The sequence below is a fragment of the Rhizobium sp. SVR5-2C genome, from assembly GCF_056755115.1.
Genome location: NZ_JBNDHT010000018.1, coordinates 1 through 56,238 on the forward strand (window position 1 = coordinate 1; position 56,238 = coordinate 56,238).

Genomic DNA, 56,238 nt, shown 5'->3' on the forward strand with positions numbered 1-56,238 from the left:
CCTCCTCCGTCCACCGCGCCATCGGCTCGCGGTCGAGGGATTTCAAGAGCTCATCGACGATCGGTTCGCGCCCGGCCTGCTCCAGCGGCCTGCAGCGCTGGCACGGCCGGAAGCCGGATTGCATGCAGGTCGCAATCGAATCGTAGAAGATCGTGTTTTCCCGCTTCGGCTTGCGCGCCGGGCAGGTCAGCCGGCAGAAGACGCCGGTCGTCTTGACGCAGGCATAGGCGAGCCCCTCATAATCGGAGCTCCGGGCAATCAGGGCGCCATAAAGCGCATCGTCATCGGGCAGGTCAAACAGCATGGCACCTTTCTAGCACCGCACCGGCACGCCGTCCGCCCGAAAACGGGCGCCGATTTTAATTCGACAATTTCATTGACCGGCCAGCCATGCCATAACGCCATCATGACCAAGATAGATCGTACTCCGACCAAAGCCGATTTTGCGCATGTCAGCGAATGGGTCTTCGACCTCGACAACACGCTTTATCCGCACCACGTCAACCTTTTCGCGCAGATCGACAAGAACATGACGGCCTATGTCTCGGCGCTCCTGCAAATGGAGCATGACGAGGCGCGCAAGCTGCAGAAGCGATATTACCTTGACCACGGGACGACGCTGCAGGGGCTGATGATCCATCACGGGATCGATCCCAACGACTTCCTCGAAAAGGCGCACGCGATCGACTATTCGAGCCTTACGGCGCAGCCTGAACTGGGCGCCGCGATCAAGGCCCTGCCAGGCCGGAAGTTCATCTTCACCAACGGCAGCGTCAAGCATGCCGAGATGGCGGCCGGTGCGCTCGGCATCCTCGAGCATTTCGACGACATCTTCGACATCGTCGCCGCAGAGTTCGTGCCGAAGCCGGCCCAGGAAACCTATGACAAGTTCAAGGCGCTGAAGCGCGTCGAGACCGGCAAAGCGGCGATGTTCGAGGACCTGCCGCGCAACCTCGTGGTTCCGAAGGCGCTCGGTATGAAGACTGTCCTTCTGGTGCCGAACAATCTTGAGGAAACCGTCGTCGAGTGGTGGGAGAAGACGAGCGGAGATGAGGATCACATCGATTTCGTCACCGATGATCTCGCAGCATTTCTCGACAAGATCGCCGGCTAGATTACCAAGATTTCATCCAGAAGACCGATGTTTAATTGGTCAAATTGATGCATCGGCTCTACTTTTCGAACGTGATCCCAGCGAGATTGCGAACCCGAAAGGAAATACGATGTCTCGGAACAAGCTGCTACTGGCCGCACTTTCCTCCGTCATGATCGTCGGTGCTGCAGCCGGCGCCAGTTTTGCGGCGCCCGGCGACAAGGCAAGCCAGCCGCCACGCCAGATGATGGGCGACGGAATGCGCGCCGAGGCAATGCGCGAAATTGCCTTCGTTCGCATGTTGAAACAGTTCGACACCAACAAGGACGGCCAGATTTCCAAGCAGGAAGGCCAGGACGGCATGGAGAAGGTCTTTGCCGCGATCGATACGAACAACGACGGGTCGCTGACGCCGGGCGAGATCCGCAAGTATCATCAAGCCCAGATGAAGGACGGCAAGGCGCCGGATGACCAGATGGGCGCCAACGCTCCGCAAATGGGTGACAACGGCGACCGACCGAAGGTTCAGAAGCGCGCTGACGGTGATCGCGGCCGCGGCGACGGCGATCGGGGCCGCGGCGATCGCCGCCTCGGGATGCGCGAGGGCGGCATGATGATGTTCGCCTCGATGATGCGCCGAGTGGACACGGACGAGAACGGCCAGATTTCCCAACAGGAAGCCGCGGCTGCCTTCGAAGTGTTCTTCACCCGTATGGACCGTAACAAGGACGGCGTCATCTCGATCGATGACATGCCCGATCGGCCATTCCTGTAAGTAATTACTTACGAATATGAGACCCGCCGCCGGCCGCGGCGGGCTTTCTATTCCTGGTGCTCGTAGAAATCCTCGATGATCTTCCAGGCGGCATCCGCGGTATCGGCGAAGCTGATCAGCTTCACGTCATCGGGTGCGATCGTTCCGAATTCCGCAAGCGCATCGAAGTTGATGACGCTCCGCCAGAACTTTTCACCGAAAAGGATCAACGGCATCTTCTCCATGCGTCCGGTCTGGATCAGTGTCAGGCATTCAAAGAATTCATCAAGGGTGCCGAACCCGCCCGGAAAGACCGCAATGGCCTTGGCGCGCACCATGAAATGCATCTTTCGAATCGCGAAGTAGTGGAAGTTGAAGCTGAGCTCCGGCGTGACATAGGCATTCGGCGCCTGCTCGTGCGGCAAAACGATGTTGAGACCGATCGAGGGCGCCCCTTCGTCGGCCGCGCCGCGGTTGCCAGCCTCCATGACGCCCGGACCACCGCCGGTGACGATCACATATTCATGAAAATCGAAGCCGGCCGAATATCTTGAGCAGAGCCGGGCAAATTTGCGCGCCTCGTCGTAATAGACGGAGGCCGCCTCAAGGTTTTCGCGCTGCACCTCGTTGCGCGCAGCCCATGCACTCTGGCCAGGTGCGGGAATACGCGCGCCGCCAAACATGACGACGGTGGACTTGATGTCCCGCTCCGTCAGGATCATCTCAACTTTCAGCAACTCCAGCTGGAGGCGGATCGGTCGCAGTTCCTCGCGGCAGAGAAAGTCATCATCGGCATAGGCGAGGCGATAGGACGGCGAGAGCGTTTGCGGTGTTTTCGGCACGGCGAGTGCGCGTTCCCTGTCGATCTCGCTCGACTTCAGCGGAGCCCAGACTCCATTCTTGCGCCTCAGCCTGCCGTTCTTTCCTCTTGTCATTCCAAATGCCCTTCGGTGTCTGCCAGCAACTTTGCCGGTATGTCTATCGCCTTGAATCCAGAAGCGATCTAATTCGAAAAATCATTCCATTTTAGCCGCTCATGCGATAGAGCAGATCGCGTCCAGCCGATCACATTTCCCGGAGACTTTGTCGTCTTCACGATAGAGTTCGAAGTTTAAGGATTTCCCATGAGCGCCACCGACCTTTCTTCCCTCGAAAAGACCATCGAAGCCGCCTTCGACAACCGCGACAGCGTGAACACGTCGACGAAGGGCGAAGTTCGCGATGCAGTCGAAACCGCGCTTCAGCTTCTCGATGGCGGCAAGGCACGCGTGGCCGAGCGCAGCACAGACGGCACGTGGACGGTCAACCAGTGGCTCAAGAAAGCCGTGTTGCTCTCCTTCCGCCTTAACGACATGGAAGTCGTCAAGGGCGGCTCGGGCAATTCCACTTGGTGGGACAAGGTTCCCTCCAAGTTCGAAGGATGGGGTGAGAACCAGTATCGTGACGCCGGTTTCCGCGCCGTACCGAACTGCGTCGTTCGCCGCTCGGCCTATATCGCCAAGAACGTCGTGCTGATGCCGTCCTTCGTCAATCTCGGAGCCTATGTCGGGGAAGGCACGATGGTCGATACCTGGGCGACCGTCGGCTCCTGCGCGCAGATCGGCAAGCATGTGCATCTTTCCGGCGGCGTCGGCATCGGCGGCGTACTGGAACCGATGCAGGCCGGTCCGACGATCATCGAGGACAACTGTTTCATCGGCGCCCGCTCGGAAGTCGTCGAAGGCTGCATCATCCGTGAGGGCTCGGTGCTTGGCATGGGCGTCTATATCGGAAAGTCGACCAAGATCGTCGATCGCGCCACCGGCGAAGTGATGTATGGCGAAGTGCCGCCCTACTCCGTCGTCGTCGCAGGCTCCATGCCGAGCGGCAACAAGACCATGGCGAACGGCGAGCCGGCGCCGCATCTCTACTGCGCCGTCATCGTCAAGCGCGTCGACGAGCAGACCCGCTCCAAGACCGGGATCAACGAGCTGCTGCGCGACTAAGCTCAAGTGACAGCCGGGCTCCGATCCGGTAAACAGACGGCGCTCTTTTCAGCGAGGCGGTTCGCCGCCTTGCCTTGTCTTTGCCATTCCCGCCGGATAATTCGACCGTCATGACCGCCACCGATCCCGTCGCCAATCTCCAGACCCTCATCCGCTGCCCTTCGGTGACACCCGCCGAAGGTGGCGCGCTTTCAGCGCTTGATGCCATGCTTTCACCGCTCGGCTTCAACGTGGACAAGGTCAAGGCAACGGAAGCCGGCACGACGGACGTCGAAAACCTCTATGCACGCCTGGGCGACGCTGGCCCGCATCTGATGTTTGCGGGGCACACCGACGTCGTGCCGGTCGGCGATGAAGCCTCCTGGGCGCACCCGCCCTTTGCCGCGGAGATCGCTGGCGGCGAACTCTTCGGCCGCGGCGCCGTCGACATGAAGGGCGGCATCGCCTGCTTCGTGGCGGCCGTGGCGCGGCACATTGAAAAGCATGGAAATCCGAAGGGCTCGATTTCCTTCCTGATAACCGGCGACGAAGAAGGCCCGTCGATCAACGGCACGATCAAGCTGCTGCAATGGGCGGCGGCACGTGGCGAACGCTGGGATGCCTGCCTCGTCGGCGAGCCGACCAATCCCGATGCGCTCGGCGACATGATCAAGATCGGCCGCCGTGGTTCGCTCTCCGGCAAAATCACCGTCCACGGCATTCAGGGCCATGCGGCCTACCCACATCTCGCAGACAACCCTGTGCGCGGCATGCTGCAGTTGACCAGCGCACTGATGGACCCTCCATTCGACAACGGAACGGAGAACTTTCAGCCATCCAACCTGGAAGTGACCACGGTCGATGTCGGCAATCCAGCCACCAACGTCATACCGGCGAAGACGACGGCAAGCTTTAACATCCGCTTCAACGACACCTGGACAGTAGAGACGCTGCGGGCGGAAATCCTGCGCCGTCTTGACGCCGCGGCGGCAGATGGTGCGCTGCGTCCGGGGCGCGAGGCCGTGAGATATGACCTCGTCTGGGCCGACCGGCCGAGCCATGTTTTCCTCACCCGCAACAATGCGCTGATCGCGTCGCTCTCCTCTGCCGTTGAAAGCGTTACCGGCAAGGCGCCGAAACTTTCGACCGCCGGCGGCACGTCGGACGCGCGGTTCATCAAGGACTATTGCCCCGTTGTCGAATTCGGGCTCGTCGGGCAGACCATGCACATGATCGACGAGCGCGTTGCCGTTTCTGATCTCGAAACGCTGACGCAGATCTACGAAACATTCATCGCGCGCTGGTTCGAGAATGCCGGGGCTTAGGGAAGTCCAATATTATCTGGCCGGCCTGTGGCTGCTGATCCGCATGGATAAGCGCGGCTTCCGGTTTCTCGACATGTCGGACCGCGGCATCAACCGATCCTTCTGGGCAATTGCCTGGTGCCTACCGCCGATGGGCATTTCGTGGCTCTGGTGGCGTCAGGCTTTCCTGCAGTCGATGCCGCCGGATATGGATGTCGGTCTACCCTTCTATTTCCGTCTGGGCTTGGTCGAGATGGCCAACTGGTTCGTGCCCCTGGTCCTTGCCGGGCTACTGCTGCTCGCCTTCCGCATGGGTGACCGCTTCGCGGCCGTGGTCGTCAGCGTAAACTGGCTCGGCGTGCCGCTTTCCTACATCAACGGCCTGCTGCTGGCACTGGTCTTCTTCATTCCCGGTACCGTGGGATTTGTGTCGCTCCTGCTGCTTTTCTTCATGATGGCGCAGGTCTTCATGCTGGCGCGGATTCTGCGGATGATCTTCCACGGTCACGGCTTGATGGTCGGTGCACTGACGCTCGCATTGCTGGTGCCGACGATGATGCTCGGCGAGTATCTCCAGCGCTTCCTCGGCATTTATCCGGCGTAGGTGCGCGATCTCGCACAGGCTGACTATGACAGATCGTCATCCTCGCCGTTCTCATTCGCCTGCTTGCGGCGATCGGTAATCACCGCCGGGTAATCGACCTGCATAAAATAGAGCCCGTCGGGCGGCGCCACCGGACCGCAAGCCTTGCGATCGCGCGCCTCGAGCGCGGCGCGCACATCCTCGGGCGTCCACTTGCCTTCTCCCGCCAGCTTCAGCGTTCCGGCAAATGAGCGGATCTGGTTGTGGAGGAAACTCTGCGCCGTTGCCCGGATCTCGATGAGTTCGCCGTTTCGCGTCACGTCCAGGCGGTCGAGCGTGCGTATCGGGCTGTTCGCCTGGCAGTGCGCGGATCGGAAGGTGGAGAAGTCGTGATTGCCGACCAGGATCTGTGCCGCCGCATGCATCACTTCGTGGTCCAGCGCCTTCGGCACCCACCAGGCTTTGCCCGCTTCGAGCGCCAGCGGCGCGCGCCTGCTGATGATGCGATAGAGATAATGCCGCCGCTCGGCGGAAAAGCGCGCATCGAAGAATTCACTGACTGCCTGAACATCAAGAATGGACACGCGCTCGCCGGCAAGCTTCAGATGCGCATTCAGCGCGTTCTGCAGCTTGAAGGCCGGCCATTCCTTCGACAGATCCGCGTGTATCACCTGACCCATGGCATGCACGCCGGAATCCGTACGCCCCGCACCGCGGACCGACACGGTCTCGCCGCTCAGCGAGAGGATCGCACCTTCGATCGCGCCCTGAACGGACGGGCCATTTTCCTGGCGCTGCCAGCCGACATAGGGCGCTCCGTCATACTCGACCGTCATCCGGTAGCGCGGCATCAGCCTAGCCTCGTGCCGCGCACAAGCGGGGTGCCGCGCAGGAAATCGGCTGCCGGCAGCGGCTTGCCGCCCGCCTTCTGCAGCTTGGTCAGCCGCACGGCTCCGGATGCGCAGGCAACGGCCAGATCGTCGCTCAACACCTCACCAGCAGCACCGTGCCCGCCTGCAAGCTCCGAACCCAGCACCTTTACTCGCTCTGGCCTTCCGCCAATCTCGACCTCGAACCAGGCGCCCGGAAATGGTGCCAGCCCACGGATATGATTATGCACGTCTTGCGCCGCCTTTGTGAAATCGATCCGCGTCTCGCCTTTATCGATCTTTGCGGCGTAGAGGACACCATCTTCCGGCTGCGGCGTCAGCGGCAGATCGCCCATTTCGAGCTTGCGCATCGCTTCGCCAATCACCTGGGCGCCGACCTGCATCAGCCTGTCGTGCAATTCGCCGGCCGTCATGTTCGGTCCGATGTCGACTTCGCGGGTGAGTGCGACGGGGCCGGTATCCAGCCCCTTGTCCATCTTCATCACCATCATGCCGGTCTTTTCGTCGCCCGCGATGATCGCTCTTTGGATCGGCGCCGCGCCCCGCCAGCGCGGCAGCAGGGAGGCGTGGCCATTGTAGCAGCCATGGCGTGTTCCGCTCAGAACCGCTTCCGGCAACAGCAGTCCGTAGGCGACGACCACCGCGACATCAGCATTGAGCGCACGAAAGTGCTCCCGCTCTTCCGGCGCCTTGAAATTCACGGGTGTGAAGACCGGCAGCCTGAGCAGTTCAGCAGCCTGATGGACCGGCGACTTCTGCAGGTCGAGACCACGCCGGCCGCCCGGTCGCGGCGGCTGGGTATAGACCGCAACAATCTCGTGTCCGGCGTCCACCAGCGTCCGCAATGTCGGGACCGAAAAGTCCGGCGTTCCCATAAAAATGATGCGAAGCGACATCTTTTCTCGCCAATCAAGTGTTCAGCCGTTTCAACAGCCAACGAGCCGGCTTGGCCGAAGTCTCGACCAGGCTGCTTTAGAGCACCTTCGACTTCGCCGCCTTTGTGAACTTCTTGATCACCATCTCCCGCTTCAAGCGCGAAATATGATCGATGAAGAGGACGCCGTTCAGATGGTCTATCTCGTGCTGCAGGCAAGTGGCGAGAAGGCCATCGGCCTCCGTCGCCTGTTCCTTGCCGTCACGATCGAGATATTTGACCGTCACCGCGGCGGGGCGCTCAACCTCGGCATAGTAATCCGGAATCGAGAGGCAGCCCTCTTCGTAAACCGATCGCTCGTCAGAAGACTTGATGATCTCCGGATTGATGAAGACCTGCGGCTGCTTTTCCTCGCCCTCGCGGGAAACGTCGATCACCAGCATGCGGCGCGGCACCCCGATCTGGATTGCGGCGAGGCCGATGCCGGGGGCGTCATACATCGTTTCCAGCATGTCGTCTGCAAGACGCTTGAGATCGGCATCAACTCGCTCGATCGGCTTGGAGACCTGTCGGAGAACGGGATCGGGAAGAATGATAAGTGGCTTGATGGTCATGGCGTTCCCATAGCCTATCTTTTCCGGCTAGGGAATTATTCTGAAATCCCGGAAGGCGCTTTTTTGCGCAGCCCTCCGGAATTTTGCCGTATTCGGTCAAGCGGCGCGGCGGGATGCCAGCGCCTGGCGCTCCTGAGAGCGGATATTGAAGCGCTGCAACAACGCCACGAGGTTGTCGACCTCAGCGCGCAGCCGCCGGGTTTCCGCCGACGTATGTTCAACCATGCCGGAATTCTGCTGGGTGATCGTATCCATGTTGCGGATCGCGATGCTGACTTCGTTGACCCCCGTTGCCTGATCACGCGCGGCCGCCGCGATATCTGACACGAGACGGTTGATGCCGTCGATGCGACTGATCATATCGCCGAGAGCCTCGCCCGTGCTGCTGACGATGCCGACGCCCTCATTCACCTGAATGGAGCTTTCGGAGATCAGGTTCTTGATCTCCTTGGCGGCATCGGCCGTGCGCTGCGCAAGCTGACGCACCTCCTGTGCGACGACCGCAAAGCCTTTGCCCGCCTCGCCCGCACGCGCAGCCTCGACACCGGCATTAAGCGCCAGAAGGTTTGTCTGGAAGGCAATTTCATCGATGACACCGATGATCTTAGCAATCTCGGTGGACGACTTTTCGATGCCCGCCATGGCTGAGACTGCACTTGTCACGAGTTCGCCGGAGCTCTTCGCTTTCTGCTGCGTCTCGCGCACCGCGCCGGACGCCTTTTCGGCATTTGCCGCCGTCTGGGCAACGCTAACGGAGAGCTGCTGGAGGGCGGCGGAGCTTTCCTCGACACCGGCGGCCTGCTGCGCCGTACGCAGTGCCAGATCGTCCGTTGCCTTCGAGATTACATCCGCGCCGCTCTTGATCTCGCCCGAACTGCTGCGTACCGAGGCGAACGAGACACGAAGGGCCGCAACCGCCCGGTTATAATCCTCCGCCATCTGGCCGAATTGACCCGGAAGGTCCGCTGGCAGCGTCGCTTCGAGATCGCCATTCGAGAGAGCTTCCAGTCCCCGGCGCAGGTGCGCAAGCGCAATTGACTTGTCCTCTTCCGCCTTGGCACGCTCTTCTTCCAGCGCCCGGCGCTTCTCATCCAGCGTCTCGAGATAGACGGAGATGGAATAGTCCATGTCCAGCATGCCGGCCTTGATCACCGCGGTGAGCTTTTCGGCAAGCACCTTGCCCTGCTGGCGGCCGAAGCGTGACGGCCACTGCTTTTCCATGATGCCTTTGACGAGTTCCGACATGACGATCGCGTAGCCGCCGATATACCAGCGCGGCTCCAGGCCAATCCGGGCATGCGTTTTGCCGACTGCCTTGACGCCGTTCACGTAGCTATCGTCGAAATTGCCGCCGGCGAGGTTTGCCCAGTGATCCTCCTGGCGCTTCTTGGCATGGTTGACATGGGTCTTATCGGAAAAGAAGCTGGCAACGGCAGGCGTCCTTGCGATCTTTCCGTAGAATTTTTCCAGAGCGCCGCCAACCAGCTCGCCGATAACCGGCCGCAACTCGCGCATCATCTTACGTGCCTCGCCGTCGAGGCCGATAAAATCGAGACGCTGCTTGAGTGCGTTTTCGGATTGCTGACTGGTCATGATGTATCTCTGTCTGGCGCTTGGGCGCGATAAAGGTTTGTCTCGAAAGGACAATTCGAAAATAGAGTTGAGCATTAGTTAACCCAGACGATTATTTCAAAGAGCTTCAAGTCGCAGACCCAGCGATATTTTGCATCGCAATCTGCGCTGTGGATCTGTTCACGTTTTGATCTAGCCATTGCTGCCGAGTTTGTTATTGTGCCGGCATGACCAATGTTACCGACTCGCTGACAATTTCGCTCGCTGGGCTCAGCCCAGCCATGCTTGCCCTCGCAGGTGGCACCATCGCCGCCATCGTTTTAGCGCTGATTTTCCTGCTTTTTAGAAGCAGCAGCCTCCGCCGCGAACAAAATGAGGAGGCGGCGATGAGGGCCGCCGAGGCGGACGCCCGCATGGGCGAACTTCTGAAAATCCAGGCCGAGATGCAGGGACGTATCTCAACCATGGCCGAGGTCTTCGGGACACGCCAGGCCGAGCTCAATCAGGCTATCAATCAGCGCCTCGACGGCATGTCTCAGCGTGTGAGCACGACGATCAGCGAGCAGACGAAGTCGACGCACGAGAACCTCCAGCGCCTGCAGGAGCGGCTGGCAGTCATCGATGCGGCTCAGAATAATATCCAGACCCTGGCGAAGGATGTCGTCGGACTTCAGGCCATCCTCTCCAACAAGCAAACGCGCGGCGCTTTCGGACAGTCGCGCATGGAGACCATCGTCGCCGATGGGCTACCGATGGGCGCCTATGGTTTCCAGCAGACGCTCTCCAACGGCTCCCGCCCCGACTGCACCGTGCGCATGCCGAACGGCGCACCGCCGCTGGTCATCGACGCCAAGTTTCCCCTCGAGGCCTGGAATGCCATTCGCGACGCGGGCAATCCGGAGGCAACCAAGCTTGCCTCGCAGCAGTTTCGCCGCGACATGGAAATTCATATCCGCGATATCTCGGAAAAATATCTTATCCAGGGGGAAACGCAGGACACTGCCTTTCTCTTTGTTCCTTCGGAATCGATCTTCGCTGAAATCCATGAGAACTTCGAACCGGTCGTGCAGAAGGCGCATCGTTCCCGCATCGTCATCGTCTCTCCCTCGCTGTTGATGTTGTCGATCCAGGTTATCCAGGCTGTCCTGAAGGATCAGCGCATGCGCGCGCAGGCGCACGTCATTCAGGGCGAAGTCGCCACCCTCATGGATGATCTCGGACGGCTCGACGAGCGTGTTCGCAAGCTGCAGACCCATTTTTCGCAGGCGCAGCGGGATGTTGATCAGATCATCACATCGACCGACAAGCTCACGAAACGTGGCGCCAAGATCGAGGCGCTGGAATTCGAGGGAGCGGAAGCGCTCAAGGAGGAGCGTGAAAGTGCGCCTGCGGCGAAGTCGGTCGAAAGCCGCACCGGTCTCTTGAAGCTTAGAGTGGTTGACGAAGAGTGAGGCCATCGGGCACTGTCGCCTCCAAATAAAGGCTTGGACGGAACACCCTCATGATCACAGTTTTCGGCTCCATCAACATGGACCTTATCGCCACGACTGACCGGCTGCCCAAGCCCGGTGAAACGGTGGCGGGCAGCGGGTTCGCGACGGCGGCCGGCGGCAAGGGAGCCAATCAGGCACTGGCCGCACAACGCGCCGGACGGGTCGTGCATATGGTCGGCGCGGTCGGCAAGGACGAGTTCGCCGCTCCGGCGCTGGCGCTTCTTGATCAGGCCGGGACGCAGCTTGCGGGCGTCAAGCATGTCGACGGGCCGACCGGCACCGCACTGATCCTCGTAGGCGGAGACGGCGAGAACATGATCGCCGTTGTCCCGGGTGCAAACGGCACCCTTACCGCCTCGGACGCCGATCGCGCGCTTGGCGCGATGCGCGACGGCGATATTCTTGTCTTGCAGCTGGAAGTGCCAGGTTCGGCCGTCGAGCGCGCGCTTGCCGCCGCGCGCGGGAAAGGCGTAACCACCATCCTCAACCTCGCTCCCCTCACTGCCGATGCCCCGCGTCTCGGACGTCTTGCCGATATCGTCATTGCCAACGAAACGGAGTTCGAGCGCCTGGCCGGCCAAGACGGCATGAACACGGCCGACCGTGAGGCGGCACTGAAGCGCCTGCATGGAGAGACCGGCCAGACCTTGATCGTAACGCTCGGCGCCGAGGGCGTCATCGCCATCCGGGACGGAAAAATCCTGCGGGCACAGGGGCTCAAGATCGAACCCGTGGACACGGTCGGCGCCGGCGATACCTTCTGCGGCTATTTCGCCGCAAGCCTCGATGAGGGCGTGGATTTTCACAAAGCACTGCGCCAGGCAGCGGTCGCCGGATCGCTTGCATGCCTCAAGGCTGGAGCGCAGCCGTCCATTCCACTGTCTGCCGAAGTCGCAAACAAGATATAGCCTTGTCTGTTTCAACCCCCACTCGCAGAAAGCGAGTCTAGTCAAGGCATTAGCAGCCTGAATCCATAGAGTTTCATTCAAATTTAAGAGGTTTCCGGCCATCATTCTGTCGATCGCCGGGCCTCTTCTAGCAGCCCGGCAACTCAGGGCTGCTCCATGACGGCGCGGCATATCCATGCCTGTGCCGGAGAATGCGCCTCCGGTGCGTCGCTCCCGCCGAGGCACCATGTTCATCTTTCGCATGAAGTCGCTAGCCGCAAAGCTCATCCTGATCACTGGCGCGGCCATCGCGCTCGTCTTGTTGGTCTCCAATCTCTATCTGATCGATCAAACGCGCGACCGCGTCCAGACTCTGACGATGGATCAGGCCGATCTCGAAGCCAAATCGATTGCCAACGAGATCGCCGGCGCTGTTGGCGAACTCGGCAGTGCAGCCCGCTCGATGTCGGGCGTCCTCGGTCGCGGTCTCGACGGCAAGGACTTTGATCGCAAGGGCATGATCAATGTTCTCAAGGCCAATCTCGAGCAGAACGCTTTCGCCTTCGGCAGCTGGTTCTGCGAGCAACTCGGCGCTTTGGACGGCAAGACGACGGAGATCGCCAACAACCTCGACGAGGGCACGAACAAGAATGGCGCCTTTTCGCCCTACTGGTCGAAGACGAAGGACGGCGCCATCCAATTTTCGACCTTTGACAACGATTATACAGCCGAGTGGTGGAAGCTTGCGGCTGAGAGCGGCAAGGGCGCCATCACGGCGCCGTATCTTGCAGAGGGCACGGACGTCCCGACGCTGCTGACCTCAATCGCCTATCCAGTCATATCCGGCGGAAAGATGGTCGGCGTCGAAGGTGTCGATATCTCGCTGAAATCGCTGACCGACAAATTGCAAGCCCTGCATCCCTTCGGTTCAGGCCGCGTCAACCTTCTCGCCCAGAACGGTAACTGGATCGTTGCGCCGCAGCCCGATCTCATGTCCAAGCCTTACGGCGAAGGCGATGGCGCGACCGAGGTGAAGGCAGCCCTTTCCTCGAACACGGCCGGTGTCGTCAGAAACCTGACTTTCAATGGCAACGAACCTTTCGATCGGGTCGTCTATCCGTTTGCAGTCCCCGGCCTCAATGCGACTTGGGTGGTGCTTGTCGACGTGCCGCATAGCGCCATCAATGCACAAGTCCAAGCCCAGACTTACATCATGATCGCGGCCGGCATCGTTGTCCTCGGCGCAGTCCTGCTGGCGCTCTATTTCGCCGTGCGCGGTCTTGTTCAGAACCCGCTCGGCGGCCTCGTCGCCAGTGTTCGCGCGCTCAGCAACGGCAAGTACGAGGAACCGGTGGCCGGTCAGGATCGTGCCGACGAGATCGGTTCGGTTGCCAAGGCCCTCGAAGGGTTCCGCTTTGCACTTGCCGATACGCAGCGCCTGGAAGCAGAAGCGAACGATCAGCGCCATGCCGCCGAAAGCGAGCGCAGCCGCTCGGAAGCCGAACGCCAGGATGCCGTCGCTCTCCAGCGGCAGATCGTGTCTGTCGTAGGCGCCGGTCTTTCCGAACTGTCGCAAGGCAACCTCGGCCACCGCATCACGGTGGAGTTCCCGGGTGAATACGCCAAGCTAAAGGAAGATTTCAACGCGGCTCTCGCAAGCCTCGAGGAAACCGTCAACACGATGAACCTCAGCGTCGTAAACATCGGCTCGGGCACGAGCGAAATCAGCAACAGCGCCTCGGACCTTGCCAAGCGTACGGAACAGCAGGCGGCAAGTCTGGAAGAGACCGCCGCCGCCCTCAACGAGCTGACGGCGCAGGTCAATTCCAGTGCGGAGAATGCACGCACGGCCGCGGATAATGTCAATCTCGCCTGCGAAGACGCGGAAAAGTCCGGCGAAGTCGTACAAAAGGCAATTGCTTCCATGCAGGGCATCGAGCAATCGTCGACGGAGGTCTCGCGGATCATCGGCGTTATCGACGAGATTGCCTTCCAGACGAACCTCCTGGCGCTGAATGCCGGGGTCGAAGCCGCCCGTGCCGGCGAGGCAGGCAAGGGCTTCGCAGTGGTCGCACAGGAAGTCAGAGAGCTGGCGCAGCGGTCCGCCAATGCCGCCAAGGAGATCAAGACGCTGATCAACACCTCGGCCGTCCAGGTGAAGGAGGGCGTCGAATTGGTCGGCCGCGCCGGCGGCACGCTGCACAAGATTTCCGAGCAGGTCATGAACATCAACGGGCTCATCCGGCAGATTTCAGCCTCCGCCAGCGAACAGGCGATCGGCCTCAAGGAAATCAACCAGGCCATGAACCAGATGGACCAGGTCACCCAGCAGAATGCGGCGATGGTGGAAGAGGCGACGGCCGCCAGTGTTGCGCTCAACGACGAAGCGCAGACGCTCAACGCTCTCGTCCTCCGCTTCCGCGTGTCGGGTCAGAGCAATGCGAGCACGCTACGCTCGACGGCACAGAAGATGCGCTCCGCTGCAGCGCCGGCCCCTGCCTACCGTTCCGCGGCTCCAGCACCGCGCCGGCCTCTTCCGCAGTCACACGGCTCGGCAGCCATTGCGCAGGACGATTGGGAAGAATTCTGAGCGATCAGCTTCCGCAAACGAAGAGAGGCGCCTGAGCTCAGGCGCCTCTCTTCGTTTAGGCCATCAACTGCCGCTCAGGCGGCGTTCGATGCCTGCTCTTCGTTGAGGAAGGCATAGATCGCCGACGCGGAATCGGTGGCGCGCAATTTCGCGACGAGGTCCTGATCGCGAAGCACGCGTGCGATGCGCGAGAGCGCCTTCAGGTGATCCGCCCCTGCCCCTTCCGGAGCAAGGAGAAGAAACACCAGATCGACCGGCTGATCATCCAGGGCTTCGAAATCGACCGGACTTTCCAGCCGCGCAAAGACGCCTACGATCGAGCGCACGCTCGGAAGCTTGCCATGCGGAATGGCGATGCCGTTACCGACACCCGTCGAGCCGAGGCGCTCGCGCTGCAGAACGATGTCGAAAATTTCCCGCTCGGAAAGCCCGGTAACCTTGGAGGCCTTTGCGGCCAGCTCCTGAAGCAACTGTTTCTTGGAATTTACCCTTAGGGCGGGAATGATCGCATCCTGGTGCAGCAGATCTGCCAATGCCATTTCTTTTTCCTTTTGTCGCCGAAACCGGATGATTGGGAAACGGCGCCGCCGCCGCTACCCATCACCCGGATGTCAGCTCTTGATATTGGCTGCGTCGATCCAGCCAATATTACCGTCATGCCTGCGGTAAACGATGTTCAAATGTTCCTTGCCCGGGCTGCGGAACAGAAGCAGCGGTTCGTCTGTCATATCGAGCGCCATGACGGCGGTCGCAACAGACATGGTCTTCAACTGCTTCGTGCTCTCGGCAACAATTGCCGGGGCAAAATCGTCGGGAACCTCTTCTTCATGGTCCGGGACAGCGTCCATCACCGTATAGGCGACTTCGGCTGACCCGTTAAGATGGTTTCCGGCATGGTGATCCTTGAGCTTGCGCTTGTAGCGGCGCAGACGCTTCTCGATGCGCTCCGAAGCGGCCTCGAATGCCAGCTGCGGATCCATTGCCTCTCCTGCTGCATGCAAAACCACCCCGCTATCGAGATGAAGCTTGCAATCGGCGGAAAAGCGCGCACTCGATTTCTCGACAATCACCTGCCCAGAATATCCTCCGTCGAAGTACTTCGTGATGGCCGTGTCCATTTGGTCCTCGATCCTCTGACGAAACGAGTCACCAATTTCCATATGTTTACCGGATACACGCACACTCATGGAGTTTCCCTTCTTATAAGTGGTTGCGGCACCAGTTTACGCCAAGGCTACAGCTCATCCAAGCACTTCGCGCAAACTCAAGCAAGATCGGCTTAAGTTGCGTGCTTCAAGCGCCCTGAGGATGATGGGGATAAGTCTGAACGCTTCACAGCGCCAATTGCGGCGGCCTTCTAGCGGCACGTTAACAAAAAGTCAACGGCCGGGCGTGTCACATATTTGGATGCACTGATAGGGTTGATCTGGCATGGCTTTCTAAAAGCCGGAAACCTTCGCCAAAGCTCGCTTCTCACGCCGCCGTTGAACGGAAGAGGGTATGTTCATCGCTTCCCGGTATTTTGCAACCGTACGGCGAGCGAGATCGATGCCCTCCTTCTTCAGTATGTCGACAATGTCATCGTCGGAGAGGACAGCATCCGAACCCTCCTGCATGATCAGGGCGCGGATCCTATGGCGAACCGCCTCGGCCGAATGACTTTCACCGCCTTCCACCGCACTGATCGATACCGTGAAGAAATATTTGAGTTCGAAAAGGCCACGCGGCGTCAGAATGTATTTGTTCGAGGTGACGCGGCTGACCGTCGACTCATGCATTTTGATTGCATCGGCAACGGTCTTTAGATTCAGGGGCCGCAGATGGTCGACGCCATGCATCAGAAAGGCATCCTGTTGACGAACGATCTCGCTGGCCACCTTCACGATCGTCTTTGCGCGCTGATCGAGGCTGCGCGTGAGCCAATTGGCGTTCTGAAGGCATTCCGACAAGAATGCGTATTCGCTGGAGTTCTTGCTCACATTGGCGAAATAGGACTGGTTGACCAGCACGCGAGGGAGTGTATCCGGGTTCAACTCCACCAGCCAGCCGCCATCCGAAGACGCCCGCACGACCACATCCGGCATGATCGCTTCGGAAATGCCCGTCTGGAAGCTGCTACCAGGCTTCGGATTCAGCTGGCGGATCTCCGCGAGCATGTCGAGCAGGTCTTCCTCGTCAACGCCGCAAAGCCGCTTGAGCGTCGCAAAATCGCGCCGTGCCAGCAGTTCGAGGTTGGAGATGAGCGCCTGCATGGCGGGATCGAAGCGATCTTTCTGCTTCAGTTGGATCGACAGGCACTCGGCCAGGTTGCGAGCGAAAACGCCGGGCGGATCGAGCGTCTGTAACGCGGCAAGAACATGTTCGGCCGTCGTGAGATCGGCGTTCAACCTGCCGCCGATCTCAGCAACGTCGCCCTGCAGATAACCAGCCTCATCGAGCTGGTCGATCATCTGCTGCGCGATCAACCGGTCAGCCATATCCGGCAGAATGAATGGAACCTGTTGCGCGAGGTGATCCTTGAGCGAAACCTGCCCTGCAACAAAATCGTCGAGATCGTAATTCTCGCCGTCGCCGCTTCCCGGCATCGACTTCCACTGACTGATCAGCTCCGGTGCATCAACCCGCGCCGGCGCTCCATCGTCCTGAAAGACGTTCGCATAATTGGCGTCCAGCTCTTCTTTCAGCCGGCTGCCGTTACCCTCGGTACCGTTGTCGTACCAGTCTCCGGAAAGCGCATCGGCGCGGTCGTCATCCGGCTGGCGTCCGTGCGCCTCATCCTGCGGGTCGTAATCACTGCCGGTTTCCGCATCATCTGACGGAAATTCGAGCAACGGGTTTTTCTCGACTTCCTGGGCAATGAACTGGACCAGTTCGACATGCGTCATCTGCAGCAACTGGATGGATTGCATCAGTTGCGGCGTCATGACCAACGACTGGTTCTGTCGCAGGAAAAGATTGGCTGACAAAGCCATAGCCGACGCGAAACTCCCGTTCATTTTCCCGGGAAACCACGCCTGAACAATCGTCCGGGCCGCGGAAACCAACTTGGCCCAAAAATTGCTTTTTTATCCTATTTGGTCAAGCGCCAGTATGACAGGAAGGCGAATTTCGATCGCCTTAGATCCTGTCAGAGGCTGAATTTATCGCCCAGGTAGAGCCGGCGCACTTCAGGATTGTTGACGATGTCGTTCGCCCGGCCGTGCGTCAGCACTTCGCCAGCATGGATGATGTAGGCGCGATCAATGAGACCGAGGGTCTCGCGCACATTGTGGTCGGTAATCAAAACGCCGATGCCACGCGCCGTCAGATGATGTACGAGGTTCTGGATGTCAGCGACCGAGATAGGGTCAACGCCCGCAAAAGGCTCGTCCAGCAACATGAAAGTCGGATCGGTTGCAAGCGCGCGAGCGATTTCCAGACGGCGCCGCTCGCCACCCGATAGCGAAACCGCCGCCGCCTTTCGCAGCTTGGAGATATGGAACTCTTCCAGGAGTTCATCCAGCTTCTTCTCGCGCTCTGCCTTGTTCTTCTCGTGGACTTCGAGCACGGCCCGGATATTCTCCTCGACCGTCAAGCCACGAAAGATCGAAGCCTCCTGCGGCAGATAGCCGACCCCGAGGCGCGACCGGCGATACATCGGCATCGTCGTCACGTCATTGCCGTCGATTTCGATGGTGCCCTCGTCCACCGGAACCAGACCTGTGATCATGTAAAAACAGGTCGTCTTACCGGCTCCGTTAGGCCCTAGGAGGCCAACGGCTTCGCCGCGCCGTACGACCAGCGACACGCCATTGACAACGCGCCGCGTACCATAGGTCTTCGTGAGGCCGCGCGCGATCAGCGTCCCCTGGTAGCGACTCTTGTCCCCGCCGGCACCGGGATCCGCTGCGGATTGCGGCCCGGACTTGCCGAACGCGGTTAAAAACGAAAATAATTTCACGTCGGGAGGCCGGTTTCAGTTCTTTTTCTGGGATTGCGGATCGAGCTGAATCTGGACGCGCCCCCCGCAGCTATCCAGTTGCGCGTGTCCGGTCTGCATCTCAACGGTGAGCTGGCAGCCTGTGAAGACGTTCGGCCCATCGGTCAGCACGACCTTGTCGCCCTTCAGGATGAAGAGCTGCTTGGCCATGTCAAAGGAGCCGTCGTCGGCTGTTGCTGTTTGGGTGCCTGAGCTCAGGAAAACCTTGTCGGTAACGATGATGTGGTCAATATCGGCATTGCCGGATGAAATGGAAGCGGCAGCTGCATCGGGCTTTGAACCGTCTGCCGGCGCCTTTGAGCCATCTGGCTGTGCCTTGTAGAAGACAGTCATATGGCCGGCCTCCAGGGTTGTTGTTCCCTGCACGACCTTTACCTTGCCGGTAAAATCGGCCTTGTGCTCCTGATCGTGAATCTCCAGCTTATCGCTTTCGATCTGGATCGGTTTGTTGCTGTCGAGCTTTAAGCCATTCATCTGGCTCGTTGTGGCTTGTGCGAAAGCTGCCCCCGCAGTCACCAGAAGCGCCAAGGCGCAGCCGCTGAGCGCTAAGCCAGACTTGCGAATTGAAGAGTGACTATCTTTTGTCATGAGTGACCCGGCTGTTAGGTGCCCTGTTTGCGAATGACGGTTGGATCGACATTCATGCGCACGTTCCCCTCGAATGTGATCACGCGCCCCTTATCCGTCATCTGAAGCGAATCCGCAACAACCGATGCACCGTCTTTTTGAATGTGGATCGGGGTATCCGTCGTCATCTTGCCGCCCTTGATATCGAGCTTGGCAGACTGGAAATTCGCCGTCAGACCGTTACTGAGCAGAATGGTGAAGGGGTCGTTCATCACAAGATTGTCGGTGGCGCGGTCGTAGTCGGCTGTGGAGGCCTCGACGCGGGCAATCAGATCGTCGTGGACCGGCACTGCCGCCTTGATCGTTTCGAGCGTGATGAGATTGGGATTCTTGATGTCCTGCAGCGCGCGCTCGGCGAGCATCGAATAGTTGATGCCATCGGAATTGCGTCCGGCGATTGCCGGTTTTTCCATGACGACCTTCCCGTTTTCGATCTTGGCGCCTTCGATTTTCAGGTTTTCCGGCAGATAAGCGCGGACCATCGAGACCGCAATGAAGGCCAGCGAAACCATGACGGCAGCGACAGGCAACAAGATCTTCAGGCGCCGGACGCGCGCGGAATGGAAAAGCGCAGCCGTATAGGCGCTCCGTTCAGGCCTGGCAAAGGCAGGCGTCCCGCTGCTGTTTAACGTGTTGAGCATTACGTGTCCGTGTCGGTGATCGGGGCCTGTATATAGGGAGTGCTTCACCCGATCACAGATCGTTTCGCATTATTACACTGGCTTGCCAATATGGATTTTTTTTTGCAACAAGCAAATAAGGCAAGAAAACGAGGCACACCGGCATTTCCGAAGGTGGAGCGCCGCCTTATCTGATGCCGTGTTGCATGTGGCCGCCCCCGCGGCTCTGGAGGACTTTATGGACAGTTCGACGATCGCGGATCGCCGCAGGATTCGCCGCAAACTCAGTTTCTGGCGCATCGCCGCGGTGGTGCTTTTTGTCGCGCTCGGCTTCGCGCTCTACGAATTTATCGCGGGCGACATCGAGACAGGACGGCCGCACATCGCCCATGTCACGATTTCCGGCCTTATCACCGACAACGACGAACTCCTTGAGCGGCTCAAGAAGATCGAGGAGAGCGATCGCGTCAAAGGCGTTATCGTTTCCATTTCCTCCCCGGGGGGTACGACCTACGGCGGCGAAAAGATATTCAAGGCGATCCGGGCAATCGCAGCGAAGAAGCCGGTCGTCTCCGACGTCCGAACGCTGGCGGCTTCCGCTGGCTACATGATCGCGACCGCCGGCGATACGATCATTGCCGGAGAAAGCTCGCTCACCGGCTCGATCGGCGTGATTTTTCAGTACCCTCAGGTCCAGCCTTTGCTTGATAAGCTGGGGGTCTCGCTACAGGAGATTAAATCGTCGCCGCTGAAGGCGGAGCCGTCACCTTTCCATCCGGCCAGCGAAGAGGCCAAGGCCATGATCCAAAACATGGTCATGGATAGCTATGGCTGGTTTGTCGATCTCGTCGCCGATCGCCGCAAACTCCCACGCGATGAAGCGCTGAAGCTGGCGGACGGCACGATTTTTACCGGCCGTCAGGCGGTAAAGCTAAAGCTCATTGACCAGATCGGCGGCGATGCCGAGATCCGCACTTATCTTGCCGGGCGAAACGTCAGTAAGGATCTGCCGATCGTCGATTGGAACAGGAAGAGCAGCACACCTTTTCTGCTCGCCGACGCTGTTTCCAGGCTCGCAGTGTTGTTCGGGTATGGCGATCTCGTGAAGGGTCAGGACATCGCCGCAATTCTGCCCCAAAAGTTGCTCCTTGACGGGCTCGTTTCAGTTTGGCAGTTTGGCCGGGATTAATAAGAAATCAATAATTTAAGGGGGAGACCGTGATCAAGTCGGAACTGGTGCAGATTGTTGCAGCGCGCAACCCGCATCTTTATCACCGGGATGTCGAGAACATCGTCAACGCGGTTCTCGACGAGATCACCGATGCGCTCGCAGCGGGCAACCGCGTGGAGCTGCGCGGCTTCGGCGCATTTTCCGTCAAGAATCGTCCTTCGCGCTCCGGCCGCAATCCGCGTACGGGCGACACCGTCTTCGTCGAAGAGAAGTGGGTGCCCTTCTTCAAAACCGGCAAGGAGTTGCGCGAGCGGCTGAATCCCGGCCAGGCGGATCAGGAAGACTGAGGCTGATCCGGGTTGCGACGAAACCGCGCTTGAACTTCGCGCACACCTTTCTATTCTGGTGAGCGATCATGCGCCGCGTCGAGCTGGCGCGACCAAGCGCGGAGGCCGGGATGGCGAAGAAGATCATCAACCTTTTGATTTTGCTGCCACTGGGCATCATTCTCATCGTCTTCTGCGTTGCCAACCGGCAGAGTGTGACGCTGGCTTTCAACCCCTTCCAGCCGCAAGACCAGCTTCTCGCCGTCTCGGCGCCGTTGTTCATTTTCCTCTTCATCGCCTTGATCATCGGCATGCTGATCGGCTCTGCCGTCACGTGGTTTACTCAGGGCAAACACCGCAAGCGCGCGAAAATCGAGGCGAAGGAAGCCATTCGCTGGCAGAGCGAGGCCGATCGTCATAAGACGCGCGCCGAAGAGATGACCGGCCAGTTGCCTTCCCGCTGACCGGCCGCCCTCAGGCAGGAATAAAGCTCAGCTCTTCGTAGTCGCCTTCAGCTGACGTGCCGTTTCCAGTCACGACGAAACCGTGACGGGCATAGAACGCCTTGGCGTTCCGGTTGTTGGTCAGGCATTTCAATCGGTATTTTCGGCGCGGCCACTCGGGCAGGGCTTTCAGAAGCGCGGTTCCAACGCCCCTGCCCTGCCATTCCTTCCGGATGTAGAGCATGTGGATAAAATCGTCCTCAGCCCAGAGTGTCATGAACCCGGCGATCTCGCCATCCCGCGCTTCGGCAACCCAGACCATTTCGCCCTGCGAATGCGCGAGGAAATCCTCGCGGCGAAAACTGCCGGGATCGACCCAGGTGAACGTCTGCCTGCGCACACTGAGGTAAATGTCGCCGAGCAGTTCGCTGTCCGACACACGGGAATGTCTGACCGTGCACTCCAGGGGAGGCGAGTGATAGGACGTCATGGGCCGCACCTTCGACGGCCGCTATTGCGCGGCCTTTTCGCTCACGACTGAATTGAAATTTGCAAAGAACTGCTGCGCAAGCTTGTGCGACGTCGTATCCACCAGCCGGGCGCCGAGTTGGGCCAGCTTGCCGCCTATCTGCGCTTTGACCGCATATTGCAGCACAGTCTCCGCCCCATCCTCGTTCAAGGCAACATCGGCTCCGCCCTTGGCAAAGCCTGCGACCCCGCCCTTGCCCTCGCCGGAGATCGTGTAGCTTTCCGGCGCTTTGACGTTGGTGAGCGTCACCTCACCGTTAAAGGTGGCCGACACCGGCCCTATCTTGACCTTGACGATTGCGGCAAGCTCCGTCGGCGACTTCATTTCAAGGCTTTGACAGCCAGGAATGCATCGCTTCAACACATCCGGATCGTTCAAGGCCGCCCACACTACGCCACGAGGGGCATTGATGCGTTCTTCGCCAGTCATGTCCATGCGCAGGTCCTCCCGTTTTCCATTCTCAAACTTATCACAGCGGGAAAGCACTTTGCCAAGGTGACAGGGGATGCTATTTGCACGGGCTCTATCAAAATTTGAGACGCGGAAAACACGTTGAGACAGAAAGAGCGCCGGCCGGGCCACAAGCCGCCCGCTGGTTCCCCCGGCCATCACCGCCGTGACGAGCGTCCAAGCCGCCCGGCAAAAGCGGAGGCCAAGCCCGCGACTGCGCGGGAGACCATGCGCGAGGCGACCGTGCCCGGAGCGAACGAGCGGCCTCTGAAGAGCCGCACCGGCGACCGCCCCCTGGAGCGCGTTCCGGTCATTCTGGAATCCTCCGGAGCGGGCGACTTCCACCTCATCGACAGCGGCAACAGCCTGAAGCTCGAGCAATACGGCCCCTATCGCATCGTCCGCCCGGAAGGCCAGGCGCTCTGGCAGCCGTCGCTGGCACCCCATGTCTGGGAAAAGGTCGATGCGGTTTTTACCGGCGATACCGATGAGGAGGGAACCGGCCGCTGGCGCTTTCCGAAGGAGGCGCTTGGCGAAACCTGGCCGCTGCATCTTCTGGGCGTCGATTTCTATGGACGTTTTACCTCCTTCCGCCATGTCGGCGTGTTTCCGGAACAGATCGTCCATTGGAGCTGGATGAAGCAACAGGTGGAAGCAGCGGGCCGGCCGCTGAAAGTCTTGAACCTTTTCGGCTATACCGGTGTCGCGTCGCTGGTCGCGGCGGCGGCCGGCGCAGAAGTCACCCATGTCGACGCCTCCAAGAAGGCGATCGGCTGGGCGCGCGAAAATCAGGCGCTCGGCCGGATGGAAAAACTGCCGATCCGCTGGATCTGCGAAGATGCGATGAAATTCATTCTGCGCGAGGAGCGCCGCGGCAACACCTACGACATCATCCTTACCGATCCGCCGAAATTCGGCCGTGGTCCGAACGGCGAAGTCTGGCACCTCTTCGAACACCTGCCGCTGATGCTCGACATCTGCCGCGAAATCCTGTCGCCACAGGCGCTCGGCCTGGTGTTGACGGCCTATTCGATCCGCGCCAGCTTCTATTCGATCCATGAGCTGATGCGCGAGACGATGCGCGGTACCGGCGGCGTGGTTGAATCTGGCGAGCTTGTGATCCGCGAGGCGGGCCTTGACGGCAAGACACAAGGCCGCGCGCTATCGACCTCTCTCTTCTCCCGCTGGGTGCCGAAATGAGTCATGAACATCGGGGCCACGGCCCGCACAAGGTCGGGCATGTGAAGGAGGTCACCTCGCTTGCCAATCCGATCGTCAAGGACATCAAAGCGCTGAGCAACAAGAAGTCGCGCGAGGAGAGCGGCACCTTCATGGCCGAGGGCCTGAAGCTTGTGATCGATGCCATCGAACTCGGCTGGGCGATCCGCACGCTGGTCTATGCCAAGGCTGTCAAGGGCAAGCCGCTTGTCGAACAGATGGCGGCCAAGACCGTCGCTTCGGGCGGCCTCGTGCTCGAAGTCAGCGAAAAGGTGCTTTCGTCCGTCACCCGCCGCGACAATCCGCAAATGGTCGTCGGAATTTTCGAGCACCGCTGGAAGCCGCTGAAGGAAATACGCCCGAAGGACGGAGAGACGTGGATTGCGCTCGACCGCGTGCGCGATCCCGGCAATCTTGGCACGATCATCAGAACGGCGGATGCCGCTGGCGCCTCCGGCGTGATCCTTCTCGGGGAGACCACGGACCCCTTCTCGCTCGAAACCGTGCGCGCCACCATGGGCTCCGTCTTTGCCGTGCCCGTCGCCAAGGCGACGCCTGAAGAGTTTATCGCCTGGAAGAAATCCGCAGGCGTGTCGGTCGTTGCCACACACCTTGCCGGCTCCGTCGATTACCGCACGATCGACTACAGGAAGAAACCGGTCGTCATCCTGATGGGCAATGAGCAGTCCGGCCTGCCGGATCAGCTGGCAAGGGAGGCGGATGCGCTTGCGCGGATACCGCAGCAAGGGCGTGCGGACTCCCTCAACCTTGCGATTGCCAGCGCCGTCATGCTTTTCGAAGCGCGCCGCCATCTCCTTTCACTTTCCGAGGGCAAATGACCGAACAGCCGCTTGACCGTCCTGCGCTCTTCTCGCGACCGCTGCCCATCCTGATCTTCATTCTCGTCGCGGTCGTTATCGACCAGATCGTCAAGATCGCCGTCGATCATTATCTGCCGCTACACGAGGCGGTGCCGGTCATCCCGATGCTGGCGCTCTACCGCACCTACAATCTCGGCGTCGCCTTTTCGATGCTGTCGGGAATGGACGGCTGGTTCATCGTCGGCATGCGGCTCATCATCGTTGCGTTCGTCATCTGGCTCTGGCATCGCACCTCGAACGATCGATGGATCGCGCATACAGGCTTTGCGCTGATTATTGCCGGCGCGCTTGGCAATCTGATCGACCGCTTTCTTTACGGGCACGTGATCGATTACATTCTCTTTCACACCCAGACTTGGTCCTTCGCGGTCTTCAACCTTGCCGACAGTTTCATCACGGTTGGCGCCGGCTGCGTCATCCTGGACGAGCTTCTGCAGCCGAAAAAGGCGAAAGGCTAAAACTTTACGCTTTTCCTGAAGGCATTCGGAACGGCGACTATGTTAGCCAGCGATTATGCACAGTCTGGCTCAGATGCAGGAACGACTTGCCGCCGCATTTGACGCTGCTGCCAAGCCGCATGATCCGCGGGCAGCAAATGCTGCTGCATGGCCTGTGACTGCAAACCGAAGGCGGCCGCTCCGCATCCTTCTCTCCTACTGGCTCGGTGGCTTCGGCTTTTGCGTGGCTATCGCGCTGCTCATGCTCGGGCAGGCTGGTGGGCTCGAACTGTTCGCCATCGGCCTCGCCGTCCTCGCTATGGCGCTCTTCGGCTACGCGGCAGGCCGCCGGACAAAGCCCCGGCAAGGGAGCGGCAATCCGCTGCCGGCAAGCCATGCCGCGGAGCTCTTCGCCAATGTTCACGATGCACTTGGCGATATCACCGTAACCCGCACGATCGACCGGCGGATCGTCGGCGCCAACGCCACTTTTTGCCGCCTGACAGGACGTCCGAAGCCTAAAGGACAGACATGCGAGGAAATCGGCATCGCCTTTCGCCCGAGCGCCGATCCGCATCGCTTCGATGTCGAGATTTCGACGCCGGAAGGACAGCGCGTCTTTGTCTGGCATGACGTTGTCACGCGCGATCCCGCAGACGGCCGCCTGCTGATTCAAAGTGTCGCCCGCGACGTGACTGCGGAGCGCCTTTCTACGCAGGCACGCGAGGAGGCACGCCAAAAGGCCGAATATAACAGCGCCGCCAAATCCCGCCTGCTTGCGACCGTCAGCCATGAAATCAGAACGCCGCTATCGGGCATTCTCGGGATGACGCACCTGCTGGAGCAAGCCCAGATGACCCAGGAGCAGCAGAACTATGTTGGCGGCATCCGCCAGTCCGGTCATGCGCTGGTCCAGCTCGTGGAAGACCTCCTCGACTTCTCAACCATCGAGGTCGGCCGCTTCCAGCTTCGTCCTCGTAGCGAATCGCTGCGGCAGCTTCTCGAAAGCGTCGTCGAGATGCTGGCCCACCGCGCCCATGAGAAGGGCATCGAGATTGGCGCGACGGTTTCCTCCGACGTGCCGGAATTCATGAGTTTCGACCCTGCCCGGCTGCGCCAGGTGCTTTTCAACGTCATCGGCAATGCAGTGAAATTTACTCAGGCCGGTGGCGTTTTCATCCGCGTGTCCTTGGATGGCGACGACCTGGCGATCACCGTGTCGGACAGCGGTCCCGGTATGACGGCGGACGAGCAGGCGCGGATCTTCGGTGAGTTCGAGCAGGGAGGAACCTTGATGGAAAAAAGCGCCGGCACCGGGCTCGGCCTAACCATTTCCGCCCGCATCATGCGTGAGTTCGGAGGAACGCTCACTGTCGCCAGCGAAAAGGGCAAGGGCAGTGAATTCACGATCCGCTTTCCCGCCGGCATCCCGGAAGACGGCCGTGGCCGGCGCAAATTGCTGCTTGCCGGCAATATTGTCCTGCTTCTGGCGCCAGCCGGTGCGGCGCGCGCCGCCATCGCCGAGACGATCGTCGCGCTTGGCGGCGAATGTCATTTAGTGGGCGATGGCGAAGAGGCGCGGCAAACGCTTCTCGCGATTGCCGCGAGAGGCCACCGCCCGACAGACATTATTGTCGATCACCGCATGTCTGCCGAATTTACCAGGCACCTCGCCGACCGTGTCGAAATTGCTGATCTCGGTCTGCGCAAGACCCTTCTCGTCAACCCGGAAGAGCGCAACGCCCACCCGCTTGATCTTTTCGATGCCTGGCTCATCCGGCCGCTTCGTGAGCAATCACTGATCGACGTACTGCGTGGCCGCATGCGCGGAATGGAGAAACGCGACGCGCTGAACGACAACCAGCCCGGCTTCGCGGCTGCCCTTCCCGAGCCGAATATGCAAGGAGGGCTGAGTGTCCTGTTCGGCGAGGACGATCCGATCAATGCGATGCTCATCCGTGCCATGCTGGAAAAGGGCGGACACCGCGTTCACCACGTCGAAGATTTCGAAACGCTGCTCGACTGCGCCCTTGCCGAAGGCAGCACCCGGCCGGACATTATCATCAGCGATCTCACGATGCCCGGCGGCGAAGGCGTTGAAATGATCGGCCGGTTGCGCGGTCACGAACGGCGGCTGCAGGTCGTTCCGGTGCCGGTGATCGTGCTGACTGCCGATAGCCGGGATGAGTCGCGCCGCCAGGTACTACTGGCCGGTGCAAATCGTGTGATGCTGAAACCTGTCGACCCAATCCGGCTATTGACGGAAATCCATGCCGTCGCAGCCCTTTCCGCTCGCCGCGCCGAAGCGCTCTGAGCGGGGTGACAAAAACGGCGTTTTTCCGTAAACTCCATGTCACTTTCCTGTCGCATAGAAGTGTTTTATGACACGCCATGAGCCGGCAACCGGAGAATCAGCATGTCTATCGACATCCTTAATCGCGACACGACGGCGGAGGCTGCTCCGCCTGCAACGCCTGTTGCGCCAAAGGAAGGCGACGTCATGGGCCGCATCGGCAACCTCGAAACCCGCCTCGCCCGCAACGCGCGCGAGATCGATGCGGCACAGCATGTGCGCTACCGGGTTTTCGTTCAGGAAATGCAGGCACAGCTCCCGCCGGAAGCCATGCGCCGCGAACGCGATTTCGACGCTTACGACGCCTTCTGCGATCACCTTCTTGTTCTCGACAACTCGATAGAAGGCGATACGGAAGACCAGATCGTCGGCACCTACCGCCTGCTGCGCCAGGACGTAGCCATGGCGAATGGCGGTTTTTACTCGGCTTCCGAATTCGCGATCGACGAGCTTCTCGCACGCCATCCGGACAAGCGTTTCATGGAGCTCGGCCGCTCCTGCGTGCTGCCGGAATACCGCACGAAGCGCACGGTCGAACTTCTGTGGCAGGGTAACTGGGCTTACGCGCTGAAGCACGGCATGAGCGCCATGTTCGGTTGCGCCTCCTTCCCCGGCGTCTATCCGGAGAGCCACGCGCTGGCGCTTTCCTTCCTGCACCATACCGTTCTTGCCAAGGGCGAATGGGCAGTCAGCGCGCTGCCGCATCTGGCGCGCGACATGGATCTGATGCCGCAGGAAGCCGTCAACCCGAAGAAAGCCCTGATGGCGCTTCCGCCGCTCATCAAAGGATATCTTCGCCTCGGCGCCATGGTCGGGTCGACGGCTGTTGTCGACCATGCTTTCAACACGACGGATGTGCTGATCGTGCTGCCGATCGCGAGCATTTCAGATCGCTATCTGAACTACTACGGCGCCGACGCCGGCCGTTTCGCAAGCTGATTTCCTGGAAGTTCAATCAAAAGCCCGCCTCGAAAGCTCGAGGCGGGCTTTTTGTTGGGATCACCCTGCCGAGTAAGCTGCAATCGCGGCCATATTGACGATGTCGGAATCCTTGGCCCCCATCGAGGTGATCTGAACGGCCTTGTCGAGGCCGACCAGGATCGGGCCGATGACCGTCGATCCGCCAAGCTCCTGCAGCATCTTCGTGGAGATCGAGGCCGAGTGGAAGGCTGGCATGACCAGCACGTTTGCCGGCGCAGACAGGCGGCAGAACGGGTATTGGTCCATTACCCTGCGGTTCAACGCCACATCAGCCGCCATCTCGCCGTCGTATTCGAAATCGACGCGACGCTTATCGAGGATCTTCACCGCCTCGCGTATGCGCTCCGAGCGTTCACCCGAAGGATGGCCAAAGCTCGAATAGGCGAGCAGCGCAACGCGCGGGTGATAACCCATGCGGCGTGCAAGACCTGCCGCTTCCTCGGCAATATCCGCGAGTGCCTCGGCGGTCGGCATGTCGTGAACCGCGGTATCGGCAACAAAGACCGTGCGGCCGCGCGCAAGCACCAGCGAAACGCCAATCACGCGGTGGCCCGGCTTCTCATCGATGCAGCGGCGCACGTCTTCCAGCGCCGTCGAATAGTTGCGGGTGAGGCCCGTGACCATGCCATCCGCATCGCCGAGCGCGACCATGCAGGCGGCGAAATGATTGCGGTCGTTATGGATGAGGCGTGTCACATCACGGTGGAGATAACCGTCCCGCTGCAATCGTGCATACAAATAATCGATATAGACTTCGCCACGGGTCGAAATGCGTGCGTTGACGATCTCGAGGCCCGGCCGGTTAAGGTCGATGCCGGCACGCTCCGCTGTTGCCCTTATCAGGTCTTCGCGGCCGAGAAGGATTGCGGTGCCGAGCTCCTGGTTGGCATAAGACATCGCCGCGCGCAGGACCTGCTCCTCTTCTGCCTCGGCGAAGACGATGCGCTTCGGGCGCCGGCGAACCCGCTCATAGAGGCTCGCGAGCGTCGAGGCGATCGGATCGCGCCGGGCCGAAAGCTCGCGCCGATAGCCGGCCATGTCGGTGATCGCCTTGCGGGCGACACCGCTTTTGATCGCAGCCTCCGCCACCGCCGCCGGGATCGCCGAGATCAAGCGCGGATCGAAGGGAACCGGAATGATATACTGCGCTCCGAAGCGCGGCCGGTTGCCCTGGTAAGCGGCAACGACGTCGTCCGGCACATCCTCGCGCGCCAGAGCGGCAAGTGCTTCGACGGCAGCGATCTTCATCTCGTCGTTGATCGTCGTTGCCCGCACGTCGAGCGCACCGCGGAAGATGTAAGGGAAGCCGAGAACGTTGTTCACCTGGTTCGGGTAGTCGGAGCGCCCCGTCGCCATGATGGCATCATCGCGGATGCGAGCGACCTCTTCCGGCGTGATTTCCGGATCGGGATTGGCCATCGCAAAGATGATCGGCCGTTCCGCCATCGAGCGGATCATGTCTTCCGTAAAAGCACCCTTCTGGGACAGGCCGAAAACGACATCCGCACCCTTCATGGCTTGCTCCAGAGTGCGCGCCTTGGTCTTGGCCGCGTGCGCCGACTTCCACTGGTTCATGCCCTCGGTGCGGCCCTGATAGATCACGCCCTTGGTATCGACGAGAATGACGTTCTCCGGATTGAAGCCCATCGCCTTGATGAGTTCAACGCAGGCGATTGCCGCGGCCCCGGCGCCGTTGCAGACGAGTTTCGTCGTCTTCAGGTCTCGTCCGGTCAGCTCCAGCGCATTGATGAGGCCGGCGGCCGCAATGATCGCCGTTCCATGCTGGTCGTCGTGAAAGACAGGGATATCCATCAACTCGCGCAGCCGCTGCTCGATGATGAAGCAGTCGGGAGCCTTGATATCCTCCAGATTGATGCCGCCGAAGGAGGGGCCGAGGAAGCGCACGCAATTGATGAACTCGTCGACATTTTCCGTGTCGATTTCGAGGTCGATCGAATCGACATCGGCGAAGCGCTTGAACAGAACGGACTTGCCTTCCATCACCGGCTTCGAGGCAAGCGCCCCGAGGTTGCCGAGACCGAGAATCGCCGTGCCGTTGGAGATGACGGCGACCATATTGCCGCGTGTCGTATAGTCATAAGCCGTACCCGGGTCGGCAGCGATCGCCTTGACCGGCACTGCGACGCCCGGCGAATAGGCAAGCGAAAGATCGCGTTGCGTCGCCATCGGCTTGGTCGGGTTGATTTCCAGCTTCCCGGGCCGCCCCATGGCGTGAAATTCGAGCGCTTCATTGTCGCTGACCGTACGGATCGGACGGTCTTTCTTCTCGGTATCTGCCATTTCTCCTCCAACGTCTTGTGGGCGACGCGTTGCCCTTCCTGAATAGCTGTTGTCATCTATAGCGGCGCGCGGATAGGGTTGGCACCTGTTTTTTTGGGAAAAACTGCAACCCCGTGAACGCACGAATAGACATCGGAAACGAAGCCTTCACCGCGGCCGAGCTTGCCACGGAAGAAAGCCGCGCGTCGGCAACGCCGATGATGGAACAGTACATCGAGATCAAGGCGAACAATCCCGGTTCGCTGCTCTTCTATCGTATGGGCGATTTCTACGAGCTGTTCTTCGAGGATGCGCTGGAGGCCTCGCGCGCACTCGGCATCACGCTGACGAAACGGGGTCAGCACATGGGGCAGGATATCCCAATGTGCGGCGTGCCGGTGCATGCGGCAGACGACTATCTGCAAAAGCTAATCGCGCTCGGTTTCCGCGTCGCTGTTTGTGAACAGGTGGAAGACCCGGCGGAGGCGAAGAAGCGCGGCTCGAAATCCGTCGTCAAACGCGATGTCATCCGACTCGTCACACCGGGCACGATCACCGAGGAAAAGCTGCTTTCGCCCTCGGAATCGAACTATCTGATGGCGCTTACCCGGATTCGCGGCACATCCGAGCCGGTGATGGCGCTTGCCTGGATCGACATATCGACCGGTGTTTTCCGCCTTGCAGAGACGGAAAGCTCGCGACTGCTCGCAGATATCCTGCGCATCGATCCGCGCGAACTGATCCTGCCCGATACGATCTTCCACGATGCCGAGCTGAAGCCGGTCTTCGACGTGCTCGGTCGCACGGCCGTGCCGCAGCCGGCGGTTCTCTTCGACAGCGCCACGGCGGAGAGCCGCATCGCCCGCTACTTCGGCGTCTCCACGCTCGACGGTTTCGGCACCTTCTCCCGCGCCGAGCTCGCCGCCGCGGCGGCGGCCGTCGCCTACGTCGAAAAGACGCAGATCGCGGAACGCCCGCCCCTAGGCAAGCCGGAGCGGGAGAGCGGCGCCTCGACGCTTTTCATCGATCCCGCGACCCGGGCCAATCTGGAGCTTGCCCGCACGCTGTCGGGCGACCGGAACGGCTCGCTCTTGAAGGCAATCGACCGGACCGTCACCGGCGGAGGAGCTCGCCTGCTCGCCGAGCGGCTGATGTCGCCGCTGACCGATCCTTCCCATATCAACGAGCGATTGGACTCGATCGGCTTCCTCATGGAGGAGCCGTCGCTCTGCGGCGATCTGCGCGACGCACTGAAGCATGTGCCGGATATGCCGCGCGCACTCTCCCGCCTGGCGCTCGATCGAGGCGGTCCTCGCGATCTCTGGGCGATCCGGCAGGGACTGGGTGCCGCCGCCGACGTGGCCGGACTGCTTGGCACTGCGCTTCTCCCGGAAGAACTCGGCAAGGCGCTTTCCGGCCTGCGCGCGTTGCCAGCGGCACTCGATACACTGCTTGCTGAAACGCTCGCCGCCGAACTGCCACTTCTGAAGCGCGACGGCGGCTTTCTGCGTGACGGCGCCAATGCCGAACTCGACGAGGTACGGGCGCTGCGAGACCAGTCGCGCCGGGTCATAGCCGGACTGCAGCTGCAGTACGCGGATGAGACCGGCATCAAATCGCTGAAGATCAAGCACAACAATGTCCTTGGCTATTTTATCGAGGTGACCGCCGGCAATGCCGGGCCGATGACGGATACGCCCGACGCCAAGGCCCGCTTCATCCATCGCCAGACGATGGCGAACGCCATGCGCTTCACGACGACCGAGCTTGCCGACCTCGAAAGCCGCATCGCGAACGCAGCCGGCCGGGCATTACAGATCGAGCTCGAAGCTTTCGACCGGATGTCAGCAGCGGTGGTCGCCGAAGCAGAGACGATCAAGGCTGGGGCCCGGGCACTTGCGGTCATCGACGTTGCGGCCAGCCTCGCCTTGCTTGCCGAGGAACAGGCCTACTGCCGGCCCCTCGTCGATGGATCGAAGATGTTTTCGATCGAAGGCGGCCGTCACCCGGTTGTCGAGCAGGCGCTGCGGCGCCAGTCCGCCGGCCCGTTCGTCGCCAACAATTGCGACCTCTCGCCGAGTTCGGGCGGCAAGGATGGGGCGATCTGGCTGCTCACCGGTCCGAACATGGGCGGTAAGTCGACGTTCCTCCGCCAGAATGCATTGATTGCAATCCTCGCTCAGATGGGCTCCTTCGTGCCCGCCGCCTCGGCACATATCGGCATCGTCGACCGGCTCTTTTCCCGCGTGGGGGCATCGGACGATTTGGCACGCGGCCGGTCGACCTTCATGGTCGAAATGGTCGAAACCTCGGCGATCCTCAACCAGGCAACCGACCGCTCGCTCGTCATCCTCGACGAAATCGGCCGCGGCACCGCAACGTTCGACGGTCTGTCCATCGCCTGGGCAGCGGTCGAGCATCTGCACGAGGCCAACCGCTGCCGCGGGCTCTTCGCCACCCATTTCCATGAGCTGACAGCACTTTCCGAAAAGCTTCCCCGCCTGTCGAACGCGACGATGAAAGTGAAGGAATGGGACGGCGATGTGATTTTCCTGCATGAAGTCGGTCCCGGCGCCGCTGACCGCTCCTACGGTATCCAGGTCGCACGCCTGGCCGGTCTTCCCGCCTCGGTTGTCGCCAGAGCCCGCGATGTCCTGAGCCGCCTGGAGGATGCCGACCGCAAGAATCCGGCGAGCCAGCTGATCGATGACCTGCCGCTCTTTCAAGTCGCCGTGCGCCGCGAGGATACAAATCGCAAGCCCTCGAAGCTCGAAGAGGCGCTGAAGGCAATGAGCCTCGACGACATGACGCCGCGCGAGGCGCTGGATGCGCTTTATGATCTCAAAAAGCAGATGACCTAGGGAGAGCCGCAATGTTCATGGGCAGCCTCCTGCAGGAAACCCGGCGCCTTGCCGAAATGTTCACCGTCCTCGAAGCGTTGCGCAATGCGGACGAGCATGGCACTCCCCGCGGCTGGAACTCCCCCTTCGGCATGCTCGAAATCACGCGATCGTGTGCTATCATCTGCGAGCTTGCGACTGCCATTGCCAAGGCTGGCTACCGCGAATGCGATAAAGCCACCGTTGACGCGATTGCCGGCGAGGCACGCAACGTCCTTTACTCGGTGAATGAACAAGTCGCGGCTTGAGAGCCCTTCCTTCCCAAGGGAGAAGGCAACCACCTTTTCGCCAAAATTAAGGGTTCTTGCAGTATGAAAGCCCGTGTCAAATGCCGGGCAAAGAGGCTATAGCGCATGCAGACGAAACGAGACGCGGTCGCGCCGCGCGAACAGGAAGCCGCTCCGCGCATGGCGACGACGAACGACATCGATTTCTCCGAAATTCTCGACCCGGCCTATCTGCGGTCCCTTTGCGAGGCGGTTGCCGAAGCCAACAAGAATCAGCCGGACGTCATGCGTTCCGAGCTGCTTGCCACCCTCAAGAAAGCAAGCAGCGAGGGCCGCGAAAGGGCACGGGCGCTTCTCTCGGCCGACGGCGGCGGCCTGAACTGCGCCCGGCGCATTTCCTGGGTGCAAGACCACATCATTTCTGCGCTTTATGAGTTCACGACAGCCCATGTCTTCCCGGCTCAGCGCGGCAAGTTTGCGGTCACTGCCGTCGGCGGGTACGGCCGCGGCACGCTGGCGCCCGGCTCCGATATCGACCTGCTCTTCCTTTTTCAGCCGAAGCCGGCGGAAGAGACCCACAAGGCCGTCGAATTCATGCTCTACGTCCTCTGGGACATGGGCCTCAAGGTTGGCCATGCAACGAGGACGATCGAGGAGTGCATCGCGCTCTCCAGGTCCGACATGACGATCCGCACGGCAATCCTCGAGATGCGCTACATCTGCGGGCTGGAAACGCTCGCCACCGAGCTTGAGACCCGTTTCGACAAGGAGATCGTCACCGGCACCGGCCCCGAGTTCATCGCCGCCAAGCTTGCCGAACGCGACGACCGCCACCGCAAGGCGGGCGATACCCGCTATCTCGTCGAGCCCAACGTCAAAGAGGGCAAGGGCGGGCTTCGCGACCTCCACACGCTCTTTTGGATTTCCAAGTATTACTACCACGTCCGTGACACTGCTGAACTCGTAGCGCTTGGTGTTCTCTCAAAGCATGAGTACCGCGTTTTCGAAAAGGCTGACGACTTTCTCTGGGCAGTGCGCTGCCACATGCACTTCCTGACCGGCAAGGCGGAGGAGCGGCTTTCATTCGACATCCAGCGGGAGATTGCCGAGGCGCTCGGATATCATTCCCGCCCGGGCCTTTCGGCTGTCGAGCGTTTCATGAAACACTATTTCCTGGTTGCGAAGGATGTCGGCGACCTGACACGAATTCTATGCGCGGCCCTCGAAGATCAGCAAGCGAAGTCAGCGCCTGGACTCAGCGGCGTCATCAGCCGCTTTGCCCGCCGCACGCGCAAAATCCCCGGCTGCATGGAATTCGTCGAGGACCGGGGCCGCATTGCGCTCTCCAGCCCGGACGTCTTCAAGCACGATCCGCTCAACATCATCCGTCTCTTCCATGTTGCCGATATCCACGGTCTCGAATTCCATCCGGATGCGCTGAAGCGCGTCACGCGCTCGCTCAACCTGATAGACAACGATCTGCGGGAAAATGACGAGGCAAATCGCCTCTTCATGTCGATGCTCACCTCCAAGCGCGATCCAGCCCTCATCCTGCGCCGCATGAACGAGGCCGGCGTGCTCGGCCGCTTCATCCCCGAATTCGGCAAGATCGTCGCGATGATGCAGTTCAACATGTATCATCACTACACGGTGGACGAGCATCTGATCCGTTCCGTCGAAGTCCTCTCCGAAATCGACAAGGGCAAGGCCGAGGAGCTGCATCCGCTGTCCAACAAGCTGATGCCGCATATCGAAGATCGCGAAGCGCTCTATATTGCCGTCCTTCTCCACGATATTGCCAAGGGCCGGCAGGAGGACCATTCCGTCGCCGGTGCCCGTGTTGCTCGCAAACTCTGCGCCCGTTTCGGCCTGTCGCAGAAGCAAACGGAACTCGTTGTCTGGCTGATCGAGGAGCATCTGACGATGTCGATGGTCGCCCAGACCCGCGACCTTACCGACCGCAAGACAATCACTGACTTTGCCGACCGGGTTCAATCACTCGATCGCCTGAAGATGCTGCTGATCCTGACGATCTGCGATACTCGTGCCGTCGGCCCCGGTGTCTGGAACGGCTGGAAGGGCCAGCTGCTGAGAACGCTCTACTTCGAGACCGAGCTGCTGCTTTCAGGCGGTTTTTCGCAGGTCTCCCGCAAGGAGCGGGCTCAATTCGCGGCGGAAGCGCTGTTCAACGCGCTGTCGGATTGGAGCCAGAAGGATCGCAAGACTTACAGCAAGCTGCACTACCAGCCCTATCTGCTTTCCGTTCCTCTGGAGGACCAGGTTCGTCACGCCCATTTCATCCGCCAGGCTGACAAGAACGGCCAGGCGCTGGCGACGACCGTGCGGACGGATAGTTTCCATGCGATTACCGAAGTTACGGTGCTCTCTCCGGACCACCCCCGCCTGCTCGCCATCATTGCCGGCGCGTGTGCGGCAGCGGGCGCGAATATCGTGAACGCGCAGATTTTCACGACTTCCGACGGCCGTGCGCTGGACACGATCCATATCAGCCGCGAATTCCAGGACGATGCCGACGAGCTTCGCCGTGCCGCCAGCATCGGCAAGATGATCGAAGACGTGCTTTCCGGACGCAAGCGGCTGCCGGAGGTCATTGCCACGCGCACGAAGAACCGCAAGAAGAACAAGGCATTCGTCATTCCGCCGTCGGTCAACATTACCAACAACCTGTCGAACAAGTTCACCGTCATCGAAGTCGAATGCCTCGACCGCACCGGCCTGCTTTCGGAGATCACCGCCGTGCTGTCCGATCTTTCGCTCGATATCCAATCTGCCCGCATCACGACCTTCGGCGAGAAGGTAATCGACACCTTCTACGTCACGGACCTCGTCGGCCAGAAGATCTCCAGCGACACCAAGCGCTCCAATATCACTGCCCGGCTGAAGGCCGTTATGGCCGGCGAGGAGGATGAGCTTCGCGAGCGCATGCCGTCCGGCATCATTGCGCCCGCCGAGACGGCGCAAACCCTGCAGCCGGGTGAAAAGAAAGCCGGTTCTCCCGTATGAGTCTTGTCAAGAAATTCGCCACTGTCGGCGGCGCGACCCTCGGCAGCCGCATCTTCGGTTTCGCTCGCGAAACGCTGATGGCGGCGGCCCTTGGTACCGGCCCCATGGCCGACGTCTTCTACGCTGCCTTCCGCTTTCCCAATCTCTTCCGCCGGCTGTTTGCCGAAGGCGCTTTCAACGCGGCTTTCGTGCCGCTCTTTGCGAAGGAGATCGAAGCGAACGGCACGGATGGCGCCAAGCGCTTTTCCGAGGAAGTCTTCGGCGTCCTGTTCTCCGTGCTGCTGCTCATCACCATCGTGATGGAACTTTGCATGCCGCTGCTCGTGCGCTTCGTCATCGCGCCGGGCTTTGCCGACGATGCGGAAAAATTCTCGATCACTGTCAGGATGGCAGCGGTGATGTTCCCCTATCTGATGTGCATGTCGCTGACGGCGATGATGAGCGGGATGCTGAATTCGCTGCATCATTTCTTTGCCGCAGCCATCGCGCCCGTTTTCCTCAACGTGGTGATGATCGGGGCGCTGTTTTACTCGCTCTATATCGGCGCCGAACCGCTCCAGACCGCCTGGTACCTTTCCTGGGGCGTGCTCGTGGCGGGCATCCTGCAACTCGTCGTCGTCTATATCGGCGTCCTGCATGCCGGCATGAGCATCGGCTTTCGCTTCCCCCGCATCACGCCGAACGTCAAGCGGCTGCTGATCCTTGCGGTGCCGGCCGCCGTCACCGGCGGTATCACGCAGATCAACCAGATGGTCGGCCAGGCGATCGCCTCCTCACGCGAAGGCGCGATCGCGGCGCTTCAGTATGCTGACCGCATCTACCAGCTGCCGCTCGGCGTCGTCGGCGTCGCCGTCGGCGTGGTCCTGCTGCCGGAACTGGCTCGTGCCTTGAAGGGTGGCAATCTGCGCGAGGCGGCGAATTTGCAGAACCGGTCGATGGAATTCGTGCTGTTCCTGACCATCCCGGCCGCGTTTGCGCTCTGGATTCTCTCCGACGAGATTATCCGCGTCCTCTATGAGCGTGGTGCCTTCCATCAGGAAAACACCACGATCGTCGGCTCCATCCTCGCTATCTACGGCATCGGTCTGCCCGCCTTCGTGCTGATCAAGGCGCTGCAGCCGGGCTTTTATGCGCGCGAGGACACCAAGACGCCGATGCGCTTTTCCGCCGTCGCCGTTGGCGTGAACTGCGCGACGGCGCTGACGCTCTTTCCCTTCCTCGGCGCGCCCGGCATTGCCGTGGCGGAGGCGACGGCGGGCTGGATCAGCACCGTGCTTCTGTTCACGACGCTGCTGCGCCGCGGTCACCTTACCTGGGAATGGGGCTTGGCGCGGCGCACGGCGCTGCTCGTCGTCTCCGCAGCCGTCATGGGCGCCGTGATCATGTACCTGCAGCACCGTTGGGAGCCGTGGCTGGCCTCAGGCGCGCATCTGACCGCGAAGGTCGGCACGCTCGGCCTTCTGATCGTCATCGCCATGGCTGTCTACTTCGCGACAGCGTTCCTGATCGGCGGCGCCGATCTCGGCATGATCCGGCGGAACCTCAAACGGAAACCCGCGCCTAGCACCGAAGTCTGACTGCGGCCATCGTTGTCAGCAATAGCTCCAGCGGCGCCTCGGCCCGACATCGACATGGACAATTCCGTTGCAGTATCGTCCTATGCCGCCGATCCCGGGTGCGGTCTGCGCTGCTGCGATGATCGCCCGTTCCGAAACGCCCGCCACACGGATATCGGCTGCGTTGCAATAGCGGTGCTGAGAATGCGCGCGGCCGGAACGCGGCCGGAAGCCGGATGTAACCACCGGTATTCGACCGGTCTTGGCCGCGATATGTGAGAGGATGGCTCTAAGCTGCGGCGGGAAGCAGCCGATTTTGACGCTAACGGTCTGAACCGTGTAAGCCAGGGATGCGGTGTGGTTGAAAGGTCTTACCTTGGTTTTTTTGCTGGTCTGCGCCTCCGCATTGACGCAGCAGGACAAGGTGAACAAGCCAGCAAGAACGAGTGATAAGGTCGTATGCATGACGTCCCCTCCAGGTAGAACTGCAGCTGATCATGCTGCGCTCTGGTTGGTGGCGAGAACGTTCATTCAAAAAGTGGCCATTTTGTGAAATTTTATACCTTCATATAAAATGAGATATCCTCATTTTCTTGCCCTCATTCAGCAGATGTAGCTAAAATTGAGTATAAATTACTCTCAACCTTTTGATGGAAATCAATGCGTTGGCACAACCTTGCATTAGAAGACGCTGTCCGTGGCTGGCAAGACGATGTAATGCAAAATAGCATCCCCAGCCGGAGCCTTATTGATGCCCCAATCTCTCTTCCTCGTTACGCTCGTCGTCGACGATTATGACCGCGCGAAGGCATTCTATTGCGGCGCGCTGGGTTTTGATTGCCTGCAGGACGAGGTGCAGCCCGAAGGCAAGCGCTGGGTGGTCGTTAAGCCCAGCGGTACTGCGGGTGCCGCATTCCTGCTTGCGCAAGCAGTGGGCGAACGGCAGAAGGCAGCGATTGGAAACCAGACCGGCGGCCGCGTAGGCTTCTTCCTGAAGACCGACGATTTCGACCAGGACTATGCCGCAATGCTTGCGAACGGGGTCACCTTCCTCGAAGCTCCACGTCACGAAGTTTACGGCACCGTGGCCGTGTTTGCGGATCCTTACGGCAACACCTTCGACCTCATTCAACACACCGCACCCGCCGCCTCTTGATTGCGGCCCTTTGCGCGTGCATAAGCCGCCGCGTTAGCAACATGACCCTTTGGGTCTGGGGCCCTCCACCAGCCTAATCGAGGACAACGTGACCGAATTCAAAAAGCTCGTATTTTCCGGCGTACAGCCGACCGGAAATCTCCATCTCGGAAACTATCTCGGCGCAATCCGCAAGTTCGTGGCGCTGCAGGAAGGCAACGATTGCATCTATTGCGTCGTCGACCTGCATTCGCTGACCGCGCAGCTCGTACACCAGGACTTGCCCGGCCAGATCCGCTCGATCGCCGCAGCTTTCATCGCCTCCGGCATCGATCCGGAGAAGCATATCGTCTTCAACCAGTCGGCCGTGCCGCAGCACGCCGAACTCGCCTGGATTTTCAACTGCGTCGCCCGCATCGGCTGGATGAACCGCATGACGCAGTTCAAGGACAAAGCCGGCAAGGACCGAGAGAACGCCTCGCTCGGCCTGCTCGCCTATCCTAGCCTGATGGCGGCCGACATTCTCGTTTATCGCGGCACGCATGTTCCGGTGGGTGACGATCAGAAGCAGCATCTCGAGCTTGCCCGCGATATCGCGATGAAGTTCAACCTCGACTATCAGGATCACATTCGTCGGGCCGGCCACGGCATCGACATCACCGTCGGCGACGAGCCCGTGCATGCCTACTTCCCGATGGTGGAGCCGCTGATCGATGGCCCTGCGCCGCGCGTCATGTCGCTTCGTGACGGCACCAAGAAGATGTCGAAGTCCGACCCCTCAGATCTCTCGCGCATCAACCTGATGGACGACGAAGACGCCATCTCAAAAAAGATCCGCAAAGCCAAGACCGATCCGGAGGGGCTGCCGAGCGAAGTGGAAGGCCTGAAGGGCCGGCCGGAAGCCGACAATCTCGTCGGCATCTATGCCGCCCTGGCCGATAAGTCGAAAGCCCAGGTGCTGTCGGAATTCGGCGGCCAGCAGTTCTCCGTCTTCAAGCCGGCGCTGATCGAGCTTGCAGTCCAGGTGCTGTCGCCGATCACACGAGAGATGCGCCGCCTGATGGACGATACGAGCCACATCGACGCCATCCTTCACAACGGCAACGAGCGGGCTCGCGCCCGCGCCGAAGCCACCATGAAGGATATACGCGACATCATCGGCTTCCTGTACTAGGCATGTCGCAGATAGCGAGCCTCCGTGCAAAAACGGGGGCTTGCAAATCTCCCGGCTAGGGTGTCAGAGTCCGGGCCATGGTATCAAAGCGACTCTCACGGCTGGAAGGTCATCGCCGCAAATTCATGGCGGTCATCGATGGCACACCCGAGTGCCAGTGCGCCGTGCATTATGCGGGCCGGCGCGCCAAGAATTCCAATGGCGGACTGGTGCTCGTCTATGTCATTCCCGAAGGCGATTTTCAGCAATGGCTGGGCGTTGAGGAGATCATGCGGGCCGAGGCCCGCGAAGAGGCCGAAGCCGTTGTCGCCAAATCAGCTCTGGTCGTCCGCGAAACGATCGGCATCGAACCGGAAATCGTGATCCGTGAGGGAAGTTCCGTCGCGGAGATCAATGCAGTGATCGAGGAAGACCGCGATATCGCAATCCTGGTGCTGGCCGCCAGTTCTGCCAAGGAAGGCCCAGGGCCACTGGTGTCGTCTGTTGTCGGAAAAGCTGCGGCCTTTCCAATTCCCGTTACCGTATTGCCCGATACGCTGACCAACGAGGAACTGGATGCGCTGGCCTAGCATACGGTGCTAAGGCAGCCTATTTCTGGAGTCTCGGGCTCTTGATTAGCGTGGCCAATCGGCCTATTTTCTTTTGAAGAATTCTAAAGACGGCCTGAGCAACGATCTGGCCCGCATGGAGAGCGAAATGTTCATTCAGACCGAAGCCACGCCGAACCCCGCCACCCAAAAGTTCCTGCCGGGTAAGGTCGTCATGGAAAGCGGCACGGCCGAATTCCGCAATGTCGAGGAAGCACAGGCTTCACCGCTCGCCGCCCGCCTTTTCGAAATCCCCGGCGTTACCGGCGTCTATTTCGGCTATGACTTCATCTCCGTTTCCAAAGAGAATCAGGAGTGGCAGCACCTGAAGCCCGCTATCCTCGGCTCCATCATGGAACACTTCATGTCTGGGAAGCCGGTGATGGGTGAAGCCTCCGCGCTTTCCGAAGAGCTCGATGCCGGCGGTGAATTCTTCGACGAGGCTGACGAGACCATCGTGCTCACCATCAAGGAACTGCTCGACACCCGCGTGCGTCCAGCAGTGGCCCAGGATGGCGGCGATATCACGTTCCGCGGTTTCAAGGATGGCAAGGTCTATCTCAACATGAAGGGCTCCTGCTCCGGCTGCCCCTCGTCTACGGCGACCCTGAAGCACGGCGTCCAGAACCTGCTTCGCCACTTCGTTCCCGAAGTGCAGGAAGTGATCGCAGCCTAAGGGCTTGCGCCGAAATTCAGCCGGCTCAGCATTACGGCGAGCTGGCTGATTTTATGGTGGCTTTTATTCGGAAATTGATGACATGATTGTTCTGGCGCTCGACACGGCGGGTGTGGATTGCGCTGCCGCTCTATACGACAGCGGCAAGGATACGGTGCTGGGGGAGGCATCGGACATGATCGGCAAGGGTCACGCCGAACATTTGATGGGAATCATCGACCGCGTGCTGAAGCAGGCGGATATGAAGCTCGCGATGGCTGAACGCGTTGCGGTCACCATCGGTCCAGGTTCCTTCACCGGCATTCGTGTCGGTGTCGCGGCGGCTCGGGGCTTTGCTCTTGCGCTCAATATTCCGGCTGTCGGCATCACGACGCTTGAAACCATGGCTGCCGCCCAGCGCGAGAAGACCCCCGGCAGCGCCGTTCTTGCCGCCATGGATGCCAAGCGCGGCGAAATTTATCTCCAGCGTTTTTCCGCCGACGGCGTGGCGCTTGACGAACCTCGTGCCGTGACGATCGAGGAGGCTCAATCTATCGCGGCAGCCTTCGACGGCGAGATCACCGGATCGGCGGCGCCGCTGCTGAGGCCGGACGCCGCTGGCGATCAAGCCAACAAGTTTCCCATCTCCATCGTGGCTCGCCTGGGCGCTGCCGCCGATCCTGGTTCTGGAAAGCCGAAGCCTCTTTATCTGCGCGGACCCGACGCCAAACCGCAGGCCGGGTTTGCGATCGCACGAGTGTGACCATGCTGGAATCCTATCTGACCCTTAAACCGGAATTCGAGATCCTCGCCATGGAAAGCGACGACTGCCATGCGGTTTCTACCCTGCACGGGGAGCGCTTTGCACGCCCCTGGGGAGACGGCGAGTTCTACGGTCTGCTCAGCCAGGACAACGTCTTCGGTTTCGTCGCGCGCCAGACGAACGCCTTTCTGAAAAAGCCGCTGCCGGGCTTCGTACTTGCCCGGGAGGTCGCTGGCGAGGCGGAAATTCTGACGATCGCCGTGCAGGCGAAGGTTGCCCGCGCCGGACTCGGCTGGAGGCTGATGCAGGCGGCGATGCGCGAAGCCAAGCTGCGCGGCGGCGAAAGCATTTTCCTGGAAGTCGATGACGGCAACGCTGCCGCTCTCGGACTGTATCGCAAGCTCGGCTTTGAGACGGTCGGCGAGCGCCGTGGATACTACAAGGACGCGAACGGTGCAGTTTCCACGGCGCTTGTCATGAAGCGCGTTCTTCGCTAGTTCCGTGAAGAACCGGAATTTCTAATGAAGGCCGCCAATGACGGACACAGCCAAGACCCTTGAGGAGCTTTGCACCGAGCGCGGCATGCGGATGACCGAGCAGCGCCGGGTGATTGCCCGCATCCTGGAAGAGTCGGCCGACCACCCGGATGTCGAGGAGCTGCACCGTCGCTCCGTGAAGGTCGATGCGAAGATTTCGATCTCGACCGTCTATCGCACAGTCAAGCTTTTTGAAGACGCCGGCATCATCGCCCGCCATGATTTCCGCGACGGCCGCTCGCGTTACGAGACAGTACCGGAAGAGCATCACGACCACCTGATAGACCTGAAGAACGGAGTGGTCATCGAGTTCCGTTCGCCGGAGATCGAAGCGCTGCAGGAGCGTATTGCCCGCGAACACGGCTTCCAGCTCGTGGACCATCGGCTGGAGCTTTACGGCATTCCGCTGAAGAAAGACGAACGCTGAACCGATGACCGGACCCGCGGGGAGTTGGAGTTGATCGTCTGGCTGCGTATCGCCTATGCCGCGATCGTCATCGTCGCCGCAAGCATCCTGCTGATGCCCTTCCAGCTTCTCAGTCTGCATTTCGACTGGAGGCTTCGGCGTACGCTCCCGCGCCTCTGGCATCGCGTTGCCTGCCACGGACTCGGCATTCGCGTGAAGGTCCACGGTGAGCTCGAGGGACGCAGGCCGCTGATGCTATGTGCCAATCACGCCTCCTGGATGGATATCATGGTCTTGTCGTCCATCGCCGATGTCGCTTTCATCGCCAAGATAGAGGTGCGTGACTGGCCGATCTTCGGACTGCTCGCCCGCCTGCAGAAAAGCGTCTTCATCGTTCGCGAAGAGAAGCGAAAGACCGGTGCCCAGGCAAGCGAGATTGCAAGCCGCATGGCCGCCGGCGAAATCGTCGTGCTCTTTCCGGAAGGCACGACTTCCGACGGCAATCGTCTGCTGGAGGTCAAATCCTCGCTCTTCGGGGCGGCCGCAATGGCCGTGCCCCACTCGCCGAACGGCTCAGTCTTCGTGCAACCGGTCGCGATCGCCTATACCAGAGTGCACGGTATTGCCATGGGCCGCTATCATCGGCCGCTGGCGAGCTGGCCCGGCGACGTGGAACTCGCGCCGCACCTCCTCGATATCGTAAAATGTGCCGCGTTGGATGCCGAAGTCACCTTCGGCGAGGCGGTCGAGTACCGTTCGGATTCGAGCCGAAAAGAGGTCAGCGCCACCATCGCACGTCGCATCCGCGCCATGCTCAACAGCCGTTTGCGCGGCCGCGAAATTGCCTGAGTCAAGATTTCCGTTTTCTACAGGGCAAAAAACCACTAAATAGCCCGCCATGACCCAAGACAGCGCCCTTCTTCCGGCCCCAGAGATTGCCCCCAGCGAGCGGCTCCGCGATGGCAGCAACAGCCGCAAGGTCTTCATCAAGACCTATGGCTGCCAGATGAATGTGTACGACTCGACGCGCATGAGCGATGCACTCGCCCGCGACGGCTATGAGCCTACCGAGGACATGGAAGAGGCCGACCTCGTCCTCCTGAACACTTGCCACATCCGCGAAAAGGCGGCCGAAAAGGTCTATTCGGCGCTGGGCCGTTTGCGCGAGATGAAAAAGAAAAAGGCTGCCAGCGGGCGCGAGATGATGATCGGCGTTGCCGGCTGCGTCGCCCAGGCAGAGGGCGAGGAAATTCTTCGCCGCGCGCCCGCCGTCGACGTTGTCATCGGCCCGCAGACCTATCACCGCCTGCCGGAAGCCCTGCGGCGCGCGAAGGACGGCCATCGCGTCGTCGACACCGAATATGCGCTGGAAGACAAATTCGAGCATCTGCCGCTTGCCGAAGCCAAGAAGATTCGCGCGCGCGGAGTGACGTCGTTCCTGACCGTTCAGGAAGGCTGCGACAAGTTCTGCACCTTCTGTGTCGTTCCTTATACCCGTGGTTCGGAGGTCTCCCGGCCGGTCAGCCAGATTCTCGAGGAGGCACAAAAACTTGTGGACGGCGGCGTGCGCGAAATCACGCTGCTCGGGCAAAACGTCAACGCCTGGCATGGCGCCGGCCCCAATGGCGAAGAGTGGAGCCTTGGCGACCTTCTCTACCGGCTTGCGGACATCCCAGGCCTTGCCCGGCTCCGCTACACCACCAGCCATCCGCGCGATATGGACGACCGCCTGATCGAGGCGCATCGCGATCTGCGGGCGCTGATGCCCTACCTGCATCTGCCCGTGCAGTCCGGTTCGGACCGCATCCTGAAAGCCATGAACCGCCGCCATACCGCGGCTGAATATATGACGCTGATCGACCGCATCCGCGCTGCCCGCCCCGATATCGCGCTATCCGGCGATTTCATCGTTGGCTTCCCAGGGGAGACAGACGAGGATTTTGAAGCTACACTGCGTCTGGTGGAGGAGGTGCGCTATGCGCAGGCTTTCTCCTTCAAATACTCGACACGGCCGGGTACGCCCGGTGCGGAAATGAAGGACCAGGTGCCGGAAGAGATCAAGGCAGAACGGCTAGAGCGCCTGCAGGCGCTTCTTCTGAGGCAAACGCAGGAGTTCAACGAATCCTGCGTCGGCAAGACGATTGATCTGCTGCTTGAAAAGCCGGGCCGGCTGCCGGGACAGATTATCGGTCGTTCCCCGTGGCTTCAGTCAGTGAATGTTGATGCAAAAGCATCGCAAATCGGTGACATTATCAATGTGCGAATCACCGGAACCGGAACTAACAGCCTGTTTGCCGAGTTTGCAGAGGCTGAGGTCTAACCTAAGGAGCTCGACCGCTTGAAGGGACAAGAATTGGTTTCTTCTTCACCGCGCCACCCACGCATAGCGAGCGACGCCAATCACTTCGTCCTAACGTTCGAGAACAACCGGTTCGCCAGTGAGCTATTTGGTCAATTCGACCAGAACCTGAAGCTTCTCGAAGAGCGGCTCAATATCGATGCGCGCGCGCGGGGCAACTCCGTCGTTATTACAGGTGATGTCGTCACCACCAATCAAGCACGACGCACCCTCGACTACCTCTATGAAAAGCTCCAGAAAGGCGGCAGCGTGGAACGATCCGACGTGGAGGGCGCAATCCGCATGGCGGTTGCTGCCGACGATCAGTTGAGCCTGCCGACCATGGAGAAAAAAGCCAAGCTGACGATGGCGCAGATTTCGACGCGCAGGAAGACGATCGTTGCGCGGACGCCGACGCAGGATGCCTATATACGAGCCATGGAACGGGCCGAGCTGGTTTTCGGCGTCGGACCTGCCGGAACCGGCAAGACCTATCTCGCCGTTGCGCATGCCGCCCAGCTCCTGGAGCGCGGAGCCGTCGAGAAGATCATTCTTTCCCGCCCAGCCGTCGAAGCCGGCGAGCGCCTTGGCTTTCTGCCGGGCGACATGAAGGAGAAAGTCGACCCCTATCTCCGACCGCTCTATGATGCGCTCTACGACATGATCCCGGGTGACAAGGTCGAGCGCGCGATCACGGCAGGCGTCATCGAAATCGCCCCGCTCGCATTCATGCGCGGTCGAACGCTGTCGAACGCAGCGATCATCCTCGACGAAGCGCAAAACACGACATCCATGCAGATGAAGATGTTCCTGACGCGTCTTGGCGAGAATTCACGCATGATGGTGACCGGCGATCCGAGCCAGATCGACCTACCGCGCGGGGTGAGGTCCGGACTTGTCGAGGCGCTGCAGCTGCTGGAGGACGTGGAAGGAATTTCGACGATCCGCTTCAAGGATGTCGATGTCGTGCGCCATCCGCTCGTCGGACGGATTGTCAGGGCTTATGACGCCACCTATGCAACACGGCCGGAAGATGCCGGCCCGCAGGTCTGATGGCCGAGCTCGATATCCAGATTAGCATCGAGGAGGGCGACTGGCCCTCCGAAGATGAGCTTCAGGCGTTGGCGGAGCGCGTGCTCGAAACGGCGGCGAGCTTTCTCAAGAGCAATGAGAAGCAGAAGTTTCCGAAGACGGGGACCGAGCTTTCGCTCGTGTTCACGGATGACGAATCCATCCGCGCGATCAACGCCGAATGGCGCAAGAAGGACAAGGCGACCAATGTCCTCTCCTTCCCAGCCTTTCCGGTGACGCCGGGAAAGATGCCAGGACCGATGCTTGGTGATATCATCATCGCCAAGGAAACCGTCGAACGGGAAGCACGAGAGCTCGAAAAGCCGTTCGAAGACCATCTGACGCATTTGATGGTACATGGTTTCTTGCATCTCTTCGGCTACGACCATATGGATAGTGACGAAGCCGAAATTATGGAGGGGTTAGAGACTCGCATTTTGGCGGTACTCGGCCTATCTGACCCATACGAGGGTCAAGACCTAAAAATGGAACCATGAGCGACTTTACGACGAAACCCGCGGCAGAAGCCAAGGACGCCGATCAATCCTCCTCCTCAGATGAGGCGGGCAGTAGTAGCAGGCAATCCGGACGATCCTTCTGGGCGCGCGCCGCCCGCATCCTTCGCCCGCAGCAGGGCTCGCGCATTCGCGAAGATCTCGCCGACGCGCTTATGACGTCGGACACCGGCGACGATGCTTTTTCGCCAGACGAGCGGGCAATGCTCCATAACATCCTCCGCTTCCGCGAGGTGCGCGTCGCAGACGTGATGGTGCCCCGGGCCGATATCGAGGCTGTCGATCAGAACATAACCATCGGCGAACTGATGATTCTCTTCGAGGAATCCGGACGTTCCCGTATGCCGGTCTACGCCGAGACGCTCGACGATCCGCGCGGCATGGTGCATATCCGCGACCTTCTTTCCTATGTCGCCAAGCAGGCGCGCAACAAGCGCCGCGCGGGAGCGAAGACACCCAAAGGGCCGGACCCGCTTGTCGAGATCGCCCCGGAAAACATTCAGAAGCCGGCGCGCTCGGCGAAGCCGAATTTCGATCTCGCCCGCGTCGACTTGCAGAAGACGCTCGCCGAGGCCGGCATCATCCGCAAGATTCTTTTCGTGCCACCATCTATGCTTGCATCCGATCTGCTTCGCCGCATGCAGGTGAACCGCACGCAGATGGCGCTCGTCATCGACGAATATGGCGGCACCGACGGGCTCGCTTCGCACGAGGACATCGTCGAGATGGTCGTCGGCGATATCGACGACGAGCATGACGACGAGGAGGTCATGTTCAAGCGTATTTCTGAAGACGTCTTCGTGGCGGACGCACGCGTCGAGCTGGAGGAGATCGCGGAGGCTATCGGCCCGGATTTCGACATCAGCGAGCAGGTCGACGAAGTCGATACGCTGGGCGGCCTGATCTTCTCCGCCCTCGGCCGCATTCCGGTGCGAGGCGAAGTCGTACAAGCACTGCCCGACTTCGAATTCCACATTCTCGAGGCCGATCCGCGCCGCATCAAGCGGGTGCGCATCACCCGCAAGCGCCAAGCGATCCGTCGCCGCGTCAAGGCCGACGGCGACGGCGCGACCGGACTAACGGACGACCGGCCCACCGAATCGACGTAGAGCTGATTTCCGCAGGACGACAAAACGCGCCTTTTTTGAAAGACTGCGAGCCGGGTTGATTCGCGGCTTGAACGGAGCGCGCATGGAGCGGTTTGCGGACAAGGTTATCCTGGTCTGGGGTTTCAAAAGAGCATTGCTGGCGGTCCTTGCCGGCACGTTTGCGGTTCTGGCGCTGCCGCCAATCGGCTTCTTCGCCGCAATGTTTATTTCATTCACGCTCCTCGTCTGGTTGATCGACGGCGCGGCCGCCTCTCCCGAGGCAAGTTTTCTAGGCCGCCTCTGGCCCTCATTCGCGATCGGCTGGCTTTTCGGCTTCGGCTATTTCGTCGCAGGCCTCTGGTGGCTTGGCCACGCCCTGTTGATCGATTCGGAAGAATTTGCCTGGGCGCTGCCGCTGGCGATCCTCGGTTTGCCGGCAGTGCTTGCGATATATTACGGCTTCGCCGCAGCCATCGCCTGCATCTTCTGGTCGGACGGAATGGGCCGCATCGCTGCGCTTGCCGCAAGCTTCGGCCTCTTCGAATGGCTGCGGAGCGTGACATTCACCGGCTTTCCCTGGAACGCGATCGGCTACGGCATGATGCCCATGCCGCTCATGATGCAATCCGCACATGTCATCGGCACCATGGGTGTGACCGCGCTTGCCGTCTTTGTCTTCGCAGCACCTGCGCTTCTTGGAACGCGGCAGGGTGCCGCATGGGGCGTGGGGCTGGCGGCGCTGCTCTTTGCGGCGCATCTCGGTTATGGCGCCTATGCGCTGTACGTCGCCCCCAAGGCTAGCCCCCTGCCGGAAGAAAAGCGGCCCGTGATCCGGCTCGTGCAGCCGATGATCGACCAGGCCGCGAAGATGGATTCGGATGCGGACCGGTCGGCGATCTTCGAGGCTCATCTGAAGCTTTCCGTCGCGCCTCCTCAAAGTGGTGGCAGGAGGCCGGACATCATCGTCTGGCCGGAGACGGCGATCCCCTTCATTCTCACCGACAATCAGGACGCGCTCACCCGGATCGCCGACACACTGGACGACAATCAGATTCTGATTGCAGGCGCGGTGCGGGCCGAAGAAATGGGGCCCGGAAACCCGGTGCGATACTACAATTCGATCATCGTGATCGACGGGCGGGGCCAGATCGTCGCCGCTTCGGACAAAGTGCACCTCGTTCCGTTCGGCGAATATCTGCCTTTCGAAAATTTCCTCAACGAGCTCGGTATCCAGAATATCGTCGAAATGCCCGGAGGCTTTTCTGCCGCGGCCACACGTCATCTCCTGGAACTGCCGACGGGACTGAAACTCTATCCCCTGGTCTGCTACGAGATCATCTTTCCGGATGAGATGACCGGCGACATTGCCGAAGCGGGCGCGATCCTGAACATCACGAACGACGCATGGTTCGGCAATACGCCTGGCCCTTACCAGCATTTTCAGCAGGCGCGTGTGCGCGCCGTGGAGACCGGCCTGCCGCTGATTCGGGATGGCAACAGCGGTATTTCCGCAATCGTGAACGCGCATGGGCAGATCGTTGCCGGGCTAGGGCTCAACGAGACCGGGTTCGTTGACGCAACTCTTGAGGGATTTGGCGGCGGTACGTCGGACTCGTTCCCCCGGCAGACATACTTCTGGTTGACTGAAACGTTACTGCTTTTGATGGGGTCGATTTCCCGTATGGGTTTTATTTTCAAGGCGAATTGACCAAAAACCCCTAAAATTGCATAGTGGTCGCAATCGGCGTTGTTAACATATGCTTGATGATGGGTACGCGTCACTTGCAACGTGGCGTTACGGGTGGGTCTGGGCACTGCCGGTTTAACGAGGTTGAAATTCTTTGCTAGGGCAAGACCATGATTGAAAACAAGAAGAAGCCAAACCCGATCGATATCCACGTTGGCAGCCGTATCCGTCTTCGCCGGACAATGCTTGGCATGAGTCAGGAAAAACTTGGCGAGAGCCTGGGCATTACCTTCCAGCAGATCCAGAAATACGAAAAAGGAACGAACCGCGTCGGCGCAAGCCGCCTCCAGAATATTTCGAGCATTCTGAATGTCCCGGTTTCCTTCTTCTTCGAGGACGCTCCGGGCGAACAGTCCGGCTCCTTGACCGGGATGGCGGAAGCGTCAAGCTCGAATTACGTCGTCGATTTCCTTTCTTCCTCGGAAGGCCTGCAACTCAATCGCGCATTCGTGAAAATCTCGGACCCAAAGGTCCGCCGGAAGATCGTGGAGCTTGTCAAGGCTCTGGCGGCGGAAGCCGACGCGGAATAAGCGCCTCCAAGAGTGTCGTTTGAGAAGGTGGTCGAAAGGCCGCCTTTTTTTGCGTTTTAAGGGCAAAATTTATCGATTCACACTAGATATAAAGATATATTTATGTCCTTCTGTGCTTGTTTTTCCGACGTGAAATGAGTACCAACTACACGGCTTTTTGTTCTTTGAGGGAAATCCCGAAATGCGCGCTAATTATCTTTTCACTAGTGAGTCTGTTGCCGAAGGTCACCCGGACAAGGTGTGCGACCGTATCTCCGATGAGATCGTGGATCTCGTTTATCGTGAGGCGGCGAAGAACGGCGTAGACCCTTGGAGCGTGCGCATTGCGTGCGAAACGCTGGCGACAACCAACCGCGTCGTCATCGCCGGAGAGGTCCGCCTGCCGCCGACCCTGATGAAGAAGGACAAGGACGGTAACGACGTTATCAACCCCTCGAAGTTCAAGGCTGCTGCCCGCCGGGCCATCAAGGACATCGGCTACGAACAGGCCGGCTTCCACTGGAAGAAGGCGAAGATCGACGTACTGCTGCACTCGCAGTCTGCTGATATCGCGCAGGGCGTCGACAACGCCGCCGACCAGCAGGGTGACGAAGGCGCCGGCGACCAGGGCATCATGTTCGGTTACGCGTGCAAGGAAACGCCGGACCTCATGCCGGCTCCGATCTACTACTCCCACAAGATCCTTCAGTTGCTTGCAGCCGCCCGCAAGAAGGGCGAAGGCGATGTCGGCAAGCTCGGACCGGATGCCAAGAGCCAGGTGACGGTGCGCTACGTCAACGGCGAGCCGGCCGAAGTGACGTCGATCGTTCTTTCGACCCAGCACCTCGACGACACGTGGGATTCGAAGAAGGTTCGCTCGGTCGTGGAGCCCTATATCCGCGAAGCCCTCGGTGATCTGAAGATCGCAGCCGATTGCAACTGGTACATCAACCCGACCGGCAAGTTCGTCATCGGCGGCCCCGACGGCGACGCTGGTCTCACGGGACGCAAGATCATTGTAGACACCTACGGCGGTGCCGCACCGCATGGCGGCGGCGCATTCTCCGGCAAGGACACGACCAAGGTCGACCGTTCTGCCGCCTATGCCGCCCGTTACCTTGCCAAGAACGTCGTTGCCGCCGGTCTCGCTGACCGCTGCACGATCCAGCTGTCCTACGCGATCGGCGTGGCGCAGCCACTGTCGATCTATGTCGATCTGCACGGCACCGGCAAGGGCGTCAGCGAGGATCAGGTGGAAGCCGCGATCCGCAAGAATATGGATCTCTCGCCGACGGGCATCCGCCGCCACCTCGACCTGAACAAGCCGATCTATGCCAAGACTTCCGCCTATGGCCACTTCGGCCGCAAGGCAGGCCGCGACGGCTCCTTCTCGTGGGAGCGCACGGACCTCGTCAAGGCGCTGAAGGAAGCCATCAAGATCCGGGAAGCAGCATGACGGATATGGAACGCCGGGGGCGTGCGACCGAAGCTTTCTTCGGTCGCCGCAAGGGAAAGGCTCTCCGCGAACATCAGGCGGAACGGCTGACCACCCTGCTCCCGGCATTCCTCATCGACCTATCAGCGGCTCCGCCCGAGCCGCCGAAGAACCTCTTTCCGGTTCCAACGGAAAGGCTGCGCCTTGAAATCGGCTTCGGCGGTGGTGAACATCTGATCCATCGCGCGCAGGAAATGCCCTCCACCGGCTTCATCGGCGTCGAGCCGTTCATCAATTCCATGCAGAAGCTGCTTGCAAGCGTCGAGGCGACAGGCGCCAAGAATATCCGCGTCTATAACGACGACGCCACGCAGCTGCTCGACTGGCTGCCCGACCATTGCCTGGATCAGATCGACCTTCTTTATCCTGATCCATGGCCGAAGCGAAAACACTGGAAGCGGCGTTTCGTTTCCAAGACCAGTCTCGACCGCTTCCATCGCGTGCTAAAGCCCGGCGGGCTTTTCTGCTTCGCGTCGGATATCGATACTTACGTGAATTGGACGCTGCTGAAGTGCCGCGACCACGGCGGCTTCGACTGGATTGCGGAAAACGCCGCCGATTGGCTGACGCCCTACGAAGGCTGGCCTAGTACACGCTACGAGGCCAAGGCCCGGCGAGAGGGCCGCTCCTCGGCCTATCTCACATTCAAGAGAGTCTAAGCCTGCTTTCTAGTGCAGGCTGACCGTTTTCAATTCGTCTTCAGCAGCCTTGAAGAACGTGCTGGAGCGATTATCCGTCAGCAGGATCGGCGTGCCGTCGGCGCCGAAAAGTGCCCAAAGGTCCACGCCCGGATCGATATCCGGTGCTTCGGGAAAGCACTTCGAAACTTCTTCGGTGCGCATCTTGCGGATATACGCGACCTCTCCGTTGCCGATGCCGGCAAGCTCGGATTTCGTCAGGTGAGAATTCGCTTCTTTCATCAACATTCCTGTTCCTCCGGAAGAAGGGACCAACAGCCGAATGGGGCCGTTGTCCTACTGTGAGACCGAAATGTTAATTTTCTTCACCATGCGCGCCGGTTCCGGACGAATGAGGTCGACGGCAAGCAATCCGTTCTTAAGGCTGGCGCCCAGAACCTGCATGCCATCGGCCAGCACGAAGGTGCGCTGGAACTGTCGGGCGGCAATGCCGCGATAGAGGTATTCGTGCTCGCCCTGTTCGACCTGGCGGCCGCGGATCAACAACTGGTTCTCTTCGGTTGTGACGTCGAGTTCTTCTTCGCTGAAGCCAGCGACGGCAAGCGTGATGCGCAGGCGCTCGGGAGCACCGTGACCGGCGGCAATCCGTTCGATATTGTAGGGCGGATAACCGTCACTTGCCTTGGAGATACGCTCCAGCGTCTTTTCCATGGCGTCGAAGCCCAGAAGCAGCGGGCTGGCGAAGGGTGTCATGCGGCTCATCTTTCAAGTCCTTGATGCAAGCGACCTTTCCGGACCTCAAGCGCAGCATCCGGATGCCGTTAATATGGGAAGGCTGCGTCTTTTGCGCAAGCCTCGTGCCGCTGCCGGCAAACACACGAGCCGGGCTTCGCTGATCGCTTGACAATTGCCATGGCCGCTCGCATCAAATCGTCGCCCGCAGCGGCCGGGCCGATTTGCGACGGAAAGATAAACGAACGGTGCCCGCCGCGACGAGCACCTTGGGGAATGGAAGACGGAATGGCGAAGCCTAGAAAGATCATCATCGACACCGATCCCGGCCAGGACGATGCCGCAGCCATCATGCTGGCATTCGGCAGCCCTGAAGAGCTGGAGGTACTGGGCATCACGACCGTCGCAGGCAATGTGCCGCTCTCCTATACGAGCCGCAATGCGCGCATCGTGTGCGAGCTATGCGGCCGGCCGGACATGAAGGTTTTCGCAGGCGCCGACGCGCCGATGGCGCGCAAGCTGGTCACGGCCGAGCACGTGCACGGGAAAACCGGCCTCGACGGTCCGGAACTCAATGAGCCGGCGATACCGCTGCAAGAGCAGCATTCGGTCGATTTCATCATCGAAACACTCCGCCGCGAGCCGGAGGGCGCAGTGACGCTCTGCGCGCTTGGGCCGCTCACCAATATCGGCATGGCTTTCCAGAAGGCGCCGGACATCATTCCCCGCGTTCGTGAGCTGGTAATGATGGGGGGAGGCTTCTTCGAGGGCGGCAACATAACGCCGGCCGCGGAATTCAACATCTATGTTGACCCCGAAGCAGCCGAGATCGTCTTCGGTTCCGGCATTCCGATCGTGATGATGCCGCTTGACGTGACGCATCAGCTCCTGACGCAGAAGGGCCGGATCGAGCGCATGGCCGAGATTGGTACGGCGCCGGTAAAAGCGATGGTCGAGATGCTGGAATTCTTCGAGCGCTTCGATATCGAGAAGTATGGCTCCGATGGCGGACCGCTGCACGACCCGGCAGTTATCGCCTATCTGCTCAAGCCCGAACTCTTCAAGGGCCGTCACTGCAACGTCGAGATCGAGGTAACATCAGAACTGACCGCGGGCATGACCGTGATCGACTGGTGGCACGTGACCGATCGCAAGCGCAACGCCAAGGTGATGCGCTATGTGGATGCGGACGGCTTCTACGATCTGCTGATCGAGCGCTTCGCCCGCATCTGATTTTCAAACTGGTTGGCGAAAGACGCCTGAGGGATCAGGCGTCTTTTTCCGTGAAGGCGGTGTTGATGTCGGCTTCGGCTGCTTTCGGGCCGCCCTTGGCGACGCCGACCATGGCCGGGCGCAGAACGCGTTCGCCGATCGTGAAGCCAGCCTGGACGACCTGGACGACGGTGTTGTTCGGCACTTCGGTGTTCGGAACCTCGAACATCGCCTGATGGAAGTGCGGATCGAACTTCTGACCGACCGGCTCCAGCTTGCGAACGCCATGGCGCTCAAGCGCCGACAGCATGGAACGCTCGGTCATGTCGACGCCTTCGATCAATGTCGTAAGGCCAGCGTCGCCGCTCTCTTTTGCTTCCGGCGGGATGGACTCGAGCGCGCGGCGGAGATTATCCGAGACAGCGAGCATGTCCCGCGCAAAGCCGGCGACGGAATAGGACTTGGCATCCTTGACGTCGCGTTCGGTACGACGGCGCAGGTTATCCATCTCCGCAGCAAGGCGCAGATAGCGATCGCGCAGCTCAGCATTTTCCGCCTTGATGCGTTCGATGAGATCGGGCTCGGCCGGCGTTTCCGCGGTGGTTTCGTTCTCGACGTTTGCGGCAGCGTCGGCTGCGGCTTCGGCCGCGGCAGCGTCAGGTCCGTTTTTCGTCGTTTCGTCGATCATGACGGTCTCCGGTACTGGGGTTGTCTTGGGATGGGCCCGATATCGAGCTTTGACCGCAAAAAATCAAGTCTGCGTGACAAAGAAGGGGAAATTCCGGCTTTTACAAGGTGCCGCGCGAAAGCCTGGAAATCAGCTGTGCCGTGTAATCAACCATCGGCACTATGCGCGAATAATTGAGCCGCGTCGGTCCGATGACGCCGACGGCGCCAACGATGCGATCGTCCTCGTCCCGATAGGGCGCGACGATGAGCGAGGAGCCGGAGAGCGAAAAAAGCTTGTTCTCCGAGCCGATGAAGATCCGCACACCCGGACCGGTTTCGGCAAGATTC

Annotated in this window: 57 protein-coding genes (1 of these 57 only partly in view); 37 read left to right on the top strand and 20 right to left on the bottom strand. The window is 60.3% G+C overall.

From position 1 onward, the window contains the following. On the bottom strand, window positions 1–304 hold a 304-nt coding region (locus ACPYOI_RS07495; RefSeq protein WP_481422737.1), incomplete at its 3' end, for an Ada metal-binding domain-containing protein. 102 nt (window positions 305–406) lie between these two features. Here ACPYOI_RS07495 and ACPYOI_RS07500 point away from each other — a divergent pair. Together ACPYOI_RS07500 and ACPYOI_RS07505 are read left to right on the top strand one after the other, a co-directional pair. After that, window positions 407–1,114 carry a pyrimidine 5'-nucleotidase gene (locus ACPYOI_RS07500; protein WP_481416010.1) on the top strand — a complete coding sequence of 236 codons (708 nt, stop codon included), beginning with the start codon at window positions 407–409 and terminating at the stop codon, window positions 1,112–1,114. 109 nt (window positions 1,115–1,223) lie between these two features. Beyond that, the gene (locus tag ACPYOI_RS07505; protein ID WP_481416011.1) at window positions 1,224–1,868 is read left to right on the top strand and encodes an EF-hand domain-containing protein; all 645 of its coding nucleotides are present in this window, start codon (window positions 1,224–1,226) and stop codon (window positions 1,866–1,868) included. Between the two features lie 47 nt (window positions 1,869–1,915). On the opposite strand, the gene ACPYOI_RS07510 is transcribed toward ACPYOI_RS07505, so the two are convergent. Beyond that, on the bottom strand, window positions 1,916–2,782 hold the full coding sequence (locus ACPYOI_RS07510; RefSeq protein ID WP_481416012.1) for an LOG family protein: 867 nt from the start codon (window positions 2,780–2,782) through the stop codon (window positions 1,916–1,918). A 189-nt stretch (window positions 2,783–2,971) separates the two neighbouring features. Here ACPYOI_RS07510 and dapD point away from each other — a divergent pair, with 189 nt between their 5' ends. From dapD to ACPYOI_RS07525, 3 genes are all read left to right on the top strand, one after another. Then, a complete protein-coding gene (dapD, locus tag ACPYOI_RS07515) occupies window positions 2,972–3,832 on the top strand; it encodes a 2,3,4,5-tetrahydropyridine-2,6-dicarboxylate N-succinyltransferase (protein ID WP_481422738.1) in 861 nt (286 codons plus the stop codon). Between the two features lie 110 nt (window positions 3,833–3,942). Continuing rightward, complete coding sequence (dapE, locus tag ACPYOI_RS07520) at window positions 3,943–5,136, top strand: succinyl-diaminopimelate desuccinylase (protein ID WP_481416014.1); 1,194 nt, start codon at window positions 3,943–3,945, stop codon at window positions 5,134–5,136. Next, a complete protein-coding gene (locus ACPYOI_RS07525) occupies window positions 5,123–5,719 on the top strand; it encodes a hypothetical protein (RefSeq protein ID WP_481416015.1) in 597 nt (198 codons plus the stop codon). Before dapE ends, ACPYOI_RS07525 begins: the two co-directional genes overlap by 14 nt. 23 nt (window positions 5,720–5,742) lie before the next feature. Here ACPYOI_RS07525 and truA read toward each other — a convergent pair whose 3' ends face one another. The 4 genes from truA to ACPYOI_RS07545 all read right to left on the bottom strand — a co-directional run bounded on the left by truA (window position 5,743) and on the right by ACPYOI_RS07545 (window position 9,669). Beyond that, window positions 5,743–6,549 carry a tRNA pseudouridine(38-40) synthase TruA gene (gene truA, locus ACPYOI_RS07530; RefSeq protein ID WP_481416016.1) on the bottom strand — a complete coding sequence of 269 codons (807 nt, stop codon included), beginning with the start codon at window positions 6,547–6,549 and terminating at the stop codon, window positions 5,743–5,745. Continuing rightward, window positions 6,549–7,484, bottom strand: a complete 936-nt coding sequence (gene fmt, locus ACPYOI_RS07535; RefSeq protein ID WP_481416017.1) for a methionyl-tRNA formyltransferase — start codon at window positions 7,482–7,484, stop codon at window positions 6,549–6,551. Before fmt ends, truA begins: the two co-directional genes overlap by 1 nt. Window positions 7,485–7,560: 76 nt before the next feature. Then, window positions 7,561–8,076 carry a peptide deformylase gene (gene def, locus ACPYOI_RS07540; RefSeq protein WP_481416018.1) on the bottom strand — a complete coding sequence of 172 codons (516 nt, stop codon included), beginning with the start codon at window positions 8,074–8,076 and terminating at the stop codon, window positions 7,561–7,563. Window positions 8,077–8,172: 96 nt separating this feature from the next. Then, window positions 8,173–9,669, bottom strand: a complete 1,497-nt coding sequence (locus ACPYOI_RS07545; RefSeq protein WP_481416019.1) for a methyl-accepting chemotaxis protein — start codon at window positions 9,667–9,669, stop codon at window positions 8,173–8,175. A gap of 206 nt (window positions 9,670–9,875) precedes the next feature. Between ACPYOI_RS07545 and ACPYOI_RS07550 the strand changes: the two genes are divergently transcribed. The 3 genes from ACPYOI_RS07550 to ACPYOI_RS07560 all read left to right on the top strand — a co-directional run bounded on the left by ACPYOI_RS07550 (window position 9,876) and on the right by ACPYOI_RS07560 (window position 14,618). Beyond that, window positions 9,876–11,099: a DNA recombination protein RmuC gene (locus ACPYOI_RS07550; RefSeq protein ID WP_481416020.1), complete on the top strand. Its 1,224-nt coding sequence runs from the start codon at window positions 9,876–9,878 to the stop codon at window positions 11,097–11,099. 50 nt (window positions 11,100–11,149) lie between these two features. Further along, on the top strand, window positions 11,150–12,049 hold the full coding sequence (locus ACPYOI_RS07555) for a ribokinase (protein ID WP_481416021.1): 900 nt from the start codon (window positions 11,150–11,152) through the stop codon (window positions 12,047–12,049). A gap of 226 nt (window positions 12,050–12,275) precedes the next feature. Continuing rightward, the gene (locus tag ACPYOI_RS07560) at window positions 12,276–14,618 is read left to right on the top strand and encodes a methyl-accepting chemotaxis protein (RefSeq protein ID WP_481422739.1); all 2,343 of its coding nucleotides are present in this window, start codon (window positions 12,276–12,278) and stop codon (window positions 14,616–14,618) included. Window positions 14,619–14,692: 74 nt separating this feature from the next. Here the strand turns inward: ACPYOI_RS07560 and ptsN are convergent, their stop codons facing one another. The 6 genes from ptsN to lptC all read right to left on the bottom strand — a co-directional run bounded on the left by ptsN (window position 14,693) and on the right by lptC (window position 19,865). Then, window positions 14,693–15,157, bottom strand: a complete 465-nt coding sequence (ptsN, locus tag ACPYOI_RS07565; RefSeq protein WP_481416023.1) for a PTS IIA-like nitrogen regulatory protein PtsN — start codon at window positions 15,155–15,157, stop codon at window positions 14,693–14,695. A gap of 72 nt (window positions 15,158–15,229) precedes the next feature. Beyond that, window positions 15,230–15,805 carry a ribosome hibernation-promoting factor, HPF/YfiA family gene (hpf, locus tag ACPYOI_RS07570; protein WP_481416024.1) on the bottom strand — a complete coding sequence of 192 codons (576 nt, stop codon included), beginning with the start codon at window positions 15,803–15,805 and terminating at the stop codon, window positions 15,230–15,232. A 252-nt stretch (window positions 15,806–16,057) separates the two neighbouring features. Continuing rightward, window positions 16,058–17,590 carry an RNA polymerase factor sigma-54 gene (rpoN, locus tag ACPYOI_RS07575; protein WP_481416025.1) on the bottom strand — a complete coding sequence of 511 codons (1,533 nt, stop codon included), beginning with the start codon at window positions 17,588–17,590 and terminating at the stop codon, window positions 16,058–16,060. Window positions 17,591–17,745: 155 nt separating this feature from the next. Then, window positions 17,746–18,558, bottom strand: coding sequence for an LPS export ABC transporter ATP-binding protein (gene lptB, locus ACPYOI_RS07580; RefSeq protein WP_168828125.1), 813 nt, complete (start codon window positions 18,556–18,558; stop codon window positions 17,746–17,748). A 15-nt stretch (window positions 18,559–18,573) separates the two neighbouring features. Further along, window positions 18,574–19,185 carry an LptA/OstA family protein gene (locus tag ACPYOI_RS07585; protein ID WP_168828124.1) on the bottom strand — a complete coding sequence of 204 codons (612 nt, stop codon included), beginning with the start codon at window positions 19,183–19,185 and terminating at the stop codon, window positions 18,574–18,576. A gap of 14 nt (window positions 19,186–19,199) precedes the next feature. Beyond that, complete coding sequence (gene lptC / locus ACPYOI_RS07590) at window positions 19,200–19,865, bottom strand: LPS export ABC transporter periplasmic protein LptC (RefSeq protein WP_168828123.1); 666 nt, start codon at window positions 19,863–19,865, stop codon at window positions 19,200–19,202. A 217-nt stretch (window positions 19,866–20,082) separates the two neighbouring features. Between lptC and sppA the strand changes: the two genes are divergently transcribed. The 3 genes from sppA to ACPYOI_RS07605 all read left to right on the top strand — a co-directional run bounded on the left by sppA (window position 20,083) and on the right by ACPYOI_RS07605 (window position 21,805). Further along, a complete protein-coding gene (gene sppA / locus ACPYOI_RS07595; protein ID WP_481416026.1) occupies window positions 20,083–21,033 on the top strand; it encodes a signal peptide peptidase SppA in 951 nt (316 codons plus the stop codon). Between the two features lie 29 nt (window positions 21,034–21,062). Continuing rightward, entirely contained in the window at window positions 21,063–21,362 is a 300-nt protein-coding gene (locus tag ACPYOI_RS07600; RefSeq protein WP_160007056.1) for an integration host factor subunit beta, read from the top strand. A 110-nt stretch (window positions 21,363–21,472) separates the two neighbouring features. Beyond that, window positions 21,473–21,805 (top strand): LapA family protein, encoded by a 333-nt coding sequence (locus ACPYOI_RS07605; protein ID WP_481418831.1) that lies wholly within the window; start codon window positions 21,473–21,475, stop codon window positions 21,803–21,805. A 10-nt stretch (window positions 21,806–21,815) separates the two neighbouring features. On the opposite strand, the gene ACPYOI_RS07610 is transcribed toward ACPYOI_RS07605, so the two are convergent. After that, window positions 21,816–22,274 (bottom strand): N-acetyltransferase family protein, encoded by a 459-nt coding sequence (locus ACPYOI_RS07610; RefSeq protein WP_481422740.1) that lies wholly within the window; start codon window positions 22,272–22,274, stop codon window positions 21,816–21,818. Between the two features lie 21 nt (window positions 22,275–22,295). Continuing rightward, window positions 22,296–22,748 carry an SRPBCC family protein gene (locus ACPYOI_RS07615; RefSeq protein WP_481418833.1) on the bottom strand — a complete coding sequence of 151 codons (453 nt, stop codon included), beginning with the start codon at window positions 22,746–22,748 and terminating at the stop codon, window positions 22,296–22,298. A gap of 117 nt (window positions 22,749–22,865) precedes the next feature. On the opposite strand from ACPYOI_RS07615, the gene ACPYOI_RS07620 reads away from it, so the two are divergent. From ACPYOI_RS07620 to olsB, 5 genes are all read left to right on the top strand, one after another. Then, a complete protein-coding gene (locus tag ACPYOI_RS07620) occupies window positions 22,866–23,963 on the top strand; it encodes a class I SAM-dependent methyltransferase (RefSeq protein WP_481418834.1) in 1,098 nt (365 codons plus the stop codon). Continuing rightward, window positions 23,960–24,820, top strand: a complete 861-nt coding sequence (locus ACPYOI_RS07625; protein ID WP_481418835.1) for a TrmH family RNA methyltransferase — start codon at window positions 23,960–23,962, stop codon at window positions 24,818–24,820. The genes ACPYOI_RS07620 and ACPYOI_RS07625 overlap by 4 nt, the downstream gene beginning before the upstream one ends. Continuing rightward, window positions 24,817–25,320, top strand: coding sequence for a signal peptidase II (gene lspA / locus ACPYOI_RS07630; protein WP_481418836.1), 504 nt, complete (start codon window positions 24,817–24,819; stop codon window positions 25,318–25,320). The genes ACPYOI_RS07625 and lspA overlap by 4 nt, the downstream gene beginning before the upstream one ends. A gap of 55 nt (window positions 25,321–25,375) precedes the next feature. Further along, the gene (locus ACPYOI_RS07635; RefSeq protein WP_481418837.1) at window positions 25,376–27,613 is read left to right on the top strand and encodes a hybrid sensor histidine kinase/response regulator; all 2,238 of its coding nucleotides are present in this window, start codon (window positions 25,376–25,378) and stop codon (window positions 27,611–27,613) included. A 102-nt stretch (window positions 27,614–27,715) separates the two neighbouring features. Then, window positions 27,716–28,591, top strand: a complete 876-nt coding sequence (gene olsB / locus ACPYOI_RS07640; RefSeq protein WP_168828115.1) for a l-ornithine N(alpha)-acyltransferase — start codon at window positions 27,716–27,718, stop codon at window positions 28,589–28,591. Window positions 28,592–28,651: 60 nt separating this feature from the next. Here the strand turns inward: olsB and ACPYOI_RS07645 are convergent, their stop codons facing one another. Then, window positions 28,652–30,934, bottom strand: coding sequence for an NADP-dependent malic enzyme (locus ACPYOI_RS07645; RefSeq protein ID WP_168828114.1), 2,283 nt, complete (start codon window positions 30,932–30,934; stop codon window positions 28,652–28,654). Between the two features lie 113 nt (window positions 30,935–31,047). Here ACPYOI_RS07645 and mutS point away from each other — a divergent pair, with 113 nt between their 5' ends. The 4 genes from mutS to murJ all read left to right on the top strand — a co-directional run bounded on the left by mutS (window position 31,048) and on the right by murJ (window position 38,641). After that, a complete protein-coding gene (gene mutS / locus ACPYOI_RS07650; RefSeq protein ID WP_481418838.1) occupies window positions 31,048–33,774 on the top strand; it encodes a DNA mismatch repair protein MutS in 2,727 nt (908 codons plus the stop codon). Between the two features lie 11 nt (window positions 33,775–33,785). After that, the gene (locus tag ACPYOI_RS07655; protein WP_481418839.1) at window positions 33,786–34,061 is read left to right on the top strand and encodes a hypothetical protein; all 276 of its coding nucleotides are present in this window, start codon (window positions 33,786–33,788) and stop codon (window positions 34,059–34,061) included. Between the two features lie 105 nt (window positions 34,062–34,166). Further along, window positions 34,167–37,064, top strand: coding sequence for a [protein-PII] uridylyltransferase (locus tag ACPYOI_RS07660; protein WP_481418840.1), 2,898 nt, complete (start codon window positions 34,167–34,169; stop codon window positions 37,062–37,064). Continuing rightward, window positions 37,061–38,641, top strand: coding sequence for a murein biosynthesis integral membrane protein MurJ (gene murJ / locus ACPYOI_RS07665; RefSeq protein WP_481418841.1), 1,581 nt, complete (start codon window positions 37,061–37,063; stop codon window positions 38,639–38,641). The genes ACPYOI_RS07660 and murJ overlap by 4 nt, the downstream gene beginning before the upstream one ends. 15 nt (window positions 38,642–38,656) lie before the next feature. On the opposite strand, the gene ACPYOI_RS07670 is transcribed toward murJ, so the two are convergent. Then, window positions 38,657–39,085: a YcbK family protein gene (locus ACPYOI_RS07670; protein ID WP_481418842.1), complete on the bottom strand. Its 429-nt coding sequence runs from the start codon at window positions 39,083–39,085 to the stop codon at window positions 38,657–38,659. 286 nt (window positions 39,086–39,371) lie between these two features. On the opposite strand from ACPYOI_RS07670, the gene ACPYOI_RS07675 reads away from it, so the two are divergent. The 16 genes from ACPYOI_RS07675 (at window position 39,372) to trmB (ending at window position 53,298) form a co-directional block, all read left to right on the top strand. Next, on the top strand, window positions 39,372–39,776 hold the full coding sequence (locus tag ACPYOI_RS07675) for a VOC family protein (protein ID WP_481418843.1): 405 nt from the start codon (window positions 39,372–39,374) through the stop codon (window positions 39,774–39,776). 88 nt (window positions 39,777–39,864) lie between these two features. Next, window positions 39,865–40,929, top strand: coding sequence for a tryptophan--tRNA ligase (gene trpS, locus ACPYOI_RS07680; RefSeq protein WP_168828107.1), 1,065 nt, complete (start codon window positions 39,865–39,867; stop codon window positions 40,927–40,929). A gap of 77 nt (window positions 40,930–41,006) precedes the next feature. Then, entirely contained in the window at window positions 41,007–41,498 is a 492-nt protein-coding gene (locus ACPYOI_RS07685) for a universal stress protein (RefSeq protein WP_168828106.1), read from the top strand. Window positions 41,499–41,625: 127 nt separating this feature from the next. Beyond that, complete coding sequence (locus ACPYOI_RS07690; protein WP_481418844.1) at window positions 41,626–42,192, top strand: NifU family protein; 567 nt, start codon at window positions 41,626–41,628, stop codon at window positions 42,190–42,192. An 82-nt stretch (window positions 42,193–42,274) separates the two neighbouring features. Then, a complete protein-coding gene (tsaB, locus tag ACPYOI_RS07695) occupies window positions 42,275–42,934 on the top strand; it encodes a tRNA (adenosine(37)-N6)-threonylcarbamoyltransferase complex dimerization subunit type 1 TsaB (protein WP_481418845.1) in 660 nt (219 codons plus the stop codon). A gap of 2 nt (window positions 42,935–42,936) precedes the next feature. Next, entirely contained in the window at window positions 42,937–43,431 is a 495-nt protein-coding gene (locus ACPYOI_RS07700; protein ID WP_481418846.1) for a GNAT family N-acetyltransferase, read from the top strand. Window positions 43,432–43,468: 37 nt separating this feature from the next. Next, a complete protein-coding gene (locus ACPYOI_RS07705) occupies window positions 43,469–43,897 on the top strand; it encodes a Fur family transcriptional regulator (protein ID WP_481418847.1) in 429 nt (142 codons plus the stop codon). A gap of 30 nt (window positions 43,898–43,927) precedes the next feature. Further along, entirely contained in the window at window positions 43,928–44,725 is a 798-nt protein-coding gene (olsA, locus tag ACPYOI_RS07710; protein WP_481418848.1) for a lyso-ornithine lipid O-acyltransferase, read from the top strand. Window positions 44,726–44,774: 49 nt separating this feature from the next. Next, window positions 44,775–46,196 carry a tRNA (N6-isopentenyl adenosine(37)-C2)-methylthiotransferase MiaB gene (gene miaB / locus ACPYOI_RS07715; protein WP_481418849.1) on the top strand — a complete coding sequence of 474 codons (1,422 nt, stop codon included), beginning with the start codon at window positions 44,775–44,777 and terminating at the stop codon, window positions 46,194–46,196. A gap of 18 nt (window positions 46,197–46,214) precedes the next feature. Beyond that, window positions 46,215–47,267, top strand: coding sequence for a PhoH family protein (locus ACPYOI_RS07720; protein ID WP_481418850.1), 1,053 nt, complete (start codon window positions 46,215–46,217; stop codon window positions 47,265–47,267). After that, a complete protein-coding gene (ybeY, locus tag ACPYOI_RS07725; RefSeq protein ID WP_481418851.1) occupies window positions 47,267–47,782 on the top strand; it encodes an rRNA maturation RNase YbeY in 516 nt (171 codons plus the stop codon). The genes ACPYOI_RS07720 and ybeY overlap by 1 nt, the downstream gene beginning before the upstream one ends. Continuing rightward, a complete protein-coding gene (locus ACPYOI_RS07730; RefSeq protein ID WP_481418852.1) occupies window positions 47,779–48,909 on the top strand; it encodes a hemolysin family protein in 1,131 nt (376 codons plus the stop codon). The genes ybeY and ACPYOI_RS07730 overlap by 4 nt, the downstream gene beginning before the upstream one ends. 82 nt (window positions 48,910–48,991) lie before the next feature. Then, a complete protein-coding gene (lnt, locus tag ACPYOI_RS07735) occupies window positions 48,992–50,596 on the top strand; it encodes an apolipoprotein N-acyltransferase (RefSeq protein ID WP_481422741.1) in 1,605 nt (534 codons plus the stop codon). Between the two features lie 149 nt (window positions 50,597–50,745). Continuing rightward, window positions 50,746–51,165, top strand: coding sequence for a helix-turn-helix domain-containing protein (locus ACPYOI_RS07740; protein ID WP_168828095.1), 420 nt, complete (start codon window positions 50,746–50,748; stop codon window positions 51,163–51,165). 181 nt (window positions 51,166–51,346) lie between these two features. After that, window positions 51,347–52,600 (top strand): methionine adenosyltransferase, encoded by a 1,254-nt coding sequence (metK, locus tag ACPYOI_RS07745; protein WP_481419610.1) that lies wholly within the window; start codon window positions 51,347–51,349, stop codon window positions 52,598–52,600. Continuing rightward, entirely contained in the window at window positions 52,597–53,298 is a 702-nt protein-coding gene (gene trmB / locus ACPYOI_RS07750) for a tRNA (guanosine(46)-N7)-methyltransferase TrmB (protein ID WP_481422742.1), read from the top strand. The genes metK and trmB overlap by 4 nt, the downstream gene beginning before the upstream one ends. Window positions 53,299–53,307: 9 nt before the next feature. Here the strand turns inward: trmB and ACPYOI_RS07755 are convergent, their stop codons facing one another. Both ACPYOI_RS07755 and ACPYOI_RS07760 read right to left on the bottom strand, forming a co-directional pair. Continuing rightward, the gene (locus tag ACPYOI_RS07755) at window positions 53,308–53,565 is read right to left on the bottom strand and encodes a BQ00720 family protein (RefSeq protein ID WP_112713755.1); all 258 of its coding nucleotides are present in this window, start codon (window positions 53,563–53,565) and stop codon (window positions 53,308–53,310) included. Between the two features lie 48 nt (window positions 53,566–53,613). Further along, entirely contained in the window at window positions 53,614–54,039 is a 426-nt protein-coding gene (locus ACPYOI_RS07760; protein WP_168828092.1) for an Hsp20 family protein, read from the bottom strand. Window positions 54,040–54,297: 258 nt separating this feature from the next. Between ACPYOI_RS07760 and ACPYOI_RS07765 the strand changes: the two genes are divergently transcribed. Further along, the gene (locus ACPYOI_RS07765) at window positions 54,298–55,242 is read left to right on the top strand and encodes a nucleoside hydrolase (RefSeq protein ID WP_481419612.1); all 945 of its coding nucleotides are present in this window, start codon (window positions 54,298–54,300) and stop codon (window positions 55,240–55,242) included. A gap of 34 nt (window positions 55,243–55,276) precedes the next feature. Here ACPYOI_RS07765 and grpE read toward each other — a convergent pair whose 3' ends face one another. After that, window positions 55,277–55,909 carry a nucleotide exchange factor GrpE gene (gene grpE, locus ACPYOI_RS07770; protein WP_481419613.1) on the bottom strand — a complete coding sequence of 211 codons (633 nt, stop codon included), beginning with the start codon at window positions 55,907–55,909 and terminating at the stop codon, window positions 55,277–55,279. Between the two features lie 100 nt (window positions 55,910–56,009). Further along, on the bottom strand, window positions 56,010–56,238 hold the end of the coding sequence (hrcA, locus tag ACPYOI_RS07775; protein WP_168828089.1) for a heat-inducible transcriptional repressor HrcA. It continues 860 nt past the right edge of the window; 229 of the gene's 1,089 nt are visible here — the last part of the coding sequence; its start codon lies off the right edge, out of view — the gene reads right to left on this strand; it ends in the stop codon at window positions 56,010–56,012.

Bases quoted from the DNA above. Each gene is read 5' to 3' on its own strand.
- ACPYOI_RS07500 (WP_481416010.1), top strand. From the start codon at position 407: ATGACCAAGATAGATCGTACTCCGACCAAAGCCGATTTTGCGCATGTC.
- ACPYOI_RS07505 (WP_481416011.1), top strand. From the start codon at position 1,224: ATGTCTCGGAACAAGCTGCTACTGGCCGCACTTTCCTCCGTCATGATC.
- ACPYOI_RS07510 (WP_481416012.1), bottom strand. From the start codon at position 2,782: ATGACAAGAGGAAAGAACGGCAGGCTGAGGCGCAAGAATGGAGTCTGG.
- dapD (WP_481422738.1), top strand. From the start codon at position 2,972: ATGAGCGCCACCGACCTTTCTTCCCTCGAAAAGACCATCGAAGCCGCC.
- dapE (WP_481416014.1), top strand. From the start codon at position 3,943: ATGACCGCCACCGATCCCGTCGCCAATCTCCAGACCCTCATCCGCTGC.
- ACPYOI_RS07525 (WP_481416015.1), top strand. From the start codon at position 5,123: ATGCCGGGGCTTAGGGAAGTCCAATATTATCTGGCCGGCCTGTGGCTG.
- truA (WP_481416016.1), bottom strand. From the start codon at position 6,549: ATGCCGCGCTACCGGATGACGGTCGAGTATGACGGAGCGCCCTATGTC.
- fmt (WP_481416017.1), bottom strand. From the start codon at position 7,484: ATGTCGCTTCGCATCATTTTTATGGGAACGCCGGACTTTTCGGTCCCG.
- def (WP_481416018.1), bottom strand. From the start codon at position 8,076: ATGACCATCAAGCCACTTATCATTCTTCCCGATCCCGTTCTCCGACAG.
- ACPYOI_RS07545 (WP_481416019.1), bottom strand. From the start codon at position 9,669: ATGACCAGTCAGCAATCCGAAAACGCACTCAAGCAGCGTCTCGATTTT.
- ACPYOI_RS07550 (WP_481416020.1), top strand. From the start codon at position 9,876: ATGACCAATGTTACCGACTCGCTGACAATTTCGCTCGCTGGGCTCAGC.
- ACPYOI_RS07555 (WP_481416021.1), top strand. From the start codon at position 11,150: ATGATCACAGTTTTCGGCTCCATCAACATGGACCTTATCGCCACGACT.
- ACPYOI_RS07560 (WP_481422739.1), top strand. From the start codon at position 12,276: ATGTTCATCTTTCGCATGAAGTCGCTAGCCGCAAAGCTCATCCTGATC.
- ptsN (WP_481416023.1), bottom strand. From the start codon at position 15,157: ATGGCATTGGCAGATCTGCTGCACCAGGATGCGATCATTCCCGCCCTA.
- hpf (WP_481416024.1), bottom strand. From the start codon at position 15,805: ATGAGTGTGCGTGTATCCGGTAAACATATGGAAATTGGTGACTCGTTT.
- rpoN (WP_481416025.1), bottom strand. From the start codon at position 17,590: ATGGCTTTGTCAGCCAATCTTTTCCTGCGACAGAACCAGTCGTTGGTC.
- ACPYOI_RS07585 (WP_168828124.1), bottom strand. From the start codon at position 19,185: ATGACAAAAGATAGTCACTCTTCAATTCGCAAGTCTGGCTTAGCGCTC.
- lptC (WP_168828123.1), bottom strand. From the start codon at position 19,865: ATGCTCAACACGTTAAACAGCAGCGGGACGCCTGCCTTTGCCAGGCCT.
- sppA (WP_481416026.1), top strand. From the start codon at position 20,083: ATGGACAGTTCGACGATCGCGGATCGCCGCAGGATTCGCCGCAAACTC.
- ACPYOI_RS07605 (WP_481418831.1), top strand. From the start codon at position 21,473: ATGGCGAAGAAGATCATCAACCTTTTGATTTTGCTGCCACTGGGCATC.
- ACPYOI_RS07610 (WP_481422740.1), bottom strand. From the start codon at position 22,274: ATGACGTCCTATCACTCGCCTCCCCTGGAGTGCACGGTCAGACATTCC.
- ACPYOI_RS07615 (WP_481418833.1), bottom strand. From the start codon at position 22,748: ATGGACATGACTGGCGAAGAACGCATCAATGCCCCTCGTGGCGTAGTG.
- ACPYOI_RS07625 (WP_481418835.1), top strand. From the start codon at position 23,960: ATGAGTCATGAACATCGGGGCCACGGCCCGCACAAGGTCGGGCATGTG.
- lspA (WP_481418836.1), top strand. From the start codon at position 24,817: ATGACCGAACAGCCGCTTGACCGTCCTGCGCTCTTCTCGCGACCGCTG.
- ACPYOI_RS07635 (WP_481418837.1), top strand. From the start codon at position 25,376: ATGCACAGTCTGGCTCAGATGCAGGAACGACTTGCCGCCGCATTTGAC.
- olsB (WP_168828115.1), top strand. From the start codon at position 27,716: ATGTCTATCGACATCCTTAATCGCGACACGACGGCGGAGGCTGCTCCG.
- ACPYOI_RS07645 (WP_168828114.1), bottom strand. From the start codon at position 30,934: ATGGCAGATACCGAGAAGAAAGACCGTCCGATCCGTACGGTCAGCGAC.
- ACPYOI_RS07655 (WP_481418839.1), top strand. From the start codon at position 33,786: ATGTTCATGGGCAGCCTCCTGCAGGAAACCCGGCGCCTTGCCGAAATG.
- ACPYOI_RS07660 (WP_481418840.1), top strand. From the start codon at position 34,167: ATGCAGACGAAACGAGACGCGGTCGCGCCGCGCGAACAGGAAGCCGCT.
- murJ (WP_481418841.1), top strand. From the start codon at position 37,061: ATGAGTCTTGTCAAGAAATTCGCCACTGTCGGCGGCGCGACCCTCGGC.
- ACPYOI_RS07670 (WP_481418842.1), bottom strand. From the start codon at position 39,085: ATGCATACGACCTTATCACTCGTTCTTGCTGGCTTGTTCACCTTGTCC.
- ACPYOI_RS07675 (WP_481418843.1), top strand. From the start codon at position 39,372: ATGCCCCAATCTCTCTTCCTCGTTACGCTCGTCGTCGACGATTATGAC.
- ACPYOI_RS07685 (WP_168828106.1), top strand. From the start codon at position 41,007: ATGGTATCAAAGCGACTCTCACGGCTGGAAGGTCATCGCCGCAAATTC.
- ACPYOI_RS07690 (WP_481418844.1), top strand. From the start codon at position 41,626: ATGTTCATTCAGACCGAAGCCACGCCGAACCCCGCCACCCAAAAGTTC.
- tsaB (WP_481418845.1), top strand. From the start codon at position 42,275: ATGATTGTTCTGGCGCTCGACACGGCGGGTGTGGATTGCGCTGCCGCT.
- ACPYOI_RS07700 (WP_481418846.1), top strand. From the start codon at position 42,937: ATGCTGGAATCCTATCTGACCCTTAAACCGGAATTCGAGATCCTCGCC.
- ACPYOI_RS07705 (WP_481418847.1), top strand. From the start codon at position 43,469: ATGACGGACACAGCCAAGACCCTTGAGGAGCTTTGCACCGAGCGCGGC.
- miaB (WP_481418849.1), top strand. From the start codon at position 44,775: ATGACCCAAGACAGCGCCCTTCTTCCGGCCCCAGAGATTGCCCCCAGC.
- ybeY (WP_481418851.1), top strand. From the start codon at position 47,267: ATGGCCGAGCTCGATATCCAGATTAGCATCGAGGAGGGCGACTGGCCC.
- ACPYOI_RS07730 (WP_481418852.1), top strand. From the start codon at position 47,779: ATGAGCGACTTTACGACGAAACCCGCGGCAGAAGCCAAGGACGCCGAT.
- lnt (WP_481422741.1), top strand. From the start codon at position 48,992: ATGGAGCGGTTTGCGGACAAGGTTATCCTGGTCTGGGGTTTCAAAAGA.
- ACPYOI_RS07740 (WP_168828095.1), top strand. From the start codon at position 50,746: ATGATTGAAAACAAGAAGAAGCCAAACCCGATCGATATCCACGTTGGC.
- metK (WP_481419610.1), top strand. From the start codon at position 51,347: ATGCGCGCTAATTATCTTTTCACTAGTGAGTCTGTTGCCGAAGGTCAC.
- trmB (WP_481422742.1), top strand. From the start codon at position 52,597: ATGACGGATATGGAACGCCGGGGGCGTGCGACCGAAGCTTTCTTCGGT.
- ACPYOI_RS07755 (WP_112713755.1), bottom strand. From the start codon at position 53,565: ATGTTGATGAAAGAAGCGAATTCTCACCTGACGAAATCCGAGCTTGCC.
- ACPYOI_RS07760 (WP_168828092.1), bottom strand. From the start codon at position 54,039: ATGAGCCGCATGACACCCTTCGCCAGCCCGCTGCTTCTGGGCTTCGAC.
- ACPYOI_RS07765 (WP_481419612.1), top strand. From the start codon at position 54,298: ATGGCGAAGCCTAGAAAGATCATCATCGACACCGATCCCGGCCAGGAC.
- grpE (WP_481419613.1), bottom strand. From the start codon at position 55,909: ATGATCGACGAAACGACGAAAAACGGACCTGACGCTGCCGCGGCCGAA.